Raw genomic sequence first — 57,026 nt, forward strand, 5'->3', positions numbered from 1 at the left:
GAGAACTGGCCGGTTCTTTCTGACGGAGTAATCATACAAGCCCGGACAGGCGCGTTCAGCGCCGCCTCCGGGGAAAAAACTTACGCGCGTTTTTTCAGCTGCGTCACCACCAGCTGATGGCGAGCATTAAAGAACTTCAGGTAGGTCAGATACCCGGCGATAATCGTTGACAGGCTGGCGGTCGACAGCAGCATAAACGTCACCATAATCTGGTACTTAATCGCTTTTACTGGATCAATCCCGGCGAAAATCAGCCCCGACATCATCCCCGGCAGGCTCACCAGCCCCACCGTTTTCGCCGAATCTACCGTCGGGATCAGCGCGGCGCGAATGCTATCGCGGATAAGCCTTGCGGAAGCCATCTTCGGCGTCGCGCCCAGGCTCAGCTTCTCCTGGATCTGCTGCTGCTCGCTGCTGAAACGCTGCCCCATGTTGTTGTAGCACAGCCCGACCGCCACCATCGCGTTACCGGCCACCATCCCGGCAATCGGAATCACCTGCATCGGCACAAACGCAATCGATCCGGAAAAAACCAGCACCGCCAGGGTTAATCCGGCGCCGGTGGTTATCGCGATAAACGAAGAAACAAAGGCTTTATCGATATATTTGCTGCGCTTTTTCGCATTCCACGCCGCGTTAAAGCAGATAAACAGCACCATCAGCAGCGTCAGCACGGCGTGATTAACGTTAAAGATATATTTCAGCACATAGCCGACGATAATCAGTTGCACAATCGCCCGGCAGATACTCCAGATAATATCTTTTTCCAGCGCCAGCTTTTCCCGGTAGCTGACCACGATCGCCACCAGCACCAGAACCATGGAGAGCGCCAGCGATTCGTTAGTAATATTATGCCCGTTCATTTTTTTTCTCCTCCTGCGCTTTTCCGCCGGCAGGCTTTAGGGTAATCACTTCATCCGCATGGGCAATTTCATTGCTATCGTGAGTGACCCACAGAACGGCGATATTTTTTTCGGTTGTGTAGCGATGGATAATCTCATTCACGTTTTTTTTATTGCTCTCGTCCAGCGCGCTGGTAATTTCATCGAGCAGCAGCACCTGCGGTAAAAACTGCAGATTGCGAATCAACGAAACGCGCTGCTTTTCCCCGCCCGAAAGTTCATTGATTGACTTTTCCAGCGTATTCTCCGCCAGCCCGAAGCGCAGCAGATCGGCGACCAGCGCGTTGGGATCCGGCTGTTGATGACGGATCTGCCACGGGAAGACCAGGTTGTCATACACTGAATCGCCGAACAGCGCCGGGGTTTGCGCGCAGTAGGAAACCTGCTGACGATAGGTTTCCGGCGTTAAGTCATTAATGTTTTTACCGGCGAAGAAAATGCTTCCCGCGGTGGGGCTCAGCAGCGAAGCGATTATTTTTAATAACGTGCTTTTTCCGCAGCCGGAAGGGCCGGTAATCAGCTTAAATTCCCCTGCCCTGAGCTGAAAACTCATCTCATTAAGGATGGTCACTCCATCGGCCTGAAAACCCACATTGTCCAGGCGCAAAATAGCGTTACTTTCGGTCATTATTATTCCCAGTTTTTCGACAACGCCTCTAGTTTACTCCACTTTTCTTTCACCCGGATGCGCGGAAAGATATACTCTGGTTAAACGCGCGCCACTCTCCCGGCGCATCAACAGGCAACAAGACAGGAGGTTTTTGATGCTGATTTTTATCCCCATTCTTATTTTCGTCGCGCTGGTTATCGTCGGAGCGGCGGTAAAAATCGTTCCTCAGGGCTACCAGTGGACGGTAGAGCGCTTTGGCCGCTATACGCAAACGCTGCAGCCGGGGATGAGCCTGGTGGTGCCCTTTATGGATCGTATCGGGCGCAAAATTAATATGATGGAGCAGGTGCTCGATATCCCTTCGCAGGAGGTGATTTCGCGCGATAACGCCAACGTCACCATTGATGCGGTGTGCTTTATTCAGGTTATCGACGCGCCGAAAGCCGCCTATGAAGTCAGCAACCTCGAGCTGGCGATTATCAACCTGACCATGACCAACATTCGTACCGTGCTGGGCTCCATGGAGCTGGACGAAATGCTCTCCCAGCGCGACAGCATCAACACCCGCCTGCTGCATATTGTCGATGAAGCGACCAACCCGTGGGGCATCAAAATCACCCGCGTTGAGATCCGCGACGTACGCCCGCCGGCGGAGCTTATCGCCTCAATGAACGCCCAGATGAAAGCCGAGCGCACCAAGCGCGCCTATATTCTTGAGGCCGAAGGGATACGTCAGGCGGAAATTTTAAAAGCCGAGGGCGAGAAGCAGTCGCAGATCCTCAAAGCCGAAGGCGAGCGTCAGTCGGCGTTTTTACAGGCAGAGGCGCGCGAACGTTCCGCGGAAGCGGAAGCGCGCGCTACGCAGATGGTCTCATCCGCTATCGCTTCCGGCGACATTCAGGCCATCAACTACTTTGTCGCGCAGAAATATACCGATGCGCTGCAGCAAATTGGCGCGGCCAATAACAGCAAAGTGGTGCTGATGCCGCTTGATGCCAGCAGCCTGATGGGCTCCATCGCCGGGATCGGCGAGCTGCTTAAAGAAGGCGCTGGCGCGCAGAAAAAATCATGATCGCGCTGATTCTCGCCCACCCGCATATTTTCTGGCTCAGCCTCGGCGGGCTGCTGCTGGCGGCGGAAATGCTCGGCGGCAACGGTTATCTGCTGTGGAGCGGCATTGCCGGCGTCGTAACCGGGCTGCTGGTCTGGATGCTGCCGTTGAGCTGGGAGTGGCAGGGTACGCTGTTTGCCGTCCTGACTCTGCTGGCGGCCTGGCTGTGGTCGCGCTGGCTGCGTAACCGCGTTAAGCGCCAGAAGCCGGCGGACGCTCAGCTTAATCAGCGCGGGCAGCAGCTGCTTGGCCGCCGCTTTACGCTGGAAACGGCGCTGGTTAACGGCCGCGGACACGTCCGCGTGGGCGACAGTTCATGGCCGGTTATTGCCGATGACGACCTCGCGGCGGGCAGCAAGGTTGAAGTGGTCGCCGTCGAGGGGATTACGCTGCGGATCAGGGAGCTCCCTAACGGCCGCTAGGCCTGCACCTTGCGGTGACAGCAGCCTGAGAGATTATCGATGATCGGGCAGTCCGCGCTGTCATCGCCGGGGCAGGAGTCCGCCAGCGCCAGCAGCTGCGTACGCATGCCCTGCAGCTCGCTGATATGCCGCTCAATTTCCGCGACTTTCTCCAGCGTCCGGCGTTTCACGTCGGCGCTGTGCCGCGAGGGATCGTTGAACAGGAATATCAGCTCGCGACACTCTTCCAGATTAAACCCCACCTGGCGCGCCTGGCGCAGCAGGGTCAGTTCATCCAGATGCTGCTGGTTGTAGCTGCGGTAGCCGTTTTCGCTACGCAGCGGCGGCGTCACCAGCCCCTTCTCCTCGTAAAAACGGATCGCTTTGCTGGTTAAGCCGGTCTTTTTCGCCACATCGCTAATATTCATCTTTCCCCCTTGACCTTCCCCTTGCTGGAAGGTTTAACCTTGTTAATACTCGATGAAAGAGTGTGTTCGGTCAATCATTAACCGGAAATTTATTCAGGAGTTATGTATGTCTACCACTATCGACCTCGCGCTTGATGGCCTCTCCTGCGGCCACTGCGTTAAACGGGTGAAAGAGAGTCTGGAGCAGCGTCCCGACGTTGAGCAGGCGGAAGTCACCGTTACCGAAGCCCACGTCACGGGCAGCGCCAGCGCGGAAGCGCTGATTGAGACCATTAAACAGGCCGGATACGGCGCGGAGCTCAGCCACCCAAAGGCTAAACCGCTGGCAGAATCATCAATCCCGCCGGAAGCGCTGACAGCGGCCACCTCTGAGCTTCCGGCAGCCCGTGACGAAGATGACAGCCAGCAGCTGTTAATCAACGGCATGAGCTGCGCCAGCTGCGTATCCCGGGTACAACACGCGCTCGCCGCGGTGCCGGGCGTCTCGCAGGCGCGGGTCAACCTGGCGGAACGCACTGCGCTGGTGATGGGCAGCGCGTCCGCCGCAGAATTAGTCCAGGCCGTAGAGAAAGCGGGCTACGGCGCGGAAGCTATCGAAGACGACCTCGAACGCCGCGAGCGCCAGCAGGAAACCGCCGTCGCCACAATGAAGCGCTTCCGCTGGCAGGCTATCGTCGCCCTGCTGGTAGGTATCCCGGTCATGGGCTGGGGAATGATCGGCGACAATATGATGGTCAGCGATGATAACCGCGCCCTGTGGCTGGCTATCGGTGTTGTCACCCTGGCGGTGATGGTCTTTGCCGGCGGCCATTTCTACCGCAGCGCGTGGAAAAGCCTGAAAAACGGCACCGCGACCATGGATACGCTGGTGGCGCTGGGTACCGGCGTCGCCTGGCTCTATTCAATGAGCGTCAACCTGTGGCCGCAGTGGTTTCCGATGGAAGCCCGCCACCTTTATTATGAAGCCAGCGCGATGATTATCGGTCTGATTAACCTGGGCCATATGCTGGAAGCCCGCGCGCGCCAGCGCTCTTCGAAAGCGCTGGAAAAACTGCTCGATTTAACCCCGCCGTCAGCGAGGGTGGTCACCGACGAAGGCGAAAAAGATCTGCCGCTGGCTGAGGTTCAGGCGGGAATGATCCTGCGTCTGACCACCGGCGATCGCGTACCGGTCGACGGCGTCATTAGCCAGGGCGAAGCCTGGTTCGATGAAGCGATGCTCACCGGCGAGCCGGTGCCGCAGCAAAAAGGCGACGGTGACGCCGTTCATGCCGGGACCGTAGTGCAGGACGGCAGCGTACTGTTTACCGCCAGCGCCGTCGGCAGTCAAACCACCCTGGCGCGCATTATCCGCATGGTGCGCCAGGCGCAGAGCAGTAAACCTGAAATCGGCCAGCTGGCGGACAAAATCTCCGCCGTGTTCGTCCCGGCGGTTGTGGCGATAGCCCTGTTCAGCGCCGCGATCTGGTACTTTTTTGGCCCGGCGCCGCAAATTGTCTATACCCTGGTGATCGCCACCACGGTGCTGATTATCGCCTGTCCGTGCGCCCTGGGGCTGGCAACGCCGATGTCGATTATCTCCGGCGTGGGCCGCGCGGCGGAGTACGGCGTACTGGTGCGCGACGCCGATGCGCTGCAGCGCGCCAGCACTCTCGATACGCTGGTCTTTGATAAAACCGGTACCCTGACCGAGGGTAAACCGCAGGTGGTGGCGATAAAAACCTTTACCGCCATGGATGAGTCCACCGCTCTGCGTCTGGCGGCGTCTCTGGAGCAAGGTTCCAGCCACCCGCTGGCGCGCGCCATTCTCGACAAAGCCGCGGACCAACGCCTGCCTGCGGTAGAAAACTTCCGCACGCTGCGCGGGCTGGGGGTCAGCGGCGAAGCCGAAGGCCGCCGTCTGCTGCTCGGCAACCAGGCGCTGCTTAATGAGCACAAGATTGCAACGGCTGAAATAGAAGACGACATGACCAACCAGGCGTCACAGGGTGCCACGCCGGTGCTGCTGGCGGTAGATGGTCAGGCGGCGGCGCTGTTCGCCATCCGCGATCCGCTGCGCGAAGATAGCGTGGCGGCATTAGCCAGGCTGCACCGCCAGGGCTATCGTCTGGTGATGCTGACCGGAGATAACCCCACCACCGCCAAAGCTATCGCCAAAGAGGCGGGCATTGATGAGGTGATTGCCGGGGTGCTGCCGGACGGGAAAGCCGATGCGATTAAGCGCCTGCAAAGCGAAGGGCATCAGGTGGCGATGATCGGCGACGGTATCAACGATGCGCCCGCGCTGGCGCAGGCCGATGTGGGGATCGCCATGGGCGGCGGCAGCGATGTCGCCATTGAGACGGCGGCGATTACCCTGATGCGCCATAGCCTGAACGGCGTTGCCGATGCGCTGGACATCGCCAAAGCTACGCTGCGTAATATGAAGCAGAACCTGCTGGGGGCATTTGTTTATAACTCGCTGGGCATTCCGATTGCCGCCGGGATCCTGTGGCCGCTGACCGGCACGCTGCTCAACCCGGTGGTGGCGGGCGCGGCCATGGCGCTCTCTTCGATTACCGTTGTGAGCAACGCCAACCGCCTGCTGCGCTATAAGCCCAAAGCATAAGGCAGCCTCTGGCGAGGGCGAAAACAGGCTTCCCCTCGCCCCCTTCGGGAGAGGGGAAGCCTCAGCCGATTTATCTATTCGAACTCGCGGCCAGGATGCGGAACCGGATAATCAAAATCAACCTTGATCGGCGCCGCATAGCGGCTATTCCACAGCTGGCTGTAAAGCGCGTCCACGCGCGCGGCCATCGACGCATTATTCAGCACCAGCTCAAGGTTGCGTGAGTTATCGAAATAGCCTCCGCTCCAGTTGCTGGTTCCGACCCACGCCGTCGTACCGTCGATGGTCATCAGCTTACTGTGTACCACCCTGGCAAAGGGGATAAACCCTCGGCTGGCGGGAGGTATGGTCACCACTTTTAGCTGAACGTTTGGCACCAGAGAGAGACTCTTCAGCCAGAATACCTCCGGCTTTTTCAGGTTCCAGTTCGCCACCATCAGCTCCACCTGTACGCCGCGGGCCGCCGCGCTGCGCAGGGCGTTATCAATGGGCGCATAAAAGGGCCGGCTCCCCTTTTCTCCCCACGCCAGCGGCGCATAGTCCATCACCTGCACCCGGATCCGCGATTTGGCGCTCGCCAGCAGCCGCGGCAGCGCCACCTGCGAATCAATCACCCCGCCCGGGTTATAATCGCGCGGGCTGGCAACCAGATAATTGCCCTGCGGGGCCGACGCTACCGCCTGCCTCGCCGGCTTCGGTACCGGCTTACTCTCCGCCAGCAGAGCTTGCGCCTGCCAGTCCTGATCGAAAATAGCCTGAATCTGCTGCACCGTTTGCGGATCGCTGATGCGCAGACCGGTCTCCTGGATCTGTTCCAGCGCGCGCCAGTCAAAATTCTGGCTACCGACAAAAGCCTCTTTGCCATCCACCAGCAGATACTTGGCGTGAACAATACCGCCGGTCAGCCGATGGAACGGAATCACCCGCAGCTCCAGGTTGGGGATAGCTTTCAGGGCCGTCAGCGTTTCCGGCGTTGAAAGGCCCACGCCCTTCTCCTCCATCAGAAAACGAATTTTTACTCCACGCTCCCCGGCGGCCCGCAGACGTGCCAGAACCCCATCCAGCAGAGAGCCTTTTTCATTCGCCACGTAAAACTGCGCCAGATCGATATGGCTGCGCGCCGCATCGAACATCTGCTGCCAGACTTCGGCGGCATGACGTAAATCGTTATCCTGTAAGGTGGTTTCCTGCGGCGCGTTATACACCAGCTCGTAGCCGGGTATAGAGAACGCCGCCCATACCGGCTGGCTTAACAGCATCCAGCTCCCCGCCAGTGCGCTCATCAGGCGGCCTGCCGGCCACCCGCATTGACCATGTTCAGGCATAGCGCTGCGCCTCGTGGCCTTCCCAGCGTTTGCCGCCCTGCTCCGGACGGCTGACCGGGCTGCCGGCGCGGATCAGCAGCACCTTCAGCAGTTCGTTGATTCGCTCCATGCGGCTTTGCAAATAGTTATTGCCCACCAGGCACAGCAGCGCAATAGCAATGCCCAGGCCGGTGGCATACAGGGCGGTCCCCATACCCGCAGAAACCATGCTGGCATCGGAGACGCCTGAGGCGGAAAGGGCCTTAAAGGTATCCATAATACCGAGGATCGTCCCCAGCAGGCCCAGCAGCGGCGCGGCGGTGACAACGGTTTCAAGCATCCACAGCCCACGCGACATCTGCGGTTTGCTGAGCAGATACTGAGCGTCGATCAGATCGCTCATCGCCTCACGGTCTTCCGCCGTCTGCTTTTTCTCCAGCACCGGCAGAATGAGGGTCAGCGGGAGGCTACTGCGGCCGGTCAGCGATTCCGGCAGATCCGACGCGCGACGAACGTCCGGCGTCAGCGCCTTTTCAAAGCGCAAAGCCTGACGCTGGGCCCACGAAAAATAGAGGCCGCGTTCAACCAGTATCACCACGGCGATCGCCAGCGCGGCGTACATAACGTAGAAAATAATATCGTGAATCAGATTGGCATCCATCAGAGTGCCCTCCGGTTAATTAAAAGGTTGCTTCCAGCGAGACGCTAAAGGTGCGCTCTTCGCCAACGTTGTAGTACGGGGTACTGGCCTTCACGCCGTCGTAAGCCGCCGCGTTAAAAGTCGTCGAGCGGACGGAGGTCAGGTACTGTTTATCGAACAGGTTATCGATGCCAAAGCGCAGGGTGGCGCTTTTGACAATCTTTTTATCCACCGGCAGATGCACGCCCGCGGCGACATCAAAGACCGTGCGCCCGCCGATTTTTTCGTCGTTGGTCAAATCGCCGTAGAACGAACTGACGTATTTGCCGCCGAAGCTGCCGTAGTAGAGACCATCGTCATAGCCCAGCGACGCGTTAAGCATGTTTTTCGGTACGTTTGGCACCGTTTTGCCCGCCGTTGGCAGCGGATGTCCGCCGTTGCTCACAATGTCGTCTTTTTGTTCGGAATGGGTGTAGGTATAAGAGGTGTAGTAGTTGAAGTTGTACGGCAGCTTACCGCTCCACTCCAGCTCCAGACCTTTACTCTCCACGCTGCCGATGTTCATCATTTCGTAGTCACCATCCGCATTGGTGGTCGAAATCTGCCGGTCGGTATAGCGCATATAGAAGAGCGTCGCGCTCAGCAGCATATCTTCGCGCTGAAAACGCCAGCCCAGCTCGTGGTTCCAGCTCAGCTCAGGTTTGGTGCTGATCGAATCGCCGACGTTGTAGAGTACGTAGTTGGGTGGCGTACGCATGTTGCGCGTCAGGTTATAGAACAGCTGATTTTCGCTATCCGGCTTATAGCTGATGCTAAAGTTCGGCAGGAATTCATGGTAGGTCGCCTGGCGTTTTTCCGCAGCGCTATACAGGCTGCCTTTATTATCGCCTTTACGTTCAACATACTGATAAGCCAGCCCGCCCACCAGCGTCCAGTCCGGCGTCACGAACCAGCTGTCCTGAAGCCATACTTTGTGCGCAGGAGTCACCGTGTACTGGTTACGCCCCTGTACCGTATTGCCGTTCGCATCTTTAACCTGATCGGAACCGCCCGGTTTGCCGGAAACGTTCGCCGGGTTGCCATCGTCCTGAATGCTAATAAACGGCTGGGTCTGCGACTGACGCGCGCGCTCGTACCAGTAGCCAATATCCAGGCTGTGTTCGTCGTTAATATCCCACTTCAATTTCGTGGTAACGCCCGGCCGCCAGGTCTGGGTCCACGAAGGCCGGTAATAGGTATTAGAAGTCAGGTTGCTGAGATCGTACTGTCCGGCGGTATCAGACGTATTGGACAGCACCGAGGCCGTTTGTCCGGTAAAGCTGCCGCCGTTACCCCAGTAGTAATAGGGCTGAACGGTCAACGCGAGGTTATCGCGCAGCTGTAAGCGCTGGGCAAAAGAGAGGGTGAAGGTTTCAAACGGATTACGGTTCAGCTTGTAATATTTGCTCAGTTGACCTTTGCTGTTGTAGACCGGGGTGGTCGAGTAGTCCTGACGCGGGTCTTCTTCGAACTGCGCTTTACTCAGGGTGTTATAGTTGCTGTTATCCTGACGGTTATACTTCATGATCAGGTTGCTGCTGTTGCCGTTGCCATCCTCGTACAGCGAGTTCATTTCGAACTTATCGGAATAATTACGCCCCTCCCCGCGCCATTTTTTGGCTTCAGTATGCGAGTACGAGAGCCAGTTGCTAAAACCGTTGTACTCCCCGGTCTCCAGACGAGCGAAAGTTTTGCTGAGGTTATGGCTGCCGAGCGTTTGTTTGACGAAGCCGCCAAACTCCTTTGAGGGACGCTTTGTCACAAGGCCAATATTACCGCCGCTGGAACCAATATGCGGGCCGTCAGCCTCGGAAGAGCCCTGGGTGACAAAGATCTGCTCAAGGTTTTCCGCGTCGCCCAGCAGGTTGGGGTAGACCGCATAGTTGCCCGAGTCGTTAATCGGGATGCCGTCCATCGACAGGCCGATCTGATCCGAGTTCATCCCGCGCATGGTGTAGTCGATACCGCTCAGGCCGCTGGCGTCATTGCTGTTGACGTTCATTCCCGGCGTATATTTCAGCATGTCGATAGCATTGCTGGCGCCGGGGGCTTTTTCCATCGCCTCTTTGGTCAGGGTGGAACGCGCTTTGCCGCTGTCTTCCTGCACCATCAGACCGCCGCCGAGCGATTGCCCCTTAACGTTAATCTCCCCCACGTCGCTGCTTTCCGCCGCCAGTGAGGCCCCCGATAACAGGGCCGACACCACGGCTAACGCAATCCCAGAATAATTAAAGTTTTTCATTTCTTTTCCTGTAAAAACAAATGATTAATTAGGCTTATGGCGCCTGGTAATTAAACGTCGCGGTAAATTTTTTGCTGCTTTGTCCGGCAAAAGCCTCTTCAGGAAAGGGCTTCAGCTGGCTGATGCTTTGCAGGGAACTAAGCGCAGCGCGATTGAGCAGCATGTTCGGCGCCCTGCTGGCAATACCGGAAGCCAGCACTCTGCCGCTGCGGTCAACCTCCAGCCAGACCTCCACGTTGCCCTGCGGACGTTCCAGCGAAGCCTGACGGCCGCTCGGGTAGCGCTTGCGCTGCTCCAGCTCCCGGCGCAGCGCCTGCAGATAGCCGTTTTCCACCGCCTGCGCGTTCGCCTTCGGCGCCGGGGGAGAAGGCGGCGGGGCCGGTTTACTCACCGGACTACGAACGGCGGCGGGCTGCGGAGCCGCGATCGCCTGCGGTTTCGGCGCTTTTTCCTTCACAACCGGTTTGGGCCTGGGTTTGGCTTTCGGTTTAACAACCGGTTTGGCCTGGATAATGGGTTCTGGCGCAGAAACGACGGGTTCAGCGACCGCCTCCGGTTCCGGCTCAGGTTGAATTTGCGGCGGTATTTCCGGCTGCGGTTCCGGGACAGGCTCCGGCTGCGGCGGTTCGGGTTCAGCCAGCGACAGTTCCATGACCGTATCGTCGTAATGCGGTTTGACCTGCAGCACTGCCTGCTGGCTGACAAACAGTAAACATCCGGCGACGACAAGGGCGGGTAGCCAGCTAACAACGTGACGTGAGCGATAAAGCAGATACATATCACTGCTTCCGTGTGGCAATGGAAATGGAGAAGAAACCACCCTGACGCAGGGTATCCATCACGGCGATCAGGCGTTCCACCGCAACCTCTTTATCGCTGTTCACGATAATGGTGGTGGTTTGGTTTTCCTGCTGCTGTTGCTTCAGGGTATTGACCAGCGCATTCAGGGGCAGCGGCTGGCCATCAAGCTGCAGCTGGTCGCCGATGCCGAGGGTGATAATGGCTTTTTTTTGCGGTTTAAGCTGTTGGGCGCTGCCGGCCGACGGCAGCTGCGTTTTCAAGCCCAGAGCCGGGATCACATTCAGGCTAATCAGGACAAAGAAAACCAGTAGAAACATCATCACATCGATCATCGGGATCAGCTCGATATGGGCTTTATTCTTTTTAGGCTCACTCCAGTTACGCATGTCACTCCCCCCAAAAATTGAAGGGGCCAATATAGAAGCGTTTTGTTTATTTTTTGTTACAGATTTTTTATTTTATTATCACAATAGAGGAATATTTGAGAAAAAAACACCATGGTCATTCACGTTATAAATAGTCACTCCATTGTTTTTTAAGTGATAATTAATTTCAAAACGCCATTACAGAAATGACAAAGAAGAGAACATCAAATTTTTTTGTTATTTTCGTGACATTGCAAAACGCCTCTTCCGTCGCGCACGTTGAGTCCCCTTGCGCCCCAGCCCCCCGCGCGCTAGCATGGCTTCCTCACACTACGGAGCACGTATGGGCCTGTTAAACCGAATAAAAATGCTGTGGCAAGCCGCCGTCGGCTCGTCTTATTCCTGGCCCGCGCTGGATATCACGCTTCCCGGCGAGCGCTATCTGCACCTGGTCGGCAGTATTCATATGGGCACCCGCGACATGTCGCCGCCGCCCGCCAGGTTATTAAAAAAGATCCGCCAGGCCGATGCGCTGATTGTGGAAGCGGATATTAGCGGCAGCGAAACGCCGTTCAGCAACCTCCCCTCCTGTCCGCCGCTGGCGGAACGCCTGAGCGCCTCCCAGCTTGCTGAACTGCAAGAGCGGGCAGGAGAAATGGGGCTGTCCATCGCGCTGTTCGACAGCCAGCCGCTGTGGCAGGTGGCGATGGTATTGCAGGCGACACAGGCGCAAAAACTGGGCCTAAGGGCGGATTACGGCATTGATTATCAACTGCTGATGGCGGCGCGCGAGAGCAATATCCGCGTGATGGAGCTGGAGGGAGCCGACAGCCAGATAGCGCTGCTGCGGGATCTGCCCGACGGCGGCCTGGCGCTGCTGGAGGATACCCTCACCCACTGGCGCACGAATGCGCGTCTGCTGCAGGTGATGATCGGCTGGTGGCTGGAGCAGCCGCCGTCAACGGGCGCAACCTCGCTGCCGACAACGTTTAGCCAGTCGCTGTATGATGTGCTGATGCATCAGCGCAATCTCGCCTGGCGCGAAACGCTGCTGGCGCTGCCGCCGGGGCGCTACGTGGTTGCCGTAGGGGCGCTTCATTTGTACGGGGAAGGAAATCTGCCGGACATGCTGACGTAAAAAAATGGCCAATATTGCTATTGGCCCGTCAAAGAGGAATTTCATCATTATTATTATTCCGGGGTTCGCGCCCCGGATCGTCTGATTGTCGCTCAAAGTGACCATCACTGCCAATACTATTGCGCAAGATGATACTATTTTTTAGACAGCCGTCGGGCGTATGCTTATGTCACATTAAATCGGTTGGTAAGAAGGATAACGATGACTCCCGCCGTAAAATTACTCGAAAAAAACAAAATTAGTTTTCACATTCACAGCTACGATCACGATCCGAACGAAACCAATTTTGGCGATGAGGTGGTGCGTAAGCTGGGGCTCAACGCGGACCAGGTCTATAAAACGCTGCTGGTCGCCGTCAACGGCGACATGAAGCATCTGGCCGTCGCGGTGACGCCGGTAGCGGGTCAGCTGGATTTGAAAAAGGTGGCGAGGGCTTTAGGCGCTAAGAAAGTCGATATGGCAGACCCGATGGTCGCACAGCGGGTCACCGGCTATCTGGTGGGCGGGATCAGCCCGCTTGGACAGAAAAAACGCCTGCCGACGGTGATTGACGCGCCGGCCCAGTCGTTTGCCACCATCTATATTTCCGGCGGCAAACGCGGGCTGGATATTGAGCTGGCGGCCAGCGATCTGGCGAAGATCCTTGAGGCAAAATTCGCCGATATCGCGCGTCGCGATTAATTGACGGTTTTTCGTCAGGGAACACTCCCGGAGGCGGCGCTGACGCGCCTTGTCCGAGCTACAAAATCCAAAACCGCTGAGACCTGTAGCCCCGGTAGCTACGCAACCGGGGTTTGGCTCAAACGTTACTGCCAGCTTACCTCGCCTTTCGGTTCATAAGCTGCCGCGTCCAGCGGTGAGTTTTTCTGGATATACTCTTTCAGCACCTCCGCGTCGATGAAGCCGGTATTCACATAGCCGGGCTTGGTATCAATATGCGGGTAGCCATCGCCGCCGGTGGCGTTAAAGCTCAGGGTCGCCATACGGTAGGTCTTCGCCGGATCGACCGGTTCGCCTTTGATAGTCAAATTATTAAGCTTACCGTCTTTGGCCACAAAACCGACGTTGGCAAACTGCGGATAGGCGCCAGAATCGGGCTTCATCTGCGCCACGGCGGTCAGATACTCCGTCACTTCCTTACCGCTCATATCGACATACACCAGCACGTTGCCGAAAGGCTGTACCTTCATCACGTCTTTATAGGTGATATCGCCCGCTTCAATCGAATCACGCACGCCGCCGCCGCTCATCACCGCGAAATCGGCATTGCTGCGCGCCATCTGCGCCGCCAGCAGCAGACGTCCCATATTGGTTTGCACAAAACGCACTTTGCTGCGATCGCCCTCCAGGTGCGCGTTTACGCTACCGATTTTGACCTGCAGCTGCGCTTTGCCCTTATTCTGGAACGGCGTCAGCAGGGAGAGCATCTGCGGATTTTCGGCAATTTGCGGCGTATAGAGCACGCGCTCGCTCTCGCCGTTGTCGTAAGTGACCTTTTTCTTCAGGTTGACCGGGATCAGCTGATAGTGCACCAGCTTCATTTCGCCATTGCGGAATTCGAAGTCGGCGCGGCCCACATATTTGCCCCACTCATGGGCCTGGACGATCCAGATACCGTTCTGCTTATCCGGCGCGCACGGGCTGCCCGGAACGTAATCCACCTGTTTTTTATTCTCAGAGGCCATGCATACCGGGTCCTGCGAGTGGCCGCCGACGATCATCGCCAGCGAACCTGCCGGCAGGCTGCGCGCCATCTCGACGTCGCCCGGCGCATTCGAGCCGTGGGCGCCGTTGTCATAATGGCCCATGTGGGTGGTGGCCAGAATGACGTCCGGTTTTTCATTCTGCTGCAGCTCCTGGATAACGAGTTTGGCCTCTTCCGCCGGTTTGCGGAACTCGATATCCGTAAAGAACTCAGGGTTACCAATTTTGGCCGTATCGTCGGTCGTCAGGCCGATAACCGCAATATTCAGCCCGCCGCGTTTGAACAGCGCCCACGGCTTAAACAGACGCTCGCCGGTGCTTTTCTGGTAAATATTGGCGGAGAGGAACGGGAACTTCGCCCATTTTTCCTGCTGACGCAGTACGCTAAGGGGATTATCAAACTCGTGATTGCCTACCGCCATCGCATCATAGCCAATCAGGTTCATCCCGCGAAAATCGGGTTCCGCGTCCTGTAAGTCGGATTCCGGCACGCCGGTGTTGATATCGCCGCCGGATAACAGCAGCACGCTGCCGCCCTCTGCCGCCACCTCTTTGCGAATGCCGTCCACCAGCGTTTTTTGTGCCGACAGCCCGTATTCGCCATAGTCGCTGCGCCAGAAGTGGCCATGATGATCGTTAGTATGCAGAATGGTAATTTTATAGGTTTTATCCTGCTCATAAGCCTGCGCAGACAGGCTCCCCAGCGATAACGCCGTGAATAGCGCCAGCGCAACGCCTTGCTTCATAAAGTGCATATTTCTCTCCCTGACGAAATGACAAGTGCCGAAAGTATAGCGAGTTAGCCGATTAGACAAATATGTTTTCAGAATTGCGACTTCCTTCAAACCTTAGGGGCAGGTATGTTAGGCAGATAATAATTCCACCTGCATCCTCTATAAAAAATACTTAAGCGAACCTATGGCAATGAATCAGACCGCACAACCCTTATCCGGCCCTGCTGCTGCGCCGCAAAAAGCACGCACCTCGTTTCGCATTCTCGGCGCTATCAGCCTCTCACATTTGCTAAACGATATGATCCAATCGCTTATTCTGGCTATCTACCCGCTGCTGCAGGCCGAGTTTTCGCTGACCTTTGTGCAGATAGGGATGATTACCCTCACCTTCCAGCTGGCCTCATCGCTGCTGCAGCCGGTCGTCGGCTATCTGACCGACAAACACCCGATGCCGTGGTCGCTACCGATAGGCATGTGCTTTACCTTAAGCGGTCTGGTACTGCTGGCGATTTCCGGGAGCTTCGGGATGGTTCTGCTGGCTGCCGCGCTGGTCGGTACCGGCTCTTCGGTCTTTCACCCTGAGTCTTCACGCGTGGCGCGAATGGCCTCCGGCGGTCGCCATGGCCTGGCGCAGTCGATATTCCAGGTCGGCGGCAACTTTGGCAGTTCGTTAGGCCCGCTGCTTGCGGCCCTGATTATCGCGCCCTACGGCAAAGGTAACGTTGGCTGGTTTGTCCTGGCGGCGCTGCTGGCGATCGTCGTGCTGGCGCAGATCAGCCGCTGGTATGCCGCTCAGCACCGTATGAACAAAGGTAAACCCAAAGCGGTCATTGTCAATCCATTGCCGAAAAACAAAGTCATTCTGGCGGTTAGCATTCTTTTGCTGCTGATTTTCTCAAAATACTTCTATATGGCGAGCATCAGCAGCTATTACACCTTTTATCTGATGCAAAAGTTTGGATTATCGGTGCAAAACGCGCAGTTTCATCTGTTTGCTTTCCTTTTTGCCGTCGCGGCGGGAACGGTGATTGGCGGGCCTGTAGGCGATAAGATTGGGCGCAAATATGTTATTTGGGGCTCTATCCTTGGCGTAGCGCCGTTTACTCTTGTTTTACCCTACGCATCGCTGGAATGGACCGGCATTTTAACGGTGATAATTGGTTTTATCCTCGCGTCGGCTTTTTCCGCCATTCTGGTCTACGCTCAGGAGCTGTTGCCGGGGCGGATCGGCATGGTTTCTGGTTTGTTCTTCGGATTTGCTTTTGGCATGGGTGGCCTTGGCGCCGCGGTGCTGGGGCTATTAGCTGACCATACCAGTATCGAGCTGGTCTATAAAATCTGCGCTTTCTTGCCACTGATTGGCATCTTGACGATATTTCTGCCTAACAACCACCAAAAGTCCTGATTCTTCGGCAGCCAAAGTGTAACTTTGGCTGCCTCAATCCCTTACTCCACCAGCATTACCCCGCATAAGCTGCTGCCATTTTGCGGTCCGTGCTTTTTTGCATGCCAATTCCATCTTTCTGCAAAATTCAACGATTATTCATAAACAAAACCGCTGAAATTGTCATAAACTATTATTCGGTTTTTTGGTTTTATACCCTAAATAATTCAAGTTGCAGGAAGGCGGCGACGCAGGGAATCCCCTGGAGCTTACTGAAGTAAGTGACTGGGGTGAGCGAGGAAAGCCAACGCCCATGCAAATTGAAGTATGACGGGTATATGCCGAAAATGGATCAGCTCACCACTGCAAGGAGACGGAATGCACCACGCAACACCGCTAATCACCACCATTGTCGGCGGCCTTGTGCTCGCCTTTATTCTCGGCATGATTGCCAATAAGCTACGTATTTCTCCTCTGGTGGGATATTTATTAGCGGGCGTGCTGGCCGGACCTTTTACCCCAGGTTTCGTTGCTGATACCAAGCTGGCGCCGGAGCTGGCCGAGCTTGGCGTGATCCTGCTGATGTTCGGCGTGGGTCTGCATTTCTCCTTAAAAGATTTGATGGCGGTCAAGGCCATCGCTATTCCAGGGGCTATCGCCCAGATCGCCGTGGCAACGCTGTTGGGTATGGCGCTCTCTGCCATGCTGGGCTGGTCGTTAATGACCGGGATCGTTTTTGGTCTGTGTCTTTCTACCGCCAGTACCGTGGTGCTGCTGCGCGCGCTGGAAGAACGACAGCTTATTGATAGCCAGCGGGGGCAAATCGCTATCGGCTGGCTGATTGTGGAAGATCTGGTGATGGTGCTGACGCTGGTGCTGCTGCCGGCGGTCGCCGGCATGACCGAGAAAGGCGACGTTGGCCTGGCTACCCTGGCCCTCGATATGGGCATTACCATCGGTAAAGTCGTTGCCTTTATCGCCATAATGATGCTGGTAGGCCGCCGCCTGGTGCCGTGGATTATGTCACGCAGCGCGGCAACCGGCTCGCGCGAGCTGTTTACGCTGTCGGTGCTGGCGTTAGCGCTCGGCATCGCCTTCGGCGCCGTTGAGCTGTTTGACGTCTCCTTCGCCCTCGGCGCCTTTTTCGCCGGTATGGTGCTCAATGAATCCGAGCTCAGCCATCGCGCGGCCCACGATACCCTGCCGCTGCGCGACGCCTTCGCCGTACTGTTCTTTGTTTCCGTGGGAATGCTGTTTGATCCGATGATCCTGATCGATCAGCCGCTGGCGGTGCTGGCGACGCTGGTCATCATTATTTTCGGTAAATCGGCCGCCGCTTTCTTCCTGGTACGAATGTTCGGCCACTCGCCGCGCACCGCGCTGACCATTGCCGCCAGCCTGGCGCAAATCGGTGAATTTGCCTTTATTCTCGCCGGGCTAGGAATGGCGCTGGATCTGCTGCCGCAGGCGGGGCAAAACCTGGTGCTTGCCGGCGCCATTATCTCCATCATGCTCAACCCGGTCCTGTTTACCCTGCTGGAAAAATATCTCGATAAAACGGAGACGCTGGACGAACAGACGCTGGAAGAAGTGCTTGAAGATGAGAAACAGATCCCCGTCGATATCTGTAACCACGCGCTGCTGGTCGGTTTCGGTCGCGTCGGGAGCCTGCTCGGTGAAAAACTGATGGCGCAGGGCGTGCCGCTGGTGGTTATCGAAACCTCGCGTACCCGCGTTGACGAACTGCGCGCACGCGGTATTCGCGCGGTATTAGGCAACGCCGCCAATGAAGAGATTATGAATCTGGCGCATCTTGACTGCGCCCGCTGGCTGCTGCTGACCATCCCTAACGGCTATGAAGCCGGGGAAATCGTGGCTTCCGCGCGCGAGAAGTGCCCGAATATCGAGATCATCGCGCGCGCCCACTACGACGATGAAGTGGAGTATATCGTTGAACGCGGCGCCAACCAGGTGGTGATGGGCGAGCGGGAAATCGCCCGCGCCATGCTGCAGCTGCTCGAAACGCCGCCAGCAGGCGAGCTTATTACCGGTTAATGCTTCCGGCCCGACTTCTCGGGGCCGGCTTTACTTACCGGCTTAGCGATCCCAGTAAGCCTCTTCCAGGCTATCTTCACGCTCCGGCAGGCCGCGGGTCAGACGCGGCGAGTGCTGGTTCAGCACCTGATAGCTCACGCGGTTAGCGTATTTACACACCTGCGCCAGCGAGGAATAGGTCAGCCACTTGCATTTGTGCTTGCTGGAGTTCGGCACGTTGTTGCGATGATAGTTATTGGCGGTGATATCGTGCAGCAGCGCCGCCAGCGCGCCGTCGCCCGCGCCGTTGGTATTCATGATCTTCTCCGGCCCGCCCATATAGGGTGCGATATGCGAATAAATACGCAGCGGATTTTCGCAATCCTGATGGCGCATCGCGCGGCTGAATTCATACTGGTTAAACTCGGCAATCGCGCCCGGCAGCAGCGGATGCTGCGTTTTGCGCTTAGCCTCATCCTCGGTAAAACTGGCCATATACAGCCCGGCAGGCCCGGCGGTGCACAGTACCAGGTCAACCCACTCCAGCGCCTTGTCGGAAGCCAGCAGCGGATCGGATAATCCGGTCAGCGCTTCCGCCTCCTCTTCGTTCATCGCCAGAATAGAGACGTGCTCCTTGAGGAACGCCTGCCACCACGCCGGATTATCGGCGATAACGTATTTGGTCCCCAGAGTCAGGACCACCGGTACATCGTGCTTTTTCGCATATGCGATGGCCTGCATCGTCGCGTCCGGCATCGGCTCGCCCGGCTTGCAGCGCACGAGATAGGAGGTCAGCACCAGCGCGGAGGCGCCGGCGATGACGCTTTCCGGAATGCTTTCCGGACGGAGCTTGTTCATATGCCCGGGGCTGATCGCAAAGGTGCGCTCGCCGGAGTCGCTAATCAGCGTAAAGCAGCGCCCAATCGCCCCATCCACCCCCTGCAGGTAGTTCAGATCGGTACGGCTGGAGGTGTTGCACAGGTAGCGGTAGGCGTAGCCGCCGATTTCAATATTGCTGCACATGACGCCAAGCAGAACCGAACGGTCATCCGCCAGCACCGAGTAGTTGTGCATGGTGTTACCGATGGTGCCGCCGGCAAACTGGTGGGTAATCAGGTCATTGCGAACCAGTTCCTGATACAGCGCTTCGGCGACATCGTCTTCAATCACCAGCGAATGCCCGGCGCTCAGGCCGTAGCGTACGATAAACGCCTCATCCACTTTCGCTTCGATATCGACCAGGGTTTGATCGATGCCGACCACCCAGGCGACGTTAGACTCGTTGTCCGGCTGAATTTGCTGCAGCAGCGGATCGCGAGCGTTGACGGGAAAATAGTGTTTGGATTTGCGTTTACCGGGAAATTTCATAGTGGCGATTTATTGACAGTGAACAAGCGGGGAATAGTAGCATACTCCCCGCCGCACGCGCGATCAGCGATATTTCGCCGTCAGGTTGACCATCATTTCAATATGCGCGGTGTCCGCATTAAGCGCCGGAATGTACTCATATTGTTGGCCGCCGGCTTCGAGGAAGATTTCCCGGTTCTGCACCGCGATCTCCTCCAGCGTCTCCAGGCAATCGGCGGAAAAGCCGGGGCAGATAACCTGAATATGCTTCACCCCTTTCTCACCGAGCATTTTCAGCGTTTCGTCGGTGTAGGGCGTCAGCCAGGGCTCACGACCAAAGCGCGACTGGAACGTCATCATCACCCGGTCAGGCGGCAGCCCCAGGGCTGAAACCAGCTCACGGGTGGTATCGCGGCAGCGCTGAGGATAGGTATCCCCTTGCTGGGCGTACCGCTGAGGGATGCCATGATAGGAGAGCAGCAGTAAATCTGGCTCACCGTGCACCGCAAAGGACGCGCGCACGCTGGCGGCCAGCGCGTGAATATAGTCCACGTCATCGGCGTAGTCGCGAATAAAAGAGATGCCGGGGATGGCGCGCTTTTTGGCAAGGATACGCCCTAGTTCATCCCAGACCGCCGCCACGGTGGAGCAGGAGTATTGCGGATAGAGCGGTAGCACCACGATGTGATCCACGCCCTGCTCCAGCAGTTCATCAACCGCGCTCTCCAGCGACGGCGAACCGTAGCTCATCCCCAGCGCCACCGGCGTATCCGGAAGCCGCGCGGCCAGCGCCTGCCGCTGCTGCTGGCTATAGACCATCAGCGGCGAGCCATCTTCCATCCAGATGGACTGATAGAGCTTAGCGACCCGGGGCGCTCGCAGGGGGAGTATCACGCCGCGCAGCAGCGGCCACCACAGTAGACGGGAGGTATCCACCACGCGCCGATCGCTAAGAAACTGTCGTAGATAGCGCTTTACCGCGTCGGGCGTGGGCGCATCGGGAGTGCCTAAATTGGCTAATAAGATACCTGTTTTCGTCTGATGCATTACCGCCTCTTAACCATTTGAATCGCTGACAATTGTAGCTGAAATGGCGCTAAACGGAACCAATCATAGAAAAAGGTAAAATGAGAGGAGTTCTCACCCCGCCGCGGCGGGATGAGAACTAACGGAATTAACCGAGGATTTTTTCCAGTTCAACGCGAACGTCGGCCACCGCTTTGGTGCCATCGACTTTCGCGTACTGGGTATTGCCCGCTTCGGCTTCTTTCTGATAGTAGCCGATCAGCGGAGCCGTCATCTGATGATACTCAACCAGACGCTTACGCACGGTCTCTTCCTGGTCGTCTTTACGGGTGGTCAGCTCTTCGCCGGTCACGTCGTCTTTGCCTTCAACTTTCGGCGGATTAAATTTGATGTGGTAAACGCGGCCGGAAGCTGCGTGAACGCGACGCCCGATGATGCGGTCAACGATCAGTTCGTCAGGAACATCGAATTCCAGCACGTAATCCACGGTGATACCCGCTTCTTTCATGGCGTCAGCCTGCGGAATGGTGCGCGGGAAGCCGTCCAGCAGAAAACCGTTGCGGCAATCTTCCTGAGTAATACGCTCTTTGACCAGGGCGATAACCAGTTCGTCGGTGACCAGCTTACCGGCGTCCATAATATCTTTCGCCTGTTTGCCCAGCTCGGAGCCTGACTTCACCGCGGCACGCAGCATGTCGCCGGTGGAGATTTGCGGAATACCGTATTTCTCCATGATGAACTGAGCCTGAGTTCCTTTACCCGCGCCCGGAGCGCCAAGCAGAATAATACGCATTACGAAAATCCCCTCAAAAGTTGATTCAATTTTTCAAAAAACGCTAAACCATACCACCAGAACGCGGATGGCTCAAGGAAGGCGGGGCGGCTGAAACGGTTAATGGTGAGATATTTTACGTAGAGTGCGGTTTGATGCCCTCACCCCGGCCCTCTCCCAGCGGGAGAGGGGTAGAGTGAGGGTAAAGATTACGACGCCAGCAGCTGGTTCATGCGGCGGATAAACTGGTTCGGATCTTCCAGCGTACCGCGCTCGGCCAGCAGCGCCTGATCGAGCAGCAGCTCAACCCACTCGCCGAACTGCGCATCATCCTGGGTATCCGCCGCGCGTTTTACCAGCGGATGCAGCGGGTTCAGTTCAAAGATGTACTTCACTTCCGGCGCGGCCTGGCCCGCAGCGGCAAACAGTTTTGCCATCTGGGTGCTCATTTCATCCGCGTCGGTGGTGACGATGGCCGGCGTATCGGTCAGACGATGGGTCAGACGAACCTCTTTCACCCGGTCGCCAAGCAGCGTTTTGGCACGCTCAACGAACGGCTCCAGCGCCTTCTCGGCTTCTTTAGTGGTTTCATCCACTTCGTCCGTCAGCTTATCCAGCGACTCATCGGCTTTCGCCACCGACTGGAACGGCTTACCGTCGAACTCGGTCAGATAGCTCATCATCCACTCGTCGATGCGATCGGAAAGCAGCAGCACTTCAATGCCTTTCTTACGCAGCAGTTCCAGATGCGGGCTGCTTTTCGCGGCGGCGTAGCTGTCGGCGGTAATGTAGTAAATCTTCTCCTGCCCTTCTTTCATGCGGGAGACGTACTCTTCCAGCGACACAGTCTGCGCGGCGGAGTCGGTATGGGTGCTGGCGAAACGCAGCAGTTTGGCGATGGCCTGCTGGTTGGCCTGATCTTCCGCCGGCCCCTCTTTCAGCACGAGGCCAAACTGCTGCCAGAAGGTCTGATATTTTTCCGCGTCGTCTTTCGCCAGTTTTTCCAGCATCTGCAGGGCGCGTTTGCTCAGCGCGGTACGCAGATTGCGGGTGACGCTGCTGTCCTGAAGGATTTCACGCGACACGTTCAGCGGCAGATCGTTAGAGTCGACCAGGCCGCGGACGAAACGCAGGTAGTTCGGCATAAACTGCTCGGCGTCATCCATGATGAAGACGCGCTGCACGTACAGCTTCAGGCCGTGTTTATGATCGCGATTCCACATATCCCACGGCGCCTGCGACGGGATATACAGCAGGCTGGTGTACTCCTGCTTACCTTCAACGCGGTTGTGGCTCCAGGTCAGCGGATCGCTGTAATCGTGGGCAATGTGCTTATAAAACTCGTTGTACTCGTCGTCTTTGATTTCCGACTTATTGCGCGTCCACAGCGCCTGGGCTTTGTTAATTTTCTCCCAGCTAATGACGGTTTCGCCGTCAACGTCTTCGCGTTTTTCAATTTCCACCGGCAGCGCGATGTGATCGGAGTATTTGCTGATGATCGAACGCACGCGCCAGTCGTTGAGGAAATCGTCCTCGCCTTCGCGCAGGTGCAGCGTGATCTCGGTACCGCGATCGGCTTTGTTAATGTCGGCAACGGTATATTCGCCTTCGCCAGCGGATTCCCAGAAGACGCCGTTTTCGGCGCTGTCGCCCGCCGCGCGGGTACGGACGGTAACTTTATCGGCAACAATAAACGCCGAATAGAAGCCCACGCCGAACTGGCCAATCAGCTGGCTGTCTTTCGCCTGGTCAGAGCCCATGGACTCAAGGAACGCTTTGGTGCCGGACTTGGCGATGGTGCCGAGATGGTCGATGACCTCATCGCGATTCATACCAATGCCGTTATCGGCGATGGTCAGGGTGCGGTTGTCTTTATCAAATGAAACACGCACGCGCAGCTCGCCGTCGCCTTCGTACAGATCCGGCTGGGACAGCGCGCGGAAGCGCAGCTTGTCGGCCGCATCGGAGGCGTTGGAAATCAGCTCACGCAGGAAAATTTCTTTATTGGAATAAAGAGAATGGATCATCAGGTGCAGAAGCTGCTTGACCTCTGACTGAAAACCACGAGTTTCTTGTCCTTTCATCTAAATCAACCTCAACAATGCCATTGTTAATGGTAAAAAAACCGTTGAGGGTGAGATGGGGACAGAGGGAGAAGTTTTCAAGCGGAGGCCCCGAAAAGCGCCTCCGTTTGATTAAAAACGAATCTTATGCCGCCCGGCGAGCGAGTGGGATAGCGTCGTGCCGTCAACCATCTCCAGCTCGCCGCCGACCGGTACGCCATGGGCGATACGGCTCGCGTCTACGCCATACTGCACGCAGAGCTCGGCGATATAATTGGCCGTCGCCTCCCCTTCTACCGTTGGGTTGGTCGCGAGGATCACTTCCTGCATCGATTCGTCACGCAGACGCTGTTCCAGACGATCGAGCCCAATGTCATCCGGCCCGATACCGTCAAGCGGCGACAGGTGGCCCATCAGCACAAAGTAGCGACCGGAAAACTGCCCGGTCTGCTCGATAGCGTAGATATCCGCTGGGCTCTCTACCACGCAGATCTGGCCGTTTTCCTTGCGCCGAGGGTTGCTGCAAATATTGCACACCTCCTGCTCGGTGAAGGTACGGCAATCGGCGCAGTGGCCGATTTCCGACATCGCGCGCGTTAGCGCCTGCGCCAGGCGCATTCCGCCGCTGCGGTCGCGCTGCAGCAGGGTAAACGCCATGCGCTGCGCCGACTTCGGGCCGACGCCCGGCAGGCAGCGCAGTGCTTCCATAAGCTGCGTTAACAGCGGACTGGTCTGCATCAGAACGGCATCTTAAAGCCTGGCGGCAGCTGCATACCGGCGGACACGGACGCCATTTTTTCTTTCTGCGTCTCTTCAATGCGGCGGGCGGCGTCGTTAAACGCGGCAGCCACCAGATCTTCCAGCATCTCTTTGTCGTCTTCCAGCAGGCTCGGGTCGATCTCAACGCGACGGCAGTTGTGCGCGCCGTTGATGGTGACTTTTACCAGGCCTGCGCCGGATTCACCGGTCACTTCCAGCCGGGCCACTTCTTCCTGCATCTGCTGCATTTTTTCTTGCATCTGCTGGGCCTGCTTCATCAGGTTACCCAGACCGCCTTTTCCACCAAACATAGGCTTCTCTCTCAGTAAGTCATCGTTAAGGATGCTGACCGCAAGTCAGACTTGCAATCAAATGGGGCGAATACTCTCTTCATCCAGGTCCGCATCGAAGAATCGACGCAGCGTCTGAATGTTATTATCCGCAATAATCGCTTCACGCGCCTGCGCGAGCTTTTCTTCATAAATTGCCTGCCGCCACTCAAGCGGCGTGCGCATCGCGGGATTATCATCTTCCACGATGGTCAATTCAACCGGCGTACCGTACAAAATACCGAGCGCTTCCGCCAGCTTTTGCTGCGCGCCCGCCGAATTCAGGTGACGCTGGCTCGGACGCAGATGCAGGCAGACGCGATTGCCCTCCTGCTCTTTCCAGGCGTTCAGGGCGACCTGCTCCACCAGTTTGGGTACCGCAAGCCGGCTGACTTCCGCCGCCCAGCTATCGCGCTCGACCGCTTCGACTGCCAGCTTTGCCGCCAGTTCCGGCGTTTTTTCATGCTCCAGCGCTTTTTTCAGCGCCTTCGGCGTCGCCACTTCTTCTTTTATGGCTTCAACAACCGTCGTCGATTTCCAGCGATAGGCTTCCTTTTTCGCCGGCGCTTTCTCCAGCGCAGCCGCCGCCGGACGCGCCTGTACGCGTTCGGTAATTGAACTCAGTCGTTCCAGCGCAGCGTTATTCACCGGCCGCGCGCGGGAAGCGGCTGCCGGTTCACTCTTTTTTGGGGTGGGCGCTCCCTGGCTTCGCTGCAGCTGGCTGCGGGCCGCCAGCACCTGGCTGGTGGTCTGCGGCAAATTCGGCGGCGGCGACGGCGGCGCGGATGCCGGGACAGCCTGCTGGGCCGGTGCGGTCTGAATAGCCTGCACCGGCGGCGCCTCCGGTTCCGGCAGCGGCATACGCGGATGGAAAGCCAGCGCACGCAGAAGCGTCATCTCGACGCCCATTCGTCTGTCCGGGGCGTACGGAAGCTCTTTGCGGCCAATCAGTAGCGTTTGATAGTACAGCTGAACATCGGTTGGCGGCACCGTCCGCGCCAGCTCGCGCATGCGCAGCTCAATCGCGGCCATATCCGTTCCCAGCGCCGACGGCGAGAGCTGAACCATCGCAATACGGTGCAGCAGGCTTTGCATTTCCACCAGCAAGGCCTCCCACTCCACGCCGCGGGCGGCAGCCTCATTGACGCCGGCCATGACCCGCTCGCCGTCGGCAGCCACCAGCGCCTCAATCAGCGAAAGCGCCTGATCGTCGTCAAGGGTGCCGAGCATGGTGCTGACGGATTCAGCCGTCAGGCGACCTTCGCCGCTGGCAATGGCCTGATCGGTCAGGCTTAACGCATCGCGCAGGCTACCGTCCGCCGCGCGCGACAGCAGCTGCAGCGCGCGCGGTTCAAAAACGATCTGCTCGGCGCCGAGAATATGCTCCAGCTGATGGCGAATCTGTTCGACGTCCAGCGCCTTAAGATGGAACTGCAGGCAGCGGGAAAGAATAGTCACCGGCAGCTTCTGCGGATCGGTCGTCGCCAGCAGAAATTTAACGTGCGCCGGCGGCTCCTCCAGCGTTTTTAACAACGCGTTGAAGCTGTGGCGCGAAAGCATATGGACTTCATCGATCAGATAGACCTTGAAGCGACCGCGGGCCGGCGCGTACTGGACGTTATCCAGCAGATCGCGGGTATCTTCGACTTTGGTGCGCGAGGCGGCATCGATCTCAATCAGATCGACAAAGCGCCCCTGTTCTATTTCACGGCAGTTATCGCAGACGCCGCACGGCGTGGCGGTAATGCCGGTTTCGCAGTTTAATCCTTTTGCCAACAGGCGCGCGATAGAGGTTTTACCGACTCCGCGGGTACCGGAAAAAAGATATGCGTGGTGAATGCGCCCTAACGACAAGCCGTTCGCCAGTGCGGTCAGCACATGTTCCTGGCCGACGACGTCAGCAAAGGTTTGTGGGCGCCATTTACGGGCTAAGACCTGATAACTCATGGGCTGGCTCTGAAACGCTGGAAGGTGAAATCACGAGGGGTCATGCTATCACAGCCCCGCTCAATCAGCGAGGCTATGTGGCGGGATTTGCTTAGTGGCCCGGGAAAGGGACCAGGCTATAGCAGTTGATTCCCAGTTTTTCCAGGCGCTGCTCGCCGCCCAGATCGAACAGATTAATAATAAAGGCCGCATCGTGCACTTCACCGCCCAGGCGACGAATAAGCTTCACGGTGGCGTCAATGGTGCCGCCGGTTGCCAGCAGATCGTCAACCACCAGGACTTTATCGCCTTCTTTGATCGCATCGACATGGATTTCCAGCTGATCGGTGCCGTACTCAAGCTCGTAGCTTTCTGCGATAGTTTCACGCGGCAGCTTACGCGGCTTGCGTACCGGAACAAAGCCTACGCCCAGCGCCAGCGCAACCGGTGCGCCAAATAAGAAGCCACGCGCCTCGGTGCCCACCACTTTGGTAATCCCCGCGTCTTTATAACGCTCGGCCAGCAGCTCAATGCTGAGCGCGTAGGCCTTCGGGTCTTCCAGCAAGCTGGTGACATCACGGAAAAGGATGCCAGGTTTCGGATAGTCCTGGATGCTTTGGATGCTGTTCTTCAGATATTCAAGCTGCTGTGCTGTTGCGGTCATAAGTGTATGCCTGATTAAAACGGTGTTACTCACGGGCATGCCAAATGGGCCAAAGAAACTTTTGTTTAACCTTTGACCAGGCTTACCCGCGCTCGAAAACGCCAGAATTTACTGGCTGTCAGCGACAATTGCAACCATCATTATTGCGCATCAGTGCTTTTGTTGCTTTGCATCAACCACCGGAATGCGCCACATAAATATCAGCAGACAGGTCAGAATGATCAGCAGCAAGATGCGCACCCAGGTAAGATTAACCAGCCACAGCGAAATGGCAAAGGTCAGCAAAATCATCGCGACCGCCCGCGGCTTCGCGCCCGGCGGCATGGCGCGGAATTTCTGCCAGTGACGCAGGTAGCCGCCAAACCATGAGCGATACAAAAGCCAGTGGTGAAAGCGCGGCGACGAGCGCGCAAAGCACCAGGCGGCAAGCAGGATAAACGGCGTCGTCGGCAGTAGCGGTAAAAACACGCCCAGCGTTCCCAGCGCTACCGCCAGCCAGCCAATGATGATCAAAATAATACGTGGCATAATGCGAATCGTTATCACGAAGATAACGCTAATGTAGCACAGTTGCTTATCAGGGGATGGAGGAGTTATTTGAAAACCGCCCGGCTTTTACATTCACTGGAAAACCAGCTTGCGGAGCTGGCCGCTCAGGTGGCGCCCATGGCCAATCACGCGACCCTCAGCCCGCGCTTCGATCGTCAGCTGTTCCGTACCCGCAGCACGCAGATGCAGGCTTATCTCAATGAGGCCAGAGACGGCTTAACGGCGTTAAAACAGGCGGCCGAACGCCAGCAGCTTGCGCAGGTCGCCTGGCTGGCGGAACGTCTCGTTGCTCAAATCGCCGCGATTAATCGGGAAACGGCGACCTGGCCATTACGCGCCTGGGATAGCGCGTCGCCAACGCTTAGCCGCTGGCAGCGCCGACGTCTACAGCATCAGGAGTATGAACGGCGCCTGCTGGCCATGCGCAGCGACCGACAAAGACGACTGGCGCAAGCCATTAGCCTTGATGACCAGCAGCGGCTGGCAAAGGAAGTTGAAGCCTATACCGGGCGCCTGGCCCGCTGTCGCGACGCGCTGGAAAAAATTGAAAACAGACTGGCCCGCTTAACGCGCTAACGGGAGGAAGAAGTATGTCGCTGGAAAATGCCCCTGACGAAGTCAAGCTGGCCGTCGATTTAATTATGCTGCTTGAGGAGAATAAAGTTCCTGCGCAAACCGTGCTAGCTGCGCTGGAAATTATCCGTCGAGACTATGAAAACAAAGTAAAAAGTGCGGAAGAGGCCTCGCAAAACGCACAGGAGTAGCCTGTTGGCGGATCTTTAGGGGTGGCAGAGTTGTGCCCCTTACCACAACGGATAGATGCTCATGGAAAGATTCTCACGTACGCCGCACGATGCTATTTTTCGTCAAATGCTGGCCCAGAAAGAGGTCGCTCGCGATTTTTTACAGCTTTATCTTCCCGCGCAGTTTTTAAGTATCTGCGATCTCAATACGCTGCAGCTGGCTTCCGGCAGCTTTATCGAAGAAGACCTGCGATCCAGCTACTCCGACATTCTCTACTCCCTGCAAACGCAGCACGGCGCGGGATATATCTACGCGCTGATTGAACATCAAAGCTCGCCGGATAAGCTGATGGCTTTTCGCCTGATGCGCTATACGCTGGCCGCCATGCAGCGCCACCTGGATGCCGGCCACAATACGCTGCCGCTGGTGGTCCCGATTCTGTTTTATCACGGCACCGTCAGCCCCTGGCCACATACGCTCAACTGGCTCCAGCTTTTTGACCTTCCTGAGCTTGCCGGCGCGCTGTACGGCGGAGATTTTCCGCTGGTGGACCTGACCGTTATGCCAGATAATCATATCCTCCGCCACCAGCGTATGGCGATGCTGGAACTGTTGCAAAAGCATATTCGCCAGCGCGATCTGGCCGAACTGCAACCGATGCTGATTACGCTGCTGGCGCAAGGATATCTGACGGAAAACCAGATCAATACCCTCATCAGCTATATGCTGCAGGCGGGAACCACGGAAAAACCCGGGCCCCTGATTCGCGAGCTGGCGAAGCAGTCGCCCAGGCACAAGGAGCTACTGATGACAATTGCCGAATGGCTGGAAGAGAAAGGCCGTAAAAAAGGTAGAAAAGAAGGCAGACAGGAAGGTTTGCAGGAAGGTTTGCAGGAGGGCCGTAGAGAAATCTCGCGCAGCATTGCCCTGAAAATGCTCGCCTGCGGGCTGGAGCCGAAAATGGTGATGGAACTGACCGGTCTGAGCCAGGAAGAACTCTCCTCGCTCAGCCATTAACATCTGCGGGGCGGATACCCACCGCCCCGTTATGTTTAGCTTATCGCCGGGGAGGCATCGTCGCCCTTATCCCGCTTCACCTCTGTCACTTCATCGCCCTTCTCATTGCGCAGATGCACCTCCAGCTGGTTAAAGGCGATGTCAATATTGTTCTCGCGGCACAAACGATCGATAGCGCGGTTAAGCTCATCCACCGCATAGCTGCGATCGCGAAGTTCACGCACGTACAGGCGCAGTTCATGATCGAGCGTGCTGGCGCCGAAGGTGGTAAAGAAGACCGAGGGCGCGGGCTCTTGCATCACTTTCGGATGCTCATGCGCGGCCTGGAGCAGCACTTCTTTAACCTTATCCAGGTCGGAACCATAGGCCACGCCAAGGCGGATGACCACGCGGGTGACGGTGTCGGAGAGCGACCAGTTGATCAAGCGTTCCGTCACGAAGGCCTTATTCGGGATAATGACCTCTTTACGGTCAAAATCGGTGATCGTCGTGGCGCGAATGCGGATTTTGCTGACGGTACCGGAGAAGGTACCAATGGTCACCGTATCGCCAATACGCACCGGGCGCTCAAAGAGAATAATCAGACCGGAAACAAAGTTACCGAAGATTTCCTGTAAGCCAAACCCTAAACCAACCGACAGGGCGGCCGCCAGCCACTGAAGTTTGTCCCACGAAACGCCCAATGAGCCAAATACCGTCATCGCGCCAATAACAATAATGGCGTAATTAAGGATGGTCGTAATTGCATACGACGCCCCCTGGCGCATATTGAGTCTCGATAGCACCAGCACTTCCAGCAGGCCCGGCAGGTTGCGGATTAACGCCCAGGCGACCATCGACGCGACAATCGCGAACAGCAGGCTGCCCATGGTGACGCTTTTCACGGCGCTGACGCCGGCTTCCGTACCGTTGTAATGCCACAGCGTAATACTGTCGAGATAGGCGAACACGGTGATCAGATCGGACCAAATCGCCCAGAACAGCACGGCAAACAGCGCAATCATCACCAGCATCGTAATACGCAGCGTTTGCTGGTTAACCTGCTCCAGGGCAATCGTCGGCTCTTCCTGGGGTTCGGCCCCTTCAGCGCCCTCTTTAACCAAATGCTGACGACGCGCCAGCGCACGGCGCCAGGCAATACGCCGGGCAGCCACGCTCAGGCCGCGCAGAACGGTCTGGTACAGCAGGTTCCACAGCATCACCAGGTAAACGGTTTCAATCCAGCGGCCGGCCAGACGCAGCGTCGTGTAGAAGTAGCCGGTTGCCGTCAGCACCATCAGGGCGATGGGCACAATCGATAGCACGGTGACGGTGATAAGGCGCAGGCTGTGGGACTCTTTATCACGCCAGCTCTCGCGGCACATCGGCAGAACAAGCACCGCAATCAGCAGCAGGTTGAGGAAAATAACAAACTGCCCGAGCACGTCATCCATCAGGTGCAGCGGCGACAGCTCCGACATCACCGACCAGAAATTGAGCGGCAGCAGCGCAAGGCTGACGCGGACAATCTGCCGCCGCCAGTGGCTGGTCAACTGCGACGGCATATTAAAGTGGCGCACCGCCACGCCGTCTTTTTCCAGCACCTTCCAGCACAGGCCAAACACCAGCCAGAACAGCGCCAGCTTCTTACTATAGGCCCACAGCAAATCGCTGATATTCAGCTGCATAGTCAGCAGAATCAGGCCAATGGCCAGAATCACCAGCACCACAGGCAGCGCGCGGATCAGATCGATAAGAATCGCTTTCGGCGTATGAAGCTGAGTGTCATTGCGCAGTTGCCCCACCTGTGAAGCCAGCTTCGCCTGATACGCTTTCAGCCAGTTAAGACGCCAGCGAATCAGACCGGCAATCAGCAGCAACGGCAGGCCGGCAAGGAAAGCGATAAATACCGCAGGCCAGGCTTTTTCCCAGTTTACGGTGATTTTCATCGCCTTAAACTGCCCTTTCAGCGCTTCCGGGAAGGCTTTAACCCACTCCCAGTCCATCGGACGGTTACTGTTTACCCAAAAAATCTGCTGCGTCAGAATGGCTTTCAGGTTGGTCGACACGCTCATTAACTGCTGCTGATTGATCTGCAGGTTAATGGCCATCATCAGCTGGTTACCCAGCTGTTTGTTGAACTGATCGAGCAGCTCCCGGCGCATATCAACGATTTCAAGAAGCGCGCTATGCACTTCGGCATTGACATCGCTGCTGTGCCCTTCCTCCAGCTTCGCGACGTACGCATCGCTCTGGAACAACGCATCGCGCTGCTGGTTAACCTCAAACTGTTCGAGGCGCAGGTCGGCGATGCGGTTCGTCATATCGCTCAGCTCCTCCGCAGAGGGCAGCGTTTGCTGCTGCTGATAAAGGATACGCGACAGCAGCAGGCTACCTTTCAGCACGGAAATCTGCTCTTTTATGTCACGCTCGGATTGCAAAGCGCGATCGAGCCAGGTCTTCACTTTGATGTTGCGCTGAACCAGCTGATTACCATTTTCCGTCGCCGAAATCAGTCTTTCGCTAAGCTGGTGGTTAATCTCCAGCTCCTGCTTCACCAGCGGGTTTGCCTGAATACGCGCCGTTTCGTCCGGGGAAACCGCTTCCTGAGCCGTCTTTTCCGTCAGCGTCAGGCGCTTGCTATTCACCGCTTCCTGCAATAACTGAAGCTGGTGTTCAAGACGGTTGCTGTAGGCGGTGATGTAATCACGCTGCTTTTGCAGGGTATCCTGCAGGACCGTGTTACCTTCCAGGCTTTTGCGCTGCTGGTCTATCTGCGCATTCAGCAGAGCCTGCTGAGCCAGCAGCAAACTCTGCTGGGTAGGACGCAGCGTCTCCTCGCCCGTCGAGGTGCCATTCAGGCGGTTACGGATCTGCTGCAGCTGCTGCGAAGCGGAGTACATCGCATTCTGCACACGTTCCGGCTGGGTTTGTAGGGAGACTAACTGGCTGTTATAGGTTGCCAGATCGTTCTGCGCGTTTTGCAAATCGTCCAGCGTCTGAGAGACGCGTGATTCCAGCTGACGTAGCGATAACGTGCTCAACGTTTTACGCGTCGCCTCATCATCGGGAACATCGCTTAGCGCGTTGAGGCTATCGATAGCCTGATTCATTTTCGCTGGCGCCTGAGCCACCTGCTGACGCAGCTGCGTCGTTTCCGACTTAATGCGTTCGATTTTATCGAGGGTTTCCAGGGTCTGGGTCAGGTCCTGCTGAACCAGCTTGTCCTGCGGAGTCAGCTCTTTTTGCTTATTCAGCGTCGTGAGCTGGCTTTGCACCTCGGAACGTTCAGGTAAGTCAGCCGCCAGCGCCGTGTTAACGCTAATACAGCCGATAAAAAACATCAGGGTAAGAACAAAAGCGGATATGGCGTTTCGCCAACGGATAGTATGCAGCATAGTGTTAACATGAGTGATTGCAAAAGCCGGAGAATACCGGGGATCGTCGCAGCGCGAAGAATAGCACTTCTGTTATCGCGCGAATAGCGGCGGACAGCAGGAAAAATACCCCTTTTGTCCGCGAGGATACTTAAGCTTCCGCGCCTTCAGAACTGCGCAGAGAGGGGCACAATTGATACATTTCAAGCAGCGTTTCGACATATGCCCGCGCTTCATGCTGCAGATCGAAAGCGTTGGGCGCCAGCAGCCAGTTCTCCATCAGGCCAGAAAGATAGCTGCGCATTAAAATCGCCGCCCGCCGGGTGAGTAAATTGGCGGGCAGCATCTTCGCCGCAATGCACTCGTTTAATGTCTGCTCGATACGATCGTAGCTCTCAAGGCATAAACTTCGCTGCGCTTCTTGCAGCGTGACCATCTCTCCGACGAACTCGCATTTATGGAAAATGATTTCCATCATCAAGCGCCTGCGTTTTTCTGTCACCGTTGCTTCAAGGATATACACTAAGATCTCTCTGACAACTGACAGTGGATCGTTGGGGAATTTTGCCCGATACTCAACTTCGAGATCGTTGATGTTGGCTTCTGAAAGCACCCATATTTCATTAAATAAATCTGATTTATTTTTGAAATGCCAATAGATAGCGCCCCTCGTCACACCGGCCTCTTTTGCAATTGCGGCCAGCGAGGTGGATGATACGCCTTGCTGCGAAAACAGACGCAGAGCAACATCCAGAATATGTTGCCGGGTCTCAAGCGCCTGTTGTTTGGTTTTTCGTGCCATAGGTCGATGAGTTTACAGAGGTTACGTTTACATACATTTGTGAATGTATGTACCATAGCATGACCATAATAGAAACACAGCAGTGGGTTTGTGGTCGATTGAGCCACTGAACAATTTGAAATTGGACACTCGAGGTTTACATATGAACAAAAACAGAGGGTTAACGCCTCTGGCGGTCGTTCTGATGCTCTCAGGCAGCTTAGCGCTAACAGGATGTGACGACAAACCGGCTCAGCAAGGAGCCCAACAAATGCCGGAAGTCGGTATTGTGACGCTCAAATCCGCTCCTCTACAAATTACTACCGAACTGCCAGGCCGTACCAGCGCCTATCGCGTTGCGGAAGTTCGTCCTCAGGTCAGTGGCATTATTCTTAAACGTAACTTCACCGAAGGGAGCGATATCCAGGCAGGGGTGTCTCTTTATCAAATCGATCCGGCGACCTATCAGGCCACTTATGAAAGCGCGAAAGGCGATTTAGCCAAAGCGCAGGCCGCGGCAAATATGGATCAGCTGACGGTTAAACGTTATCAGAAACTGTTAGGCACTAAGTACATCAGTCAACAGGATTACGATACTGCCGTCGCGACCGCGCAACAGAGCAACGCTGCCGTGGTTGCCGCCAAAGCAGCGGTTGAAACCGCGCGCATTAATCTGGCCTACACCAAAGTCACCTCGCCAATCTCAGGCCGCATTGGTAAATCCGCGGTCACGGAAGGTGCTCTGGTGCAAAACGGCCAAACCACCGCCCTGGCGACCGTGCAACAGCTGGATCCTATCTATGTTGACGTGACGCAATCGAGCAACGATTTCCTGCGTCTGAAACAAGAGCTGGCCAACGGCAAGCTGCAGCAGGAAAACGGTAAAGCGAAGGTTGAGCTGGTGACGAACGACGGTCTGAAATACCCGCAGAACGGTACGCTGGAGTTTTCTGACGTCACCGTTGATCAGACCACCGGTTCTATCACGCTGCGCGCCATTTTCCCGAACCCGGATCACACTCTGCTGCCGGGGATGTTCGTCCGCGCGCGTCTGGAAGAAGGCGTCAACCCGGATGCGCTGCTGGTTCCTCAGCAGGGCGTAACCCGCACCCCGCGCGGCGATGCCAGCGCGATGGTCGTCGGCGAAGGTGATAAAGTCGAAGTTCGCCAGATTACCGCCACTCAGGCTATTGGTGATAAATGGCTGGTCACCGAAGGGCTGAAAACGGGCGATCGCGTCATCATCACCGGTCTGCAAAAAGTCAGACCAGGCGTGCAGGTAAAAGCGCAGGAAGTCGTTTCTGACGATAAACAGCAAGCCGCAGGCAACGCTCAGTCAGAACAACCCAAGTCTTAACTTAAACAGGAGCCGTTAAGACATGCCTAATTTCTTTATCGATCGCCCCATATTTGCGTGGGTGATCGCCATTATCATCATGCTGGCTGGGGGGTTATCGATCCTCAAGTTGCCGATAGCGCAATATCCGACGATTGCGCCGCCGGCAATTTCCATTACAGCCATGTACCCCGGTGCCGATGCTGAAACCGTGCAGAACACCGTGACCCAGGTTATCGAACAGAACATGAACGGTATCGATCACCTGATGTACATGTCTTCTAATGGCGACTCCACCGGTACAGCAACCATCACCCTCACCTTTGAATCCGGTACCGATCCGGATATCGCCCAGGTACAGGTTCAGAACAAGCTGGCGCTGGCAACGCCGCTGCTGCCGCAAGAAGTTCAGCAGCAGGGTATTAGCGTTGAAAAGGCATCCAGCAGCTTCCTGATGGTTGTCGGCGTTATCAATACCAACGGCACCATGAATCAGGATGACATTTCTGACTATGTTGCCGCCAACATGAAGGATTCGATTAGCCGTACCAGCGGCGTCGGTGACGTACAGCTGTTCGGTTCCCAGTACGCGATGCGTATCTGGATGGATCCGAACAAGCTTAATAACTTCCAGCTGACGCCGGTTGACGTGATCAGCGCCCTGAAAGCGCAGAACGCCCAGGTCGCAGCCGGACAGTTAGGCGGTACTCCACCGGTGAAAGGTCAGCAGCTGAACGCCTCCATCGTGGCGCAGACCCGTCTGACCAATACTGAAGAGTTCGGCAACATTCTGCTGAAGGTTAACCAGGATGGTTCCCAGGTGCGTCTGCGCGATGTCGCGAAGATTGAGCTGGGTGGCGAAAGCTACGACGTCGTTGCGAAGTTTAACGGTCAGCCCGCGTCCGGTCTGGGTATTAAGCTCGCGACCGGCGCGAACGCGCTGGATACCGCCAACGCCATTCGTGCCGAACTGAAGAAAATGGAACCTTTCTTCCCGTCAGGCCTGAAGATTGTTTACCCGTATGACACCACCCCCTTCGTGCAGATCTCCATTCACGAAGTGGTGAAAACGCTGGTTGAAGCCATCATTCTGGTGTTCCTGGTGATGTACCTGTTCCTGCAGAACTTCCGCGCAACGCTGATTCCGACTATCGCCGTGCCGGTCGTACTGCTGGGGACGTTCGCTATCCTCGCGCTGTTCGGCTTCTCGATAAACACCCTCACCATGTTTGGTATGGTGCTCGCCATAGGCCTGCTCGTGGATGATGCCATCGTTGTGGTAGAAAACGTCGAGCGTGTAATGGCCGAGGAAGGGCTACCGCCGAAGGAAGCTACGCGTAAATCAATGGGCCAGATTCAGGGCGCGCTGGTGGGTATCGCGATGGTGCTTTCCGCGGTATTTATCCCGATGGCCTTCTTCGGCGGTTCTACCGGTGCGATTTACCGTCAGTTCTCGATCACTATCGTTTCCGCGATGGCGCTGTCGGTACTGGTGGCACTGATTCTGACCCCGGCGCTCTGCGCCACGATGCTGAAACCCATCCAGAAAGGCAGCCATGGCGCCACCACCGGCTTCTTCGGTTGGTTTAACCGCATGTTCGATAAGAGCACGCATCACTACACCGATAGCGTAGGCAACATCCTGCGCAGTACCGGTCGTTATCTGGTGCTGTACCTGATCATCGTGGTAGGCATGGCCTGGCTGTTCGTTCGTCTGCCAAGTTCGTTCCTGCCGGACGAAGACCAGGGCGTTTTCCTGAGCATGGCGCAGCTGCCTGCTGGCGCAACTCAGGAGCGTACTCAGAAAGTTCTGGATGAGATGACCGACTACTATCTCACCAAAGAGAAAAACAACGTTGAGTCGGTATTCGCCGTAAACGGCTTTGGTTTCGCGGGTCGTGGGCAAAACACCGGTATCGCGTTCGTTTCTCTGAAGGACTGGAGCCAGCGTCCGGGCGAAGAGAACAAAGTTGAGGCGATTACCGGTCGCGCAATGGGGTATTTCTCGCAGATTAAAGACGCAATGGTCTTCGCCTTTAACCTGCCGGCAATTGTTGAACTGGGTACCGCAACGGGCTTTGACTTCCAGCTTATCGACCAGGCGGGACTGGGCCATGAAAAACTGACCCAGGCACGTAACCAGCTCTTTGGTATGGTCGCGCAGCATCCTGACGTCTTAACCGGCGTGCGTCCAAACGGACTGGAAGATACTCCGCAGTTCAAAGTGGATATCGATCAGGAAAAAGCGCAGGCTCTTGGCGTGTCTATCAGCGACATTAACACGACGCTTGGCGCAGCATGGGGTGGTAGCTACGTCAACGACTTCATTGACCGCGGTCGCGTGAAGAAAGTGTATATCATGTCTGAAGCGAAATACCGTATGCTGCCGGAAGATATCGGCAACTGGTACGTACGCGGTAGCGATGGACAGATGGTGCCCTTCTCCGCCTTCTCGACTTCACGCTGGGAATACGGCTCACCGCGTCTGGAGCGTTACAACGGTCTGCCATCAATGGAAATCCTCGGCCAGGCGACACCGGGCAAGAGTACCGGTGAAGCGATGAACCTTATGGAAGAGCTGGCGGGTAAACTGCCTGCGGGTATTGGCTATGACTGGACCGGTATGTCTTATCAGGAACGGTTGTCAGGCAACCAGGCACCAGCGCTGTACGCTATCTCGCTGATTGTCGTCTTCCTGTGCCTGGCGGCGCTGTATGAAAGCTGGTCGATTCCGTTCTCGGTCATGCTGGTTGTTCCGCTGGGGGTTGTGGGTGCGCTGCTGGCGGCTACCTTCCGTGGATTAACCAACGACGTCTACTTCCAGGTTGGTCTGCTGACCACCATCGGCCTGTCGGCGAAGAACGCGATACTTATCGTTGAATTCGCCAAGGACCTGATGGATAAAGAGGGCAAAGGCCTGATCGAAGCCACGCTGGAAGCCGTTCGTATGCGTCTGCGTCCGATTCTGATGACCTCGCTGGCGTTCATCCTTGGGGTCATGCCGCTGGTTATCAGCTCCGGCGCAGGCTCCGGCGCGCAGAACGCCGTCGGTACTGGCGTAATGGGTGGGATGGTGACCGCGACGGTGCTGGCGATTTTCTTCGTGCCGGTGTTCTTCGTGGTGGTTCGCCGCCGCTTTAGTAAGAAAAATGAGGATATTGAGCACAGCCATCCGGTTGAGCATCATTAATCTCTCTCCTCTCAGGGCCGCATTTGCGGCCCTTTTCTTTTGTTCCTCGTTAAAACGCACGGATTGTTATTGTCTAATTTATAAGCTGAGATATAATATTTAATGATGAGTCGCGGTGCTTATCTCCATTTTTTTTCCACAATTTTCTTTCCTGCGCCCCTAACTCAGAATATTCTTAATCACTGATTTTATGTATGGTTGTCTCTCTATAACGGCTAAACGCGTCGGCTAACCTGATGAAATATAAGGTCAGTATTCGTTTTTTCCGATCGGGATAACGGCACGATATAATAAAGTCCGAGGCATTGAAGATAAAAGGACGCTGATAATTGTAATTTTTCGTAATAGCACGATGAAATCTTTTTAAGAGTGGATTATAGTTAAACAGCAAGATTACAATGTATGTGTCAGGTCTGTTAGTCGTGTTCATCCCACAACGGTGTCGATAATCGTCGTTTAAACCACTCAAAAGGGGATGCGTTATGGACGAATACTCGCCAAAAAGACATGATATTGCGCAGCTTAAATTTCTCTGCGAAACCCTGTATCATGACTGTCTTGCAAACCTGGAAGAGAGCAACCACGGCTGGGTTAATGACCCGACCTCGGCTGTCAATCTTCAACTTAATGAATTGATCGAGCACATTGCCGCGTTCGCACTTAATTATAAAATTAAGTACGCCGAGGATAATAAGCTGATTACCCAGATTGACGAATATCTGGATGACACTTTCGTCTTGTTCAGCAACTACGGCATTAACAGCGCAGATCTGCAGAAATGGCGTAAATCTGGCAATCGGTTATTCCGCTGCTTTGTCAACGCCTGTCGGGAAAACCCGGCCAGTCTTTCTTGTTAGTATTATTACAATCAAAAGGTGAATTTATGTCTGATAAAACATTAACCAAAATAGACTATTTGATGCGTTTACGACGCTGTCAGACAATTGATACGCTGGAGCGCGTAATTGAAAAAAATAAATATGAACTTTCCGATAATGAACTGGCGGTATTTTACTCAGCGGCCGACCATCGTCTTGCTGAGCTGACGATGAATAAACTGTATGACAAGATCCCCCCTTCAGTCTGGAAATTTATCCGCTAGTTTATTTCAAATGAAAGTCATACATCTCGTGCCGAAAACGCCCCTCTCTCGTGATGATAATAAGTGTGACAGTGCTCACAGATGTTGGCTCAATGCGAATATGAAACCGGTTTCTTTTTTATACTATGGCGGCCTAACGATAAGGAAATAAGGAAAGCCTCCATGAGCGAAGAGAAACAAAAAATGATTGCCGGCGAACTGTATCTGGCAGGTGACGCCACGTTGAAAGCCGATCGTCTGCGGGCCAGACAGCTGCTGCACCGCTACAATCATTCGGCGCCTGAAGAACGTGAATTAAGAAACGCATTACTTTCTGAACTGCTTGGGCACGCGAGTGACGCGTATATCGAACCCACATTTCGCTGTGACTATGGCTACAATATCTTCCTCGGCAAAAATTTCTACGCTAACTTTGATTGCGTCATGCTTGACGTCTGTCCAATTCATATTGGCGATAACTGCATGCTGGCGCCGGGCGTGCATATTTATACCGCTACGCATCCCCTTGACCCTGTCGACCGCAATAGTGGTCAAGAGTACGGAAAACCCGTCACCATTGGCCACAATGTGTGGCTTGGCGGCCGGGCAGTGATTAATCCAGGCGTCACTATCGGCGATAATGCCGTGGTGGCGTCGGGGGCCGTCGTAGTAAAAAATGTGCCGGCAAACGCCGTCGTCGGCGGAAACCCGGCACGGATAATCAAAATGCTGGAGAGCGAAAAACGGTAACTGTTATGCTTTTCTGCAACCAATCTGTTACTTTCCCCATGGATTTACGCAACATAAAATAGTCTTCAGGCTGAGCCCGGTTTGTCACGCCTGGATACGGGCTCATGGCAGAATTTGGGGAATAAGATGACAGAAATACAGCTGCTGCTGAAGAGCACCATTGATGAGCTTAATGTGAAAGAGAAGCGCGACAACCGTCCGCGCTTTAGCATTAGCTTTATTCGCAACCATCCATGGCTTTTTGTCGCCATGTACGCGGCTTTCCTGGCCACGCTTATTGTGATGCTACGTTCCGAAACGCTGGTAGATTCTGTCTGGCTGTTAATTGTGTTATTTGTTCTGCTAAACGGTTTCTTCTTCTTCGACGTCTACCCGCGCTATCGTTATGAAGATATTGACGTTCTTGATTTCCGCGTGTGCTACAACGGTGAGTGGTACAACACCCGATTTGTCCCTGACCAGCTGCTTGAACGCATCCTGCAATCGCCACGCGTCGGCGGCGAACAAAAGGCGCAGCTACAAAAAATGATCGCCACCAAAGGCGAACTCTCCTTTTACGATGTGTTTTCTCTTACCCGCGTCGGTCCAGCGCAATAAGACGGTTCAGCGTCCGTACCGCAGCCATAAAATGCGAGGCGGACGTATTACCGTAGCCCAGAACAAAGCCGCTTCGCGCCGTTTTTACATCGAGGTAAAAACGGCTTAACGCCCCGGGTGCCAGCTGAAACCGCCGGGCCTGCTGCACAATCGCCAGGTCATCCACGTTGTCGATAGCAACGGTCAGGTGCAGGCCCCCCTCGCCGCCAAACAGTTCATAAGGATGCCTGAGCTCTTGAGCCAGAATCTCCCGCAGCTGCTGCTGACGTTTACGGTATAAACGGCGCATGGCGGCTAAATGACGTGCGTAGTGCCCCTCCTCAATGAACAACGCCAGCGCCCTCTGTTCGGCCCGATGGCCGCCGCGTAATAGCGAACCAATGGCGCCACGTGCGGCCTCCGCCAGCGCGGGAGGCATCACCATAAAGCCAATGCGCAGCGCCGGAAATAGCGTTTTGCTAAATGTCCCAAGATAAACCACCGGCGCCTGCCTGGCCATCCCCAGCATGGCCGGAATGGGCTCACTGCTGTAGCGAAACTCGCTGTCGTAATCATCTTCAATAATCCAAGAATCATGCCGTCGGGCATACTCCAGTAGCGCCAGTCGCCTCCCGGCGCTCATCACTGCCCCGCAGGGGTATTGATGGGAAGGTGAAGTAAAGATCAATCGCGGCGCTTCACTATCATTATGACTATCAAAACGCATCCCTTCATGATCAACCGGCACGCCCTCTATATGAAGTCCGGATTTGAGAAAGATGCTTTTTGCTCCCGGATAGCCGGGTTCTTCTACCCATGCCGTATCGCCAGCGACGCTCAGCAAATGCGTGCATAAATCGACGCCTTCCAGCGCACCTTCCGTAATCACAATCTGGCTGGCTTCACAGCGGATCCCCCGCGAGAGCGCAAGGTGGCGGGCAATGGCTTTTCGCAGTACGAGCTCTCCCTGCGCATCGCCGTAGCCCAATAATGCGCTTCCCTCTTCACGCAGTACGCGATCCAGGAGCCGACGCCAGATGGAAAGCGGAAAGTAGTTAACCGCAGGCATTCCCGGCGTAAAGAGCAGCGTGGGTGAATCACGATGGATTGCCGCCGGTAATCCCTGTAAGTATTCAGGGAGCACAATATGGCGCGCCTCAACGTCCCCCTCTCCCTGAGTTCCTAAAGGCGCGACGGACGTCCCCTGGCGGCTACGTAATAAATACCCCTCTATCGCCAGCTGCTCCAGCGCGCCGTTGACGGTGTTGCGCGACAGTCCCAGACGCTGGGCCATGGCGCGCGAGCCGGGTAAACGGCTATCACCTGCCAGCGCCCCCTGCAAAATCGCCTCGCGTAGTGTCTGATAGAGCGTACGCTGCAGGGTTCCACCTCCCCTGCCGCGCAGGGCCTGCTCCAGTAAAGCAAAAAAAGCGTCATCCGGAATATTCATCATCGCTCCTCATGGCACCCTAAAAACATACTCCTGTGGTTCTTTTTATGGAACCAACAAGCGCCTAATCTCGCAGCATTCACCTGCCAAAGGAAAACCTCATGAACCATCTTAATCAATTCGATCAACCCGTTGGCGCAGCCCTGCCCGACTGGCTGCCCCGTCCGCATCCTGAAAGGTTGAATCTGCAGGGCCGCCTTTGCCGCCTTGAGCCATTGCGCTCCACGCACGCCGGTGCGCTGTTTGACGCCCATCGGCTGGCCCCGGACACCCGAAGCTGGACGTGGCTGCTGCGTGAGCCGGATAACAGCGTAGAGGAATACCGCGCGTGGATAGAGCACGTTTCCGGGCAGGCCGATCCCATTCACTTTGCCGTGATAGATCAACGGACAGACCAGCCCGTCGGCTCACTGGCGCTGATGAGAATCGATGCTAAAAATGGCGTTGTTGAAGTCGGCCACGTTCACTTCTCGCCTTTACTAAGCCGGACGGCGATGGCCACCGAGGCTCAATGGCTGCTGATGCATTATATTTTTGCAACGCTCGGCTATCGTCGCTACGAGTGGAAATGCAACAGTTTGAACGAGCCTTCACGCCGGGCGGCGCTGCGGCTGGGATTTCAGTATGAGGGGCGTTTTCGTCAGGCGCTGGTGATAAAGGGCCACAACCGCGATACCGACTGGTTTTCGATTATCGATTCCGAGTGGCCGCAGATTGACAAGGCAATGCAGCAGTGGCTGGCCGCCGACAACTTTAGCGCCGACGGCCGGCAGTTACGAACGCTGGAGAGCTTCCGTTAACGTCTCTTCTTGCGCCCCTGGACGGCCTTAAAGCGAGGATTACTTTTGCAGATAACGTACAGCCGCCCTTTACGCTTGACGATCTGGCAATCCGGGTGGCGCTGTTTCGCGCTACGCAATGAGTTGAGCACCTGCATTATTTACTCCTTTTCGCATCAATAAAACCGCCGAAGCGCTGGCGGAAACGCGCGGTGCTGCCTTCATTGTTGAAGGCCTTCTGTTTGCCGGTGTAATACGGATGCGATTTGGAGGAGACATCGAGCGTTACGTAGGGATACGTCTCGCCTTCCAGCTCAATTTCGCGCTCGGTACGGATCGTTGATCCGACTTTGAAGTATTCATTGGCGCTGGTATCGTGAAAAACCACCGTACGATAATGCGGATGAATATTGGGTTTCATAGCGACCTCAATCATTACGTTATAACATAACATCATGGTACGCCCGGTGAATACAAAGATCAACCCTGAGAATGGAAGGGGCTAAAGGGCGGCGCAGGCCGCCCGTTGCGGATTAAGGATTAAGGATTAAGCTGATGCGCCAGCGCTCTGAGCTGTTCGGCAATAGACTGCAGGTTTTTACCCGGCTCCGTTTTTGGCCCGGTAGAGTGGCGCACGACCAGACGAGCCGGAAGGATAGAAGAAGTATGAGATGTCTCGTGATCGCCGCTATCGAGAAGGCGCCGGACGGCCTCTTTTCCTTGTAAATCAAGATCCAGCGAAACGGTGGTGAGCGCCGGGTAAAAGAACGAACTCTCATAGGTGTCATCATAACCAATAACCGATTTTTCCCCCGGAATTGGCACCTGATGTTGGTGAAACGCGCTCAGTACGCCCAGCGCCATCTGATCGTTACCCACCAGAACGGCGGTAAAGTTTGGCGTCTCCCGCAGCATTTGCAGCGCGCCGGCATAGCCGCTCTGCGCATCCCAGTTACCGCGAATCACCGTGACCGGCTGCAGGCCATATCCCTCAAGGGTCTCAATCCAGCTTTTCAGACGCAGTTTAGCCGATACCGAGCTTTCCGGGCCGGCTAGCAGCGCGATCTCCCGATGCCCCATTTCATAGAGATATTTGACGCTGGCCCGGGTGCCGTCAGCCGGGTTAAACGAAACGTTAAACACGGAGCTGTAGGGGTCAACATCTAAAAACAGACAGACGATATCATCGTTATCAGCGGCAATTTTTTGAGCCAGTTCAGTCTCCAGCGGCACGTTGATGATGACCTTATCCACCAGCTGAGACTTAAGTTCATTAATGGAATCTTGAATACTTTGGTTGACGCTCTCATCGATCATGGAGATGAGCACCTGATAGCCTTCCACATTCGCATAGCGTTTTACCGCAGCAGCCACCTGAGAAGGCGCGTGCAATGCGAGGGAGATGGTGACCAGGCCCACGGTGCGGCTTTGCTTTCCTACCAGCTGCTGCGCCAGGCGGTTTGGGACATAGCGCAGCTCCTCAATGGATTTCTCCACCTTGCTGCGTGTGGCTTTGGATACATTAGCAGATTTATTGAGTACCCTGGACACGGTCTGATAGGAGACGCCCGCATGGCGAGCAACGTCTTCTAAGGTCGCGCTTTTAGACTTCATAGTCCGGTTCCTTATGTTGTTATCCCTGGATTGTAACAGGGGCAATGTGAAAAAACGCTCATCGCCGCGTCCCCCGAACCACAATCATCACAAAAAGTATTACGCTCACAATACAACAAATTGTGAATGGACTCACTAGTCGTAACAAAACCCGCCAATTTATTTGCAGTTAATCACACTATAGCGATCATTTAATTGCCTGAATTCGGGTTTAGGCATTTTATGACATCGGTTATGTGAACGTAATACAAAACAATAAGAGGATAGACATGAACACTACGCTGCGCACACTCTCCGCTGCGTTGGCCGCTGCGCTGATTTCACCATCCGTGTTTGCTGCTTCCGCCACGCTTCCGGGTATCGATTTTCATGGCTATATGCGCGCCGGGGTTGGGGTCTCCGGCGACGGTAGTCAGGCCGAATGGCAAAAAAACAAAATTGGCCGTCTGGGTAATGAGTCCGATACCTACGGCGAGCTGGAGCTGGGATCAGAGGTCTATAAGAAGAATGACGTTAGCTTCTATCTTGATAGCATGGTCAGCATGGTCTCTGACGGTTCTAACGATAACGAAACCACGCTCGATGATGATGCCCAATTCGGCCTGCGCCAGCTCAACCTGCAAATCAAAGGGCTGGTCCCCGGCGATCCGAACGCGGTCATTTGGGGCGGTAAACGCTACTACCAGCGCCACGATCTCCACATCATTGATACCAAATACTGGAACATTTCCGGATCCGGTGCCGGGATCGAAAACTATACGCTCGGCCCGGGGGCCGTTTCATTTGCCTGGATCCGCGGAGATGCCAATGACGTCGACTACCGCGTCGATGGCGATAGCAACGTCAACATTAACTACCTCGACCTGCGCTACGCAGGCTGGAAGCCGTGGGCCGGTTCGTGGACCGAATTTGGTATCGACTACGCGATGCCGAATACCACTAAAAAGCAGGACTCCTACGGTGGTCTATACGATGCTGAAAACGGCGTCATGCTGACCGGTGAAATCAGCCAGGATATGCTGGGTGGTTACAACAAAACGGTGCTGCAGTACGCCAACAAAGGGCTGGCGCAGAACATGGTTTCCCAGGGCGGCGGCTGGTACGACATGTGGAACTACGTCAATGACGCCACCGGATACCGCGTGATTAATACCGGTTTAATTCCGATTACCGAAAAGTTCTCCATTAACCACGTTCTCACCTGGGGCTCCGCGGACAACATCACCGATTACACGGATAAAACGCGCATGCTGTCGCTGGTGGCTCGTGGGCAGTATCAGTTTACCGAATACGTGCGCCTGATTGGCGAAGTGGGCGGCTTTTACCAAAAAGATAGCTACAAGAACAATACTGATTATAAGCAGGCCGGTGAGAAATATACCATCGCGCTGGGCCTGGCCGATGGCCCTGACTTTATGTCTCGCCCGGAACTGCGCATTTTCGCTTCGTATCTGAATGACTCTGAAAACGGTAAACCGTTCGAAGATCAAACTGCCAATAATACGTGGAACTTTGGTGTACAGGTCGAGGCCTGGTGGTAGTCGTCATTTAACTGTTTTATCTCCAGCTGTAAGGTCGTTAATTACCCTCCGGTAATCATTATTGCCATTGAATGCTTTGTTTTCTTTTCGGGATAACTCATTATTGCGTTATCCCGTTTTATTTTATTTACGGCTGGCAAAGTGTTCGTCAAGTAATTGACGCAAAGCATCCGACTGTTTACCGAAAATAGCATGCACCTGCTGCCCAAGGATAATAACGCCAAGCGCTCCCTGCTGCTGTAGCGCCTGAGAGTCAACAATCGACAGATTATTCACCGTGACGCGTAAGCGGGTGATACAGGCGTCAACGTTGACAATATTCGCCTCGCCGCCAAAAGCCTGAATTAAACGTTCAATCTGTTGTTGTTCCGCCGGGCTTAACGTTACCGCCGGACGAGACTGGGAGAAATAATTCAGAAAGGATTTTAAACTCACCATAATAGACTCCTGATAAGCAGATAAAAAAACGCCTGCTCTTGCGAGCAGGCGTGGATAGAGAAAAATTACGCGTGACGGCTGAGAATGCGGCAATCCCACGCTTTTAAGGTCAACGGCGCGTTCAGTGCCGCGCCGGTGAGGCTGTCCTGATAGCCCTGCGGTAAGGTCACCTGCTGCTGCTGCGCGCTGTAGTTTTGCAGGAACACGTAGGTGGTCTCACCGTCCGTCCGTGCGGTCGCCACCACGCCCGGCGGGAAATCGGCTGCCACCGCACGCGGCAGCGACAGCTCTTTACTTATGGCGGTGAAGAAGTCCCGCTGGAAAGCCAGATCGTTGCGCGAAGCGACGTGCCAGGCCTTACCTTTACCCACGTGATTGACGGTGACCGCCGGTCTTCCCGCGTAAAAATCATCGCGGTAGGTCGCCAGCGGCTGCGCCGTTTCGACATGGATCAGTTCACACAGATGGCGTACCTGATACGGTCCCTGCAGGCCCCCTTCATTGCCCGCCAGCCCCTGTACCAGGTTGCGTTCGCCGTCGTTCAGGCAGTCAATCTCTTCCGCCCAAATGCCCAGCAGTTTACGCAGCGGGCCCGGGAAACCGCCGAGATGGCAAAGGTCGGATTCGTTAACAATACCCGTCCAGTATGTTGTAACTAAATGACCACCGTTAGCCACAAACGCTTCGGCGCGTTCGGCAAATCCCTCACGAACCATATACAGCATTGGCGCAATGACCAGTTGATAAGCGCTCAGGTCAACGTCAGCATCGATAACATCAACCGCAATCCCCTGCTCCCAGAACGGACGGTAATGTTCGTTGACGGTATTTTCATACTCCATGCCGAGATTTCGCGGCCCCTGTGCATCATCCAGCGCCCAGCGGTTTTGCTGGTCGAAGATAATCGCCACTTTCGCATCCGTCCGGCAGCCCACGACGCCCGGCAGCTGGCTTAACATCTCGCCGAGCGCCGTCACTTCACGACCCACGCGCGTATCCAGATGACCGACATGATCGATAATCGCGCCATGAAACTTCTCAACCGAACCGCGGCTCTTACGCCACTGGAAGTACTGCACCGAATCCGCGCCGTGCGCCACCGCCTGCAGAGAAGAGAGAATATGCATTCCCGGTTTCTTCAGCTTACTGGTCGGCTGCCAGTTGGTCGCACTCGGGGTGGATTCCATTAATACAAACGGTTTGCCGCCCTTCAGGCTGCGCATCATGTCATGATACATGGCGGTGTAGCAGGCCAGCGTGGTTTCATCTTTATCACGGTGCCACATGGGGTAGCTGTCCCATGAGATAAAGTCCAGCACCTGCGCCAGCTGCCAGTAGTCGTAATCGTAGAAATACTCCATAAAGTTGGTTGTTACCGGCAGCGCAGCATTCGCCGCTTTCAGCGGCGCAATTTCGTGGCGGCAGAAGTCCGTCACCTGAGCGGTATTGAAGCGATGCCAGTCCAGGTTCAGACCATGAATGGAGACTTCCCCCTGCGGGGCCGGAGATTCGATCTGCGACCAGTCGCTGTAGGTGTGGCTCCAGAAGGTGCTCCACCAGGCGTGATTGAGGTTATCCAGCGTTTCATAGCGCGCTTTCAGCCAGTCGCGGAAACGCTCCTGGCACAGGCTACAGTGGCACTCTCCTCCGTATTCATTGGAGATATGCCAGCCCAGCACCGCCGGATGCTGCGAGTAGCGCTCCGCCAGCAGGGAATTTATTTTCAGGGTTTTATCACGGTAGACCGGCGACGACATACAGTGATTATGACGTCCACCGTGCAGCGCAGGCACCCGATCGCGACCGACGCGCAGGACCTGAGGATATTTCTGCGACATCCAGGCCGGGCGCGCGCCGCTTGGGGTCGCGAGAAAGACATGAATGCCGGCGGCATAGAGTTTATCCAGGATACTGTCCAACCAGCCAAACTCAAATACGCCTTCCTGAGGTTCAAGTTTCGCCCAGCTAAATATCCCTACCGACATGACATTACATTTTGCCTGCTGCATCATGGCAATATCTTTATCGATAATATCGGGATAGTTCTCCCACTGCTCCGGGTTATAGTCGGCGCCATGCAATGGCGCATTGACCTTCGGACTCAAAGGCGCAAATTTTTTCATAATAAACATCCTGAAGTGTAAAGCTGAATAATTAATTGAATACCTTCATCGACGGCAATGCTTTTCCCTGGCAATCAAACAGCGCCTGATTTTCCCGGGCATTCCCCTCTTTCCATTCATCATGGATATATTTCATTCCGGCAGGCGTCGCCCAGGTATTTCCCGGTACGGCAATCCACGTCGGCTCCCAATAAAAAATACCTTTACCGCGGTGGTCCGGTACGTCCGCAACGGCCTGCATTAAGTCGTGAATATAATTATATTGCCCCTGTACGGTGGCAGGATAACCGCCATCCTTTTCCTCTTTCTCCTGGAAACTATTTTCGGCGTTGTCGCAGTTTTCCAGGGTATAGGCGTAAGCGGCTTCCACCACTATCACGTCTTTGTTATAGCGCTTGCTGATATCGTCCATATTGGCTTTCAGCGCGCTAATCGGACCATTCCAGTAGGTGTACATCGACAGACCAATGATGTCGTAAGGCACGTTGCGCTTGCTGATTTCATCAAACCACCAGCGGAAGGTGTCGTTTTTCGTGCCTTCGGCCAGATGAAGCATAATTTTAATCTGCTCGCCGCCGGTGAGGTTTTCCTTCAGGCCGTCAATGGCGGCGTTTAGCAGCCCCGCCAGGCGATCGAACTCGCCGCCGCCCTGCCCCCAGCTTTTGCCCTCCGGCCACAGCATACCGCCGTTGATCTCGTTGCCGATCTGGACCATATCCGGCAGCACCCCCTCCTGCTTAAAGCGGGCAATCGTGTCGCGGGTGTAGTCGTGGATCGTGGTTTTCAGCTGCGGATAATCCATTTTCTCCCAGGCCTTCGGCTTGAACTGCTTGCCCGGATCGGTCCAGAAATCGCTGTAGTGAAAATCAAGCAGCAGCTTCATACCCTGCGCTTTTGCGCGCTTCGCCAGCGCCAGCGTCGCCGCCAGATCGTTATCGCCGCCGCCGTAGCGCTGACCCTGGGCGTCTTTTGGATCCACCCACAGGCGCAGGCGAACATAGTTCACGCCGTCGGCCTTCAGAATCGCGATCGGATCCTGCGGCTGATTGTTGTGGTTAAAGAACTTCGCGCCGTGCTTTTCCGCATCCAGCAGCGTAGAGATATCCGCGCCTTTAATAAAATCAGCGGGCATATTGCTAAACGCCTTCGTTTGCAGCGCATCTGCCGCCAGCGTACCGGCGGAAAAACAGCATGCCAGAGAAACAGCAAGCCACGCGGGTGTTAATCTTTTCATGGGGTTATCCTTTTGTACTGCCTGAGGTGAGGCCGGAAACAAAGTATTTTTGTAGCGCCAGATAGAGAATTGCCACCGGGACGGCAATCAGCACCGCGCCCGCCGCGTAGGTGGTGTAGCTGGCGCCCATTTTCTGCGCCACCAGGTTATACAGGCCAATCGGCAGCGTGTATTTATCCGGGGTACGCAAAATGGTGCTGGAGAGGATGAAGTCCCCCAGCGGGCCGGTAAATGAAAACAGCGCCACCACCGCCAGAATCGGCTTCGACAGCGGCATAATGATTTCGATAAAGATGCGGAAGCTGCTGGCGCCATCCATCCGCGCGGATTCATCCAGATCTTTGGGGATCGCGTCCAGATACCCCTTCATGAGCCAGGTATTCATCGGGATCATGCCGCCAACGTAGATCAGCACCAGCGCCAGATGGCTATTGATCAACCCCAGCAGCTGAGAGAGAACAAAGATCGCAATCAGCGCCGAGAACTGCGGGATCATCTGCAGCAGCAGAAACAGCATCAGCCCGTTCTGCCGCCCTTTGAAACGAAAACGGGAGAACGCATAGGCCGTGAAGCTCACGCTGATTAAGGTCAACGCCATGGTCATGAAGCTGATTTTCATCGAGTTCCAGTACCAGGTGAGATAATTCACATTGCCGTTAAACAGATCCGCGTAATGCTGGAACGACAGGTTTTCAGGAATAATCGACGTACTCAGCAGACTGTTCCCGGCGTTCAGAGACGCCCCTACCGTCCAGACCAGCGGATATATAATGATCGTCGATACAAAGAGGACCACCAGCCAGGTGAGAGACAGGCGAATCCACTTTTCGCGTTTAATACTCGGTGATTTAGCCATGTTGCTTCCCTTACGCCATGTCGTCGTTTTTGAAGGATTTCGTGGCGCGGAACTGCCACAACGCCAGGCCGACGACAAAAATCGACAGCAGAATCGTGATGGTGGCCGCGATGGCGTATTGCGAAGACGACATCGTTAATTTGTAGATCCACGACACCAGAATATCCGTACCGCCGGCATTCGACCCGGCTACCGCCGGTCCGCCGTTATTGAACAGGTAGATGATATTGAAGTTGTTAAAATTGAAGGTGTACTGAGTGATGATGATCGGCGCAATGGAGTAGAGCACCAGCGGCAGAGTAATGGTCCGCAGGCGGGTAAACGCGCTGGCGCCATCCATGGTGGCCGCTTCATACAGATCGTCCGGGATCGCCTGCAGGACGCCGGTGGTCATGGCGAAAACAAACGGAAAGCCCAGCCAGGTTTGCATCATGATCAGCGCCGTTTTAGTCCAGAACGGGTCGGTCAGCCAGGCCTTCGGCGTGATGCCAAAGAAGGACAAAATGGCGTTGTTAATCACCCCGAATGAATCATTGAACATGCCGGCAAAAACCAGAATCGTCACGAAGCCCGGCACCGCCCACGGCAGAATGAAAATTGTGCGGATCATCGGCTTAAAGCGCAGATCTTTCTGGTTGACCAGAATCGCCAGCAGCACGCCGACGGTACATTGCAGGGTCGTCGCCAGCAGCGTCCACACCACCGTCCACTGCAGTACGTCAAAGAAGGTCGAGCGCCAGATGGATAATGTGAAGATATTGATGAAGTTTTTGAATCCCACCCAATCCACCAGCTTCGCCGGCGGCGTGTGATAAAGGTTGTAGTTAGTAAAGGCGATAGCAAAACCAAACAGGATCGGGAAGATGACCACAAACACCAGCAGTATGAAGCCGGGCGTGATCATCAGATACGGGAAACCCTCGCTGAGCAGCATCTGATACTGCTTGCGTACGCTATTCAGCGCCATGCCTTCATCGCGCTTTTTGCCGTTAACCCAGGCATCGCGCAGCGAGAGGAAATAGACCAACAAACCGAATGCGGTAATCAGTACGCTGATTATCCCTTCCGCCAGCAGGAAAATAGAGTTATCCCGCGGGACTTCCTCGCCTAAGGTATATAACCCCCACAGGCCTTCGCTGAGAAAGTCATAGAAAATGCTCATAAAACTGCTCAGCAGCACCAGGAAGACAATCCCCTTCAGCCACTGGCGGTGATAAAACTGCCCAAAACCCGGCACGATAGCCAGCAACAGGCCGCACCACGCATGGCGTCCTGCGCCGCGCGCTTCGGCAATATTTTCGCTGGGATTGATAATCACACACGACTCCTTCTGAAAACGGGAGGACGGCCCTCCCGTTCTGTTACATCACCGAATTATTGATTGCTGGCCTGCATGGCTTCGATCTGCATCTTGATCTGCTTTTCAGCGTTATCGAGCGCCGCCTTCGGCTCCTGTTTACCGGTCAGGCTAAGCTCGAGCGCGGCGTTCGCCGGGCCCCATACCTCTCCCATTTCCGGGATCCCGGGCATCGCCGTCGCCCGCGCTGACTGCACCGCCACCGCGCTGGCCTTTTCGTCATTCTTAATCAGCGGATCGTCAATCATGGCCTTCAGCGGCGGGATTTCTCCGGTGGCGACATAACGCGCTTTCACGTACTGCGGCTGGTTGATGAACTCGATAAACTGCTGCGCCAGCGCTTTATCTTTACTCCACGTCGAGACGACATAGCCCTTCACGCCGAGGAAGGAGCTCATCGGTTTGCCATCCGGCAGCGTCGGCAAAGGCGCGACGCCATAATGAATGCCTGCCGCTTCATACGGCTGGAAGGCCCACGGGCCGTTAATCACCGCAGCCGCTTTCTTCTCGGTGAACAGCGAGTCGATGGCGTTCAGCCCGTTATCGCCGAGGATCCCCGCCGGGAATACCTTGTCGGTGTAGAATTTTTTCAGGAAAGTCACCGCTTCCACCGCGCCTGGCTTATTCAGGCCGACATCCTGCGGGTTGAAGCCGCCTTTGTCGTTTTTGCCAAAGATATAGCCGCCCATTGGGCCAATAGCGCCCCAGCTGTAATAGATCTGGTCAAACTTCGCCAGCAGGCCGTACTTACCCTCTTCGCGCTGCTTCTTCGAATAGTCGAACCAGTCCTGCAGGCTATCCAGCGGCTTATCGATCAAGTCTTTGTTGTAAATCAGCACCAGGGTTTCCACCGCTTTCGGTACGCCGTAAAGCACGTTATCCATATGGAACGCGTTGATTGATGCCGGCGTAAAGGCCTCCTGCTTCGCCTGGTCCAGCGTCAGGGGAGACAGCAGTCCCTGGACGACCGCACCGCCTAGCTGGTCATTAGGGATCACCAGCACGTCCGGGCCAATGCCCGCCGGGCCATCAAGGCGCAGCTTTTCAAGCTGCTGGGCGTACGGCATTTCCTGCACGTTCACCTTAACGTTGAACTGCTTTTCAAAATCGCTTACCGCGGCCTTAATGCCGTCGGATTTTTTGATGTCTTCCCAGACGTTGAGCTGTCCGGCCGCGTGCGCCTGCAGGCTAACCAGCTGCCCGGCAGCCAGAGTAGTAAGGATCAGTGCAGCAAGAGTGTTCTTTTTCATTATCAACCTCATGTGAAGGTATAACAATTTAATGGTTTTTATTGGGCGATGTGACTTCCGAGAATCTTTCAGTTAACTGATAAACGGTGATTCATAAACAAATATGCCGTTATTCCTGATTTGTTATACGGTACGCTTTGAATGCTGACAAAACTACTGAAAGCTGCCAGTTGTGTGATCGTGATTGCAGAAATGAAACATCGATATAGGGCGCTAAAACTCTGGAAGTTATAGTCACTGCATGATTTTAGTGTCGTTGAGCATCGCCCGGCTGAATTGTTACACGTTATACAAATAATGCGTCACAGCCCAAATCCCAACGGCAAAAACGGCTACTAACCCGGGGAATGTTGATGTCCAATATACGACTGAGGAATGTCACCAAACGGTTCGGCAGTACAGTGACGCTGCATCAGGTAAATCTTGATATTGAAGATGGCGAGTTTGCGGTTTTCGTCGGTCCGTCAGGCTGCGGCAAATCGACGCTACTGCGAATGATTGCCGGTCTCGAAGAGGTGAGCGAAGGTGAAGTGCTTATTGGCGATGAGGTGATGAATGATGTCGTTCCTGCCCATCGCGGCGTCGCCATGGTATTCCAGTCCTATGCGCTCTACCCGCATATGACGGTAGCGGAAAATATGGGCTATGGCCTGAAGGTGAATAAAGTGCCAAAAGATGAAATTCGCCGCCAGGTTGAAATGGTGGCGAAAACGCTGCAGCTCTCTCATCTGCTGGATCGCAAACCTAAGCAGCTTTCCGGCGGCCAGCGCCAGCGCGTGGCGATCGGTCGCGCCATCGTGCGTAATCCACGGGTGTTTATGTTTGATGAACCCCTCTCCAACCTGGATGCCGAGCTGCGCGTTGAGATGCGTCTGCATATTGCTAAACTGCATCATGAACTCAAAACCACCATGGTTTATGTCACCCACGATCAGGTTGAAGCGATGACGCTGGCCGATAAAATCGTGGTGATGAACTACGGCAAAGTTGAGCAGATGGGCTCGCCGATGTCGTTGTATTACAACCCGGTCAATAAGTTCGTTGCGGGATTTATCGGTTCGCCGAAAATGAACTTCCTGCCCGCGACGGTCACCGCATGGCAGCCGGGCCAGCTTAGCGTGAAGATGGCGCAAGATCATAATCTGACGCTCAATATCACCACATCGCCGCTGCAGCCCGGCGCTGCCGTTACCCTCGGTATTCGCCCTGAACATCTCTCAACTGATGTGAATATCGGTACCGTAGTTGAGTTTCAATGTGAAGTCGTGGAGAGACTGGGTAACAACACCTATCTGTTCGGCCAGTGCTACGGCCACGATAACGTCAAAATTCTGCTGCCCGGCGACGTTCATTTCCGTCCATGGCAGAAGATAAGGGTCGCGTTTGACGATCGCTACTGCATGGTCTTCGACGAAAACGACCAGCGGATTAGCGCTGACATCGCTGCGCCGGACGCCCATTAAGCGCAACATATGACTGTCATGATTGCGTTTTAGAATATGAATCTGTGCTGACAACGTTTATTGCCAGCATACCAGCCCTCGTTTTTCTCCGCGACGCTCCAGGCCTTGGGCGTCGCGGTTCATCCACTGTTAGCCCGAATTCGTTGCTATCTTGCGGTTCGGGCCTTTTTCTACCCCGTGCTGAATCCTCTTTTATCTTTCGCGTATACTCATCGAACCCCTCAATAAAATAAGGAAATACTCATGACGACCCGGCATCAGGTGAGTCTGGTTACAGGGGTATTGATACTGGCCATTATCCTGCCGGTCGCGCTGAGCATCTGGCTGGCAATGCAGCAGGCCAAAGAGCAATTTTATAGCGAACTGGACAACTTTTCCGTCCGCGTACTGGCCCGCGTTCAGCAGGTTGCCGATCAGGCAAGAGAGGCGCTGAACGAAGCTGATGCGCATGCGGCTACCACCTGCAGTCCGCAGCATTTGCTCACGATGCGACGGATCGCCTATACCCATCGCTACGTTCAGGAAGTGCTGTGGTTACATGAGGGTATTCCGCAGTGCTCTTCCCTCGAAGATCATCAGGTTTCGGTTACCTTTCCTGCCCCCGACCACATCACGGCCGATGGCTATCGTACCTGGCTTACCTCAGTTAACGACCTGGGTCTGAAACATAAAATGACGGCCATGGGCAGCGAGCATCACGTGGTGATGATCGATCCCGAGTCGTTTATCGATGTCATTCCATTAGGCCATGAACAGATTCACACGCTCTTGTTCGGCACGCAGCGCAATCAAATCATTATTAGCAGTAAACCGCTCAACGCTGCCGTCTGGGAGAGAATTAAGCATCAGTATGCCAGGACCCTAACCCTCGATAGCACCGTTTATCGTCTTCATCGTCTCCCGGAGCTGGGGCTGGCCATTGCCACCTGGTCCTCGACGGTGCCGCTGCAGAAAAAGCTACATCAGCAGCTGATGCTGTGGCTACCGATTGGTCTGTTCACCAGCCTTCTGGCCTCATTTCTGCTGCTTCGCCTGCTGCGGAGGCTGCGCTCACCGCGTAATGGGATGCTGGACGCGCTGAATTCCCATGCCATTCAGGTCTATTACCAGCCCATTATTTCGCTGCAGAGTGGAAAGATCGTCGGCGCGGAGGCGCTTGCTCGCTGGAGGCAGCCCGATGGCAGTTTCTTATCGCCGGATATTTTTATTCCGCTTGCCGAACAAACCGGGCTGATTACCCGCTTAACCGAAGATATTGTACGGAAAATATTTACCGATCTCGGTACCTGGCTGCGGCAGCGTCCGGAGATACATATCTCGATAAACCTGTCGGTTGATGATTTGCGTTCGCCAAAGCTGCCGATGCTGTTACAGGAGCAGCTTCAGCGCTGGGGCATCAGCGCTCAGCAGATCATTCTGGAAATCACCGAGCGCGGTTTTGTCGACCCGCAAACCACTCTGCCAGTCATCGCCGGCTATCGTCAGGCCGGACACCGTATCTCCATCGATGACTTCGGCACCGGCTATTCCAGCCTGAGCTATTTACAAAAGCTGGACGTTGATACCCTGAAAATCGATAAAGCATTTGTCGATACGCTGGAGTGTGAATCGCTGACGCCGCACATCATTGAAATGGCGAAAGCGCTCAATCTGGCGACCGTCGCAGAAGGCGTCGAAACCGAAAGCCAACGCGACTGGCTGCGCATGCATGGCGTGCTGTATGCCCAGGGCTGGCTTTATAGTAAGGCGCTGCCAAAAGAGAAATTTATTCTGTGGGCCGAGAATAACCTTAAGGCGTATTCATCGCCGTCCGGAACACATGATGACTGAGCCTATTTCAGATAGGATTTTATCACCTGCATCACCACATCAAGGTCAGCCTCACGCTGACCTTCTTCCGGCTCCTTCACGACATGATCCGTTAAATGCCCCTGGATAACCTGCATCATCATGCCGTTTACCGCACCGCGAATGGCAGCCAGCTGCTGTAGAACCTCTGCGCATTCATGCTCGCGGTTAAGCATTTTTTCCAGCGCGGCGCTTTGCCCCTGAATTTTCTTCAATCGGGTCAATAACATCTTCTTGTGACGAACGGTATGTGACATTACGCGATCCACTATTTGATTAATCGATCGTTTCCACTAACGACCCTTGTATGCAATCAGAACAGCATAACATGCCCTACTCCCCCCGAGTATTTTTCTACTGGG

At 55.4% G+C, this 57,026-nt stretch carries 52 protein-coding genes and 1 other annotated feature; of the genes, 20 read left to right on the forward strand and 32 right to left on the reverse strand.

The features are described 5' to 3' along the window. Positions 1-80: 80 nt before the first annotated feature. Positions 81-863, reverse strand: a complete 783-nt coding sequence (gene fetB / locus ABLV30_RS16545) for an iron export ABC transporter permease subunit FetB (RefSeq protein WP_004129987.1) — start codon at positions 861-863, stop codon at positions 81-83. Continuing rightward, on the reverse strand, positions 850-1,530 hold the full coding sequence (gene fetA / locus ABLV30_RS16550; protein ID WP_004848402.1) for an iron ABC transporter ATP-binding protein FetA: 681 nt from the start codon (positions 1,528-1,530) through the stop codon (positions 850-852). The genes fetB and fetA overlap by 14 nt, the downstream gene beginning before the upstream one ends. Positions 1,531-1,666: 136 nt before the next feature. Here fetA and ABLV30_RS16555 point away from each other — a divergent pair, with 136 nt between their 5' ends. Together ABLV30_RS16555 and ABLV30_RS16560 are read left to right on the forward strand one after the other, a co-directional pair. Next, positions 1,667-2,584, forward strand: a complete 918-nt coding sequence (locus tag ABLV30_RS16555) for an SPFH domain-containing protein (protein ID WP_004129981.1) — start codon at positions 1,667-1,669, stop codon at positions 2,582-2,584. After that, complete coding sequence (locus ABLV30_RS16560) at positions 2,581-3,045, forward strand: NfeD family protein (protein WP_032748316.1); 465 nt, start codon at positions 2,581-2,583, stop codon at positions 3,043-3,045. Before ABLV30_RS16555 ends, ABLV30_RS16560 begins: the two co-directional genes overlap by 4 nt. On the opposite strand, the gene cueR is transcribed toward ABLV30_RS16560, so the two are convergent. Beyond that, positions 3,042-3,452, reverse strand: coding sequence for a Cu(I)-responsive transcriptional regulator (gene cueR, locus ABLV30_RS16565; RefSeq protein WP_048261479.1), 411 nt, complete (start codon positions 3,450-3,452; stop codon positions 3,042-3,044). The genes ABLV30_RS16560 and cueR overlap by 4 nt on opposite strands. Before the next feature lie 106 nt (positions 3,453-3,558). Here cueR and copA point away from each other — a divergent pair, with 106 nt between their 5' ends. Further along, entirely contained in the window at positions 3,559-6,060 is a 2,502-nt protein-coding gene (gene copA, locus ABLV30_RS16570) for a copper-exporting P-type ATPase CopA (RefSeq protein ID WP_265800599.1), read from the forward strand. A 74-nt stretch (positions 6,061-6,134) separates the two neighbouring features. Here the strand turns inward: copA and ABLV30_RS16575 are convergent, their stop codons facing one another. Genes ABLV30_RS16575 through ABLV30_RS16595 form a run of 5 tightly spaced genes read right to left on the reverse strand, consistent with a single transcriptional unit; the run spans position 6,135 to position 11,472 of the window. Beyond that, positions 6,135-7,385 carry a phospholipase D-like domain-containing protein gene (locus tag ABLV30_RS16575; protein ID WP_025107135.1) on the reverse strand — a complete coding sequence of 417 codons (1,251 nt, stop codon included), beginning with the start codon at positions 7,383-7,385 and terminating at the stop codon, positions 6,135-6,137. Continuing rightward, positions 7,378-8,025 carry a MotA/TolQ/ExbB proton channel family protein gene (locus tag ABLV30_RS16580; RefSeq protein WP_004137930.1) on the reverse strand — a complete coding sequence of 216 codons (648 nt, stop codon included), beginning with the start codon at positions 8,023-8,025 and terminating at the stop codon, positions 7,378-7,380. The genes ABLV30_RS16575 and ABLV30_RS16580 overlap by 8 nt, the downstream gene beginning before the upstream one ends. Positions 8,026-8,044: 19 nt before the next feature. Continuing rightward, positions 8,045-10,285, reverse strand: a complete 2,241-nt coding sequence (locus tag ABLV30_RS16585; protein ID WP_004848383.1) for a TonB-dependent receptor — start codon at positions 10,283-10,285, stop codon at positions 8,045-8,047. A gap of 34 nt (positions 10,286-10,319) precedes the next feature. Then, a complete protein-coding gene (locus ABLV30_RS16590; protein WP_025107136.1) occupies positions 10,320-11,063 on the reverse strand; it encodes an energy transducer TonB in 744 nt (247 codons plus the stop codon). 1 nt (position 11,064) lies between these two features. Continuing rightward, a complete protein-coding gene (locus ABLV30_RS16595) occupies positions 11,065-11,472 on the reverse strand; it encodes a biopolymer transporter ExbD (protein ID WP_025107137.1) in 408 nt (135 codons plus the stop codon). A gap of 322 nt (positions 11,473-11,794) precedes the next feature. On the opposite strand from ABLV30_RS16595, the gene ABLV30_RS16600 reads away from it, so the two are divergent. Both ABLV30_RS16600 and ybaK read left to right on the forward strand, forming a co-directional pair. Beyond that, positions 11,795-12,589: a TraB/GumN family protein gene (locus tag ABLV30_RS16600; protein WP_025107138.1), complete on the forward strand. Its 795-nt coding sequence runs from the start codon at positions 11,795-11,797 to the stop codon at positions 12,587-12,589. Between the two features lie 201 nt (positions 12,590-12,790). Continuing rightward, on the forward strand, positions 12,791-13,270 hold the full coding sequence (gene ybaK, locus ABLV30_RS16605) for a Cys-tRNA(Pro)/Cys-tRNA(Cys) deacylase YbaK (protein ID WP_025107139.1): 480 nt from the start codon (positions 12,791-12,793) through the stop codon (positions 13,268-13,270). Between the two features lie 125 nt (positions 13,271-13,395). On the opposite strand, the gene ushA is transcribed toward ybaK, so the two are convergent. Then, positions 13,396-15,048, reverse strand: a complete 1,653-nt coding sequence (gene ushA / locus ABLV30_RS16610) for a bifunctional UDP-sugar hydrolase/5'-nucleotidase UshA (RefSeq protein ID WP_032748309.1) — start codon at positions 15,046-15,048, stop codon at positions 13,396-13,398. Between the two features lie 163 nt (positions 15,049-15,211). Between ushA and ABLV30_RS16615 the strand changes: the two genes are divergently transcribed. After that, positions 15,212-16,432 (forward strand): MFS transporter, encoded by a 1,221-nt coding sequence (locus tag ABLV30_RS16615; protein WP_004848370.1) that lies wholly within the window; start codon positions 15,212-15,214, stop codon positions 16,430-16,432. A 357-nt stretch (positions 16,433-16,789) separates the two neighbouring features. Continuing rightward, positions 16,790-18,466 (forward strand): YbaL family putative K(+) efflux transporter, encoded by a 1,677-nt coding sequence (gene ybaL / locus ABLV30_RS16620; protein WP_014228214.1) that lies wholly within the window; start codon positions 16,790-16,792, stop codon positions 18,464-18,466. Between the two features lie 42 nt (positions 18,467-18,508). On the opposite strand, the gene ABLV30_RS16625 is transcribed toward ybaL, so the two are convergent. From ABLV30_RS16625 to ABLV30_RS16665, 9 genes are all read right to left on the reverse strand, one after another. Continuing rightward, entirely contained in the window at positions 18,509-19,813 is a 1,305-nt protein-coding gene (locus ABLV30_RS16625) for an inosine/guanosine kinase (protein WP_004137947.1), read from the reverse strand. Positions 19,814-19,876: 63 nt separating this feature from the next. After that, positions 19,877-20,839 (reverse strand): ferrochelatase, encoded by a 963-nt coding sequence (hemH, locus tag ABLV30_RS16630; RefSeq protein WP_004129953.1) that lies wholly within the window; start codon positions 20,837-20,839, stop codon positions 19,877-19,879. Between the two features lie 127 nt (positions 20,840-20,966). Next, positions 20,967-21,611, reverse strand: a complete 645-nt coding sequence (gene adk, locus ABLV30_RS16635) for an adenylate kinase (protein ID WP_004848363.1) — start codon at positions 21,609-21,611, stop codon at positions 20,967-20,969. Between the two features lie 188 nt (positions 21,612-21,799). Further along, entirely contained in the window at positions 21,800-23,674 is a 1,875-nt protein-coding gene (gene htpG, locus ABLV30_RS16640) for a molecular chaperone HtpG (RefSeq protein WP_009653565.1), read from the reverse strand. A gap of 111 nt (positions 23,675-23,785) precedes the next feature. Further along, positions 23,786-24,391 (reverse strand): recombination mediator RecR, encoded by a 606-nt coding sequence (recR, locus tag ABLV30_RS16645; RefSeq protein ID WP_134899192.1) that lies wholly within the window; start codon positions 24,389-24,391, stop codon positions 23,786-23,788. Further along, positions 24,391-24,723, reverse strand: a complete 333-nt coding sequence (locus ABLV30_RS16650) for a YbaB/EbfC family nucleoid-associated protein (protein ID WP_004099673.1) — start codon at positions 24,721-24,723, stop codon at positions 24,391-24,393. Before ABLV30_RS16650 ends, recR begins: the two co-directional genes overlap by 1 nt. A gap of 57 nt (positions 24,724-24,780) precedes the next feature. After that, positions 24,781-26,688 (reverse strand): DNA polymerase III subunit gamma/tau, encoded by a 1,908-nt coding sequence (dnaX, locus tag ABLV30_RS16655; protein WP_134899190.1) that lies wholly within the window; start codon positions 26,686-26,688, stop codon positions 24,781-24,783. Beyond that, positions 25,384-25,448: a sequence feature (DnaX frameshifting element), on the reverse strand. Its footprint overlaps the gene before it by 65 nt. Positions 26,689-26,779: 91 nt before the next feature. Continuing rightward, positions 26,780-27,331, reverse strand: coding sequence for an adenine phosphoribosyltransferase (gene apt / locus ABLV30_RS16660; protein ID WP_004099669.1), 552 nt, complete (start codon positions 27,329-27,331; stop codon positions 26,780-26,782). A 150-nt stretch (positions 27,332-27,481) separates the two neighbouring features. Further along, positions 27,482-27,859, reverse strand: a complete 378-nt coding sequence (locus ABLV30_RS16665) for a DUF454 family protein (protein WP_148849207.1) — start codon at positions 27,857-27,859, stop codon at positions 27,482-27,484. A gap of 69 nt (positions 27,860-27,928) precedes the next feature. Here ABLV30_RS16665 and priC point away from each other — a divergent pair, with 69 nt between their 5' ends. The 3 genes from priC (at position 27,929) to ABLV30_RS16680 (ending at position 29,641) form a co-directional block, all read left to right on the forward strand. Then, a complete protein-coding gene (gene priC / locus ABLV30_RS16670) occupies positions 27,929-28,456 on the forward strand; it encodes a primosomal replication protein N'' (protein ID WP_048261459.1) in 528 nt (175 codons plus the stop codon). Positions 28,457-28,470: 14 nt separating this feature from the next. Next, the gene (rsmS, locus tag ABLV30_RS16675) at positions 28,471-28,644 is read left to right on the forward strand and encodes a pleiotropic regulatory protein RsmS (RefSeq protein WP_014228211.1); all 174 of its coding nucleotides are present in this window, start codon (positions 28,471-28,473) and stop codon (positions 28,642-28,644) included. A gap of 61 nt (positions 28,645-28,705) precedes the next feature. Then, positions 28,706-29,641 carry an Rpn family recombination-promoting nuclease/putative transposase gene (locus ABLV30_RS16680; RefSeq protein WP_032748296.1) on the forward strand — a complete coding sequence of 312 codons (936 nt, stop codon included), beginning with the start codon at positions 28,706-28,708 and terminating at the stop codon, positions 29,639-29,641. Positions 29,642-29,676: 35 nt separating this feature from the next. Here ABLV30_RS16680 and mscK read toward each other — a convergent pair whose 3' ends face one another. Next, positions 29,677-33,018 carry a mechanosensitive channel MscK gene (gene mscK, locus ABLV30_RS16685; RefSeq protein WP_014228209.1) on the reverse strand — a complete coding sequence of 1,114 codons (3,342 nt, stop codon included), beginning with the start codon at positions 33,016-33,018 and terminating at the stop codon, positions 29,677-29,679. 130 nt (positions 33,019-33,148) lie between these two features. Then, positions 33,149-33,799: a multidrug efflux transporter transcriptional repressor AcrR gene (acrR, locus tag ABLV30_RS16690; protein ID WP_014228208.1), complete on the reverse strand. Its 651-nt coding sequence runs from the start codon at positions 33,797-33,799 to the stop codon at positions 33,149-33,151. A 142-nt stretch (positions 33,800-33,941) separates the two neighbouring features. Here acrR and acrA point away from each other — a divergent pair, with 142 nt between their 5' ends. The 5 genes from acrA to maa all read left to right on the forward strand — a co-directional run bounded on the left by acrA (position 33,942) and on the right by maa (position 40,135). Next, complete coding sequence (gene acrA, locus ABLV30_RS16695) at positions 33,942-35,135, forward strand: multidrug efflux RND transporter periplasmic adaptor subunit AcrA (RefSeq protein ID WP_004136054.1); 1,194 nt, start codon at positions 33,942-33,944, stop codon at positions 35,133-35,135. Between the two features lie 22 nt (positions 35,136-35,157). Further along, a complete protein-coding gene (gene acrB, locus ABLV30_RS16700) occupies positions 35,158-38,304 on the forward strand; it encodes a multidrug efflux RND transporter permease subunit AcrB (protein WP_014228207.1) in 3,147 nt (1,048 codons plus the stop codon). 482 nt (positions 38,305-38,786) lie between these two features. Then, positions 38,787-39,161 (forward strand): Hha toxicity modulator TomB, encoded by a 375-nt coding sequence (tomB, locus tag ABLV30_RS16705; protein WP_025107145.1) that lies wholly within the window; start codon positions 38,787-38,789, stop codon positions 39,159-39,161. Positions 39,162-39,187: 26 nt separating this feature from the next. Further along, entirely contained in the window at positions 39,188-39,406 is a 219-nt protein-coding gene (locus ABLV30_RS16710) for an HHA domain-containing protein (RefSeq protein WP_004099646.1), read from the forward strand. Positions 39,407-39,568: 162 nt separating this feature from the next. Beyond that, on the forward strand, positions 39,569-40,135 hold the full coding sequence (maa, locus tag ABLV30_RS16715) for a maltose O-acetyltransferase (RefSeq protein ID WP_064357999.1): 567 nt from the start codon (positions 39,569-39,571) through the stop codon (positions 40,133-40,135). On the opposite strand, the gene ABLV30_RS16720 is transcribed toward maa, so the two are convergent. Continuing rightward, the gene (locus ABLV30_RS16720; RefSeq protein ID WP_224243896.1) at positions 40,107-40,241 is read right to left on the reverse strand and encodes a hypothetical protein; all 135 of its coding nucleotides are present in this window, start codon (positions 40,239-40,241) and stop codon (positions 40,107-40,109) included. The two genes, maa and ABLV30_RS16720, sit on opposite strands and share 29 nt — an antisense overlap. Positions 40,242-40,261: 20 nt before the next feature. Between ABLV30_RS16720 and ABLV30_RS16725 the strand changes: the two genes are divergently transcribed. Beyond that, complete coding sequence (locus ABLV30_RS16725) at positions 40,262-40,732, forward strand: YlaC family protein (RefSeq protein WP_004848329.1); 471 nt, start codon at positions 40,262-40,264, stop codon at positions 40,730-40,732. On the opposite strand, the gene ABLV30_RS16730 is transcribed toward ABLV30_RS16725, so the two are convergent. Continuing rightward, positions 40,707-42,161, reverse strand: a complete 1,455-nt coding sequence (locus ABLV30_RS16730; RefSeq protein WP_265800751.1) for a PLP-dependent aminotransferase family protein — start codon at positions 42,159-42,161, stop codon at positions 40,707-40,709. The genes ABLV30_RS16725 and ABLV30_RS16730 overlap by 26 nt on opposite strands. 101 nt (positions 42,162-42,262) lie before the next feature. On the opposite strand from ABLV30_RS16730, the gene ABLV30_RS16735 reads away from it, so the two are divergent. Further along, on the forward strand, positions 42,263-42,961 hold the full coding sequence (locus ABLV30_RS16735) for a GNAT family protein (RefSeq protein ID WP_254539646.1): 699 nt from the start codon (positions 42,263-42,265) through the stop codon (positions 42,959-42,961). On the opposite strand, the gene ykgO is transcribed toward ABLV30_RS16735, so the two are convergent. The 3 genes from ykgO to ABLV30_RS16750 all read right to left on the reverse strand — a co-directional run bounded on the left by ykgO (position 42,958) and on the right by ABLV30_RS16750 (position 44,554). Beyond that, positions 42,958-43,098: a type B 50S ribosomal protein L36 gene (gene ykgO, locus ABLV30_RS16740; RefSeq protein WP_003859006.1), complete on the reverse strand. Its 141-nt coding sequence runs from the start codon at positions 43,096-43,098 to the stop codon at positions 42,958-42,960. The genes ABLV30_RS16735 and ykgO overlap by 4 nt on opposite strands. Then, positions 43,098-43,361, reverse strand: a complete 264-nt coding sequence (locus ABLV30_RS16745; RefSeq protein ID WP_004848323.1) for a type B 50S ribosomal protein L31 — start codon at positions 43,359-43,361, stop codon at positions 43,098-43,100. The genes ykgO and ABLV30_RS16745 overlap by 1 nt, the downstream gene beginning before the upstream one ends. A gap of 119 nt (positions 43,362-43,480) precedes the next feature. Next, entirely contained in the window at positions 43,481-44,554 is a 1,074-nt protein-coding gene (locus ABLV30_RS16750; protein ID WP_048261451.1) for a LacI family DNA-binding transcriptional regulator, read from the reverse strand. Between the two features lie 269 nt (positions 44,555-44,823). Here ABLV30_RS16750 and ABLV30_RS16755 point away from each other — a divergent pair, with 269 nt between their 5' ends. Further along, a complete protein-coding gene (locus ABLV30_RS16755) occupies positions 44,824-46,095 on the forward strand; it encodes a maltoporin (RefSeq protein ID WP_014228201.1) in 1,272 nt (423 codons plus the stop codon). A gap of 123 nt (positions 46,096-46,218) precedes the next feature. Here the strand turns inward: ABLV30_RS16755 and ABLV30_RS16760 are convergent, their stop codons facing one another. From ABLV30_RS16760 to ABLV30_RS16785, 6 genes are all read right to left on the reverse strand, one after another. Next, a complete protein-coding gene (locus tag ABLV30_RS16760) occupies positions 46,219-46,533 on the reverse strand; it encodes a glucose PTS transporter subunit EIIB (RefSeq protein WP_025107149.1) in 315 nt (104 codons plus the stop codon). A gap of 65 nt (positions 46,534-46,598) precedes the next feature. Next, positions 46,599-48,656, reverse strand: coding sequence for a beta-galactosidase (locus ABLV30_RS16765; protein ID WP_265800610.1), 2,058 nt, complete (start codon positions 48,654-48,656; stop codon positions 46,599-46,601). Positions 48,657-48,687: 31 nt separating this feature from the next. Further along, positions 48,688-49,890 (reverse strand): arabinogalactan endo-beta-1,4-galactanase, encoded by a 1,203-nt coding sequence (locus ABLV30_RS16770; RefSeq protein WP_265800612.1) that lies wholly within the window; start codon positions 49,888-49,890, stop codon positions 48,688-48,690. Positions 49,891-49,894: 4 nt separating this feature from the next. Then, entirely contained in the window at positions 49,895-50,746 is an 852-nt protein-coding gene (locus ABLV30_RS16775; RefSeq protein WP_004848313.1) for a sugar ABC transporter permease, read from the reverse strand. A gap of 10 nt (positions 50,747-50,756) precedes the next feature. Beyond that, positions 50,757-52,064 (reverse strand): sugar ABC transporter permease, encoded by a 1,308-nt coding sequence (locus ABLV30_RS16780; RefSeq protein ID WP_046876984.1) that lies wholly within the window; start codon positions 52,062-52,064, stop codon positions 50,757-50,759. Positions 52,065-52,120: 56 nt separating this feature from the next. Then, on the reverse strand, positions 52,121-53,353 hold the full coding sequence (locus tag ABLV30_RS16785) for a maltodextrin ABC transporter substrate-binding protein (RefSeq protein ID WP_049070858.1): 1,233 nt from the start codon (positions 53,351-53,353) through the stop codon (positions 52,121-52,123). 353 nt (positions 53,354-53,706) lie between these two features. On the opposite strand from ABLV30_RS16785, the gene ABLV30_RS16790 reads away from it, so the two are divergent. Together ABLV30_RS16790 and ABLV30_RS16795 are read left to right on the forward strand one after the other, a co-directional pair. Then, positions 53,707-54,816, forward strand: coding sequence for an ABC transporter ATP-binding protein (locus ABLV30_RS16790; protein ID WP_004848307.1), 1,110 nt, complete (start codon positions 53,707-53,709; stop codon positions 54,814-54,816). 243 nt (positions 54,817-55,059) lie between these two features. Next, a complete protein-coding gene (locus tag ABLV30_RS16795) occupies positions 55,060-56,646 on the forward strand; it encodes an EAL domain-containing protein (RefSeq protein ID WP_224322420.1) in 1,587 nt (528 codons plus the stop codon). Positions 56,647-56,648: 2 nt separating this feature from the next. Here ABLV30_RS16795 and ABLV30_RS16800 read toward each other — a convergent pair whose 3' ends face one another. Next, on the reverse strand, positions 56,649-56,921 hold the full coding sequence (locus ABLV30_RS16800; RefSeq protein WP_004129869.1) for a metal-sensing transcriptional repressor: 273 nt from the start codon (positions 56,919-56,921) through the stop codon (positions 56,649-56,651). Positions 56,922-57,026: the final 105 nt, after the last annotated feature.

The sequence above is a fragment of the Klebsiella sp. CN_Kp113 genome (assembly GCF_040064585.1).
Taxonomy (GTDB): Bacteria; Pseudomonadota; Gammaproteobacteria; order Enterobacterales; family Enterobacteriaceae; genus Klebsiella; species Klebsiella michiganensis.

Bases quoted from the DNA above. Each gene is read 5' to 3' on its own strand.
- maa (WP_064357999.1), top strand. From the start codon at position 39,569: ATGAGCGAAGAGAAACAAAAAATGATTGCCGGCGAACTGTATCTGGCA.
- copA (WP_265800599.1), top strand. From the start codon at position 3,559: ATGTCTACCACTATCGACCTCGCGCTTGATGGCCTCTCCTGCGGCCAC.
- ABLV30_RS16615 (WP_004848370.1), top strand. From the start codon at position 15,212: ATGGCAATGAATCAGACCGCACAACCCTTATCCGGCCCTGCTGCTGCG.
- ABLV30_RS16745 (WP_004848323.1), bottom strand. From the start codon at position 43,361: ATGAAACCCAATATTCATCCGCATTATCGTACGGTGGTTTTTCACGAT.
- ABLV30_RS16585 (WP_004848383.1), bottom strand. From the start codon at position 10,285: ATGAAAAACTTTAATTATTCTGGGATTGCGTTAGCCGTGGTGTCGGCC.
- ABLV30_RS16760 (WP_025107149.1), bottom strand. From the start codon at position 46,533: ATGGTGAGTTTAAAATCCTTTCTGAATTATTTCTCCCAGTCTCGTCCG.
- ABLV30_RS16625 (WP_004137947.1), bottom strand. From the start codon at position 19,813: ATGAAATTTCCCGGTAAACGCAAATCCAAACACTATTTTCCCGTCAAC.
- recR (WP_134899192.1), bottom strand. From the start codon at position 24,391: ATGCAGACCAGTCCGCTGTTAACGCAGCTTATGGAAGCACTGCGCTGC.
- ABLV30_RS16795 (WP_224322420.1), top strand. From the start codon at position 55,060: ATGACGACCCGGCATCAGGTGAGTCTGGTTACAGGGGTATTGATACTG.
- ABLV30_RS16665 (WP_148849207.1), bottom strand. From the start codon at position 27,859: ATGCCACGTATTATTTTGATCATCATTGGCTGGCTGGCGGTAGCGCTG.
- ABLV30_RS16755 (WP_014228201.1), top strand. From the start codon at position 44,824: ATGAACACTACGCTGCGCACACTCTCCGCTGCGTTGGCCGCTGCGCTG.
- mscK (WP_014228209.1), bottom strand. From the start codon at position 33,018: ATGCTGCATACTATCCGTTGGCGAAACGCCATATCCGCTTTTGTTCTT.
- fetA (WP_004848402.1), bottom strand. From the start codon at position 1,530: ATGACCGAAAGTAACGCTATTTTGCGCCTGGACAATGTGGGTTTTCAG.
- acrB (WP_014228207.1), top strand. From the start codon at position 35,158: ATGCCTAATTTCTTTATCGATCGCCCCATATTTGCGTGGGTGATCGCC.
- acrR (WP_014228208.1), bottom strand. From the start codon at position 33,799: ATGGCACGAAAAACCAAACAACAGGCGCTTGAGACCCGGCAACATATT.
- ABLV30_RS16735 (WP_254539646.1), top strand. From the start codon at position 42,263: ATGAACCATCTTAATCAATTCGATCAACCCGTTGGCGCAGCCCTGCCC.
- ABLV30_RS16770 (WP_265800612.1), bottom strand. From the start codon at position 49,890: ATGAAAAGATTAACACCCGCGTGGCTTGCTGTTTCTCTGGCATGCTGT.
- ABLV30_RS16800 (WP_004129869.1), bottom strand. From the start codon at position 56,921: ATGTCACATACCGTTCGTCACAAGAAGATGTTATTGACCCGATTGAAG.
- rsmS (WP_014228211.1), top strand. From the start codon at position 28,471: ATGTCGCTGGAAAATGCCCCTGACGAAGTCAAGCTGGCCGTCGATTTA.
- ushA (WP_032748309.1), bottom strand. From the start codon at position 15,048: ATGCACTTTATGAAGCAAGGCGTTGCGCTGGCGCTATTCACGGCGTTA.
- ABLV30_RS16730 (WP_265800751.1), bottom strand. From the start codon at position 42,161: ATGAATATTCCGGATGACGCTTTTTTTGCTTTACTGGAGCAGGCCCTG.
- ABLV30_RS16790 (WP_004848307.1), top strand. From the start codon at position 53,707: ATGTCCAATATACGACTGAGGAATGTCACCAAACGGTTCGGCAGTACA.
- ABLV30_RS16575 (WP_025107135.1), bottom strand. From the start codon at position 7,385: ATGCCTGAACATGGTCAATGCGGGTGGCCGGCAGGCCGCCTGATGAGC.
- ABLV30_RS16600 (WP_025107138.1), top strand. From the start codon at position 11,795: ATGGGCCTGTTAAACCGAATAAAAATGCTGTGGCAAGCCGCCGTCGGC.
- fetB (WP_004129987.1), bottom strand. From the start codon at position 863: ATGAACGGGCATAATATTACTAACGAATCGCTGGCGCTCTCCATGGTT.
- ABLV30_RS16590 (WP_025107136.1), bottom strand. From the start codon at position 11,063: ATGTATCTGCTTTATCGCTCACGTCACGTTGTTAGCTGGCTACCCGCC.
- acrA (WP_004136054.1), top strand. From the start codon at position 33,942: ATGAACAAAAACAGAGGGTTAACGCCTCTGGCGGTCGTTCTGATGCTC.
- ABLV30_RS16775 (WP_004848313.1), bottom strand. From the start codon at position 50,746: ATGGCTAAATCACCGAGTATTAAACGCGAAAAGTGGATTCGCCTGTCT.
- ABLV30_RS16560 (WP_032748316.1), top strand. From the start codon at position 2,581: ATGATCGCGCTGATTCTCGCCCACCCGCATATTTTCTGGCTCAGCCTC.
- ABLV30_RS16650 (WP_004099673.1), bottom strand. From the start codon at position 24,723: ATGTTTGGTGGAAAAGGCGGTCTGGGTAACCTGATGAAGCAGGCCCAG.
- ykgO (WP_003859006.1), bottom strand. From the start codon at position 43,098: ATGCAGGTGCTCAACTCATTGCGTAGCGCGAAACAGCGCCACCCGGAT.
- apt (WP_004099669.1), bottom strand. From the start codon at position 27,331: ATGACCGCAACAGCACAGCAGCTTGAATATCTGAAGAACAGCATCCAA.
- ABLV30_RS16555 (WP_004129981.1), top strand. From the start codon at position 1,667: ATGCTGATTTTTATCCCCATTCTTATTTTCGTCGCGCTGGTTATCGTC.
- ABLV30_RS16725 (WP_004848329.1), top strand. From the start codon at position 40,262: ATGACAGAAATACAGCTGCTGCTGAAGAGCACCATTGATGAGCTTAAT.
- hemH (WP_004129953.1), bottom strand. From the start codon at position 20,839: ATGCATCAGACGAAAACAGGTATCTTATTAGCCAATTTAGGCACTCCC.
- ABLV30_RS16750 (WP_048261451.1), bottom strand. From the start codon at position 44,554: ATGAAGTCTAAAAGCGCGACCTTAGAAGACGTTGCTCGCCATGCGGGC.
- htpG (WP_009653565.1), bottom strand. From the start codon at position 23,674: ATGAAAGGACAAGAAACTCGTGGTTTTCAGTCAGAGGTCAAGCAGCTT.
- ybaL (WP_014228214.1), top strand. From the start codon at position 16,790: ATGCACCACGCAACACCGCTAATCACCACCATTGTCGGCGGCCTTGTG.
- ABLV30_RS16710 (WP_004099646.1), top strand. From the start codon at position 39,188: ATGTCTGATAAAACATTAACCAAAATAGACTATTTGATGCGTTTACGA.
- ybaK (WP_025107139.1), top strand. From the start codon at position 12,791: ATGACTCCCGCCGTAAAATTACTCGAAAAAAACAAAATTAGTTTTCAC.
- tomB (WP_025107145.1), top strand. From the start codon at position 38,787: ATGGACGAATACTCGCCAAAAAGACATGATATTGCGCAGCTTAAATTT.
- ABLV30_RS16680 (WP_032748296.1), top strand. From the start codon at position 28,706: ATGGAAAGATTCTCACGTACGCCGCACGATGCTATTTTTCGTCAAATG.
- ABLV30_RS16785 (WP_049070858.1), bottom strand. From the start codon at position 53,353: ATGAAAAAGAACACTCTTGCTGCACTGATCCTTACTACTCTGGCTGCC.
- dnaX (WP_134899190.1), bottom strand. From the start codon at position 26,688: ATGAGTTATCAGGTCTTAGCCCGTAAATGGCGCCCACAAACCTTTGCT.
- ABLV30_RS16765 (WP_265800610.1), bottom strand. From the start codon at position 48,656: ATGAAAAAATTTGCGCCTTTGAGTCCGAAGGTCAATGCGCCATTGCAT.
- ABLV30_RS16720 (WP_224243896.1), bottom strand. From the start codon at position 40,241: ATGAGCCCGTATCCAGGCGTGACAAACCGGGCTCAGCCTGAAGACTAT.
- cueR (WP_048261479.1), bottom strand. From the start codon at position 3,452: ATGAATATTAGCGATGTGGCGAAAAAGACCGGCTTAACCAGCAAAGCG.
- adk (WP_004848363.1), bottom strand. From the start codon at position 21,611: ATGCGTATTATTCTGCTTGGCGCTCCGGGCGCGGGTAAAGGAACTCAG.
- ABLV30_RS16580 (WP_004137930.1), bottom strand. From the start codon at position 8,025: ATGGATGCCAATCTGATTCACGATATTATTTTCTACGTTATGTACGCC.
- ABLV30_RS16595 (WP_025107137.1), bottom strand. From the start codon at position 11,472: ATGCGTAACTGGAGTGAGCCTAAAAAGAATAAAGCCCATATCGAGCTG.